Raw genomic sequence first — 54843 nt, 5'->3', positions numbered from 1 at the left:
GCGGTCACCGGATGTCCGGTGACCGCCCCTCACACGTGTCCGTCTCCGGCCGCCCGACTCAGCCGAGCAGGCCGCCGATCGGATTGCGGGCGCCGCCGCCACCGCCACCGCCTCCGCCTCCGCCGGTGGTCCCGCCGGTGGTGCCGCCACCGTCCGTACCGCCCGTCGAGCCCCCCGAACCGGTTGAGCCGGATGACGTCGGTCCGGCACTGGTCGTCGGGGGCTGCTCCTGCGGGGTGGTCTGCCGCGGAGGCGCCTGCTGCTGCTCCTGCGTGGCTCCCTGCGTCCGGCTGGGCTGCCCGGCACCGGCCGCGGTCCGACCGGTCTCACGGACGGTCCCCGCACCCGGCGCGGTCCGCTCCGCCGAGGGCGCCGTGGGGGCCCTGGAACTGGAGGGCGCGGGCTGCCGCTCCTCCGGGGTGCGGGACGCCTGGCGCTTGCCGGTGGACTCCCGGGGAAGCGGGGAGCCGGGAAGCTGGTTCGTCGGGTGGTCGTGCGGACCCGGTACGGTCACCACCTCGCTGGAGCGGACCGCGCCGCCCAGCAGGGAGCCGACCAGCAGGGTCAGGCCGACGACGACCGTGGCGATGACCGTGCCGCGACGCAGCACACGCCCGCGCAGCTCCCAGATCGAGGACCGCGGGCCGAGCTTGCGCCACGCCTCCCCGGCGAGCCGCCCGTCGACGGAGTAGACGGGGGCGCCCGCGATGATCAACGGGCTCCAGGCGGCCAGGTAGATGATGTCGGGCGCGTCGTAGGCGGCGACGGTGCGCCAGCTGACCGTGACCAGGAGAGCCGCGGAGAGCAGCGCCCCCACCGAGGCGGCCACCCGCTGCCAGAGGCCGAAAACGGTCAGTACCCCGACGACGACCTGGAGGAAGGCGACCGTGAGGCCGGCTCCGACCGGGTGGGAGAGCGCGAAGTCGCGGAGGGGTTCGGCGAGGGCCCACGGGTGCAGCGAGGTGAGCCACTTGACCATGGAGCCCCGGTCGCCGCCCTCGAAGTAGACGGGGTCGGAGAGCTTGCCCATGCCCGCGTAGATGGTGATGAAGCCGAGGAAGACGCGCATCGGGAGCAGGACGACCCCGAGGTTCATCCGGCGGCCCGGGTAGTAGGCGTGCCGTACGGGGTCGTTGCCGTGGCGCCGTTCACGGGCGGCGAGGGTGTCGTCGTCGGACCCGTCGTCCGCATCCGCGTCGTCCGCGCCCGCGTCGTACGCGCCGACGGCCTTGCGCATCGGGGGCAGCAGGGGGCCGGCGCCGGTCCGTTCCTGCTGGTGGGGGGCGGTGAGCAGGGGATTGGGCTGCGTCTCTTCGAGCCGCGGGATGACCTGCGTCGCGCCTGCCGCGCGACCGTCCGGGAGCTCGGTGCCGAGCCCTCTCTCCAGCTGGCCCGCGGTGGAGTTGCGTACGGCCTGGAGGAGGCCGCCGGCGCCGGGGTCACCCGGCTCGGACCGGCCGCTCCAGACGACGGGCGCCCTCCGGCGACGGCCCGCGGCACCGCTCATGGCGGGAATCCGGGCCGTGTCGGCGGCGCCACCGAGCAGCCGAGCACGCTGGCCCGGGGCGAGATGCACCCGGAAGCTGGCGTGGTTGACGATGACCTGGGCGGGGTCGCAGTCCACCTTGGTCATGCTCAGGGCGGGTTGTTCGTCGAACCGAGGCGTTCTGGTGTCCACACTCATCTAACCGAGTGATGTCTGTTTAGGACACTGCCTTGACACGCCCGAAGTGTCCGAGACCCGTCAAGATCCGGCCAACTTCGGGTCCCCGGGAACCTTCGTCCGGCTTCCGTACGTCAACTAGCGCTGGTGGACCGTCCAGTTCTCACACGGGCAGGCATGCATGACCGGACAGTTGCTGACTCTCAAGGACCTCACCCGGTACCCGGTGATGGCGCAGGCCCTGGACAACCAGTGGCTGCCCGGAGACCTCGCGCCGGCCCGGCAGCGGGCCGGCGCCCCGCCCGGCCGCACCCCCGACGAGGTGGCCGCCGCCGCCGCGGAACTGCGGCGCGCCCTGGTGAACAGCGGCACGCTGATCGTGAACCGGGCGTACCTCCTCAACAACGAGGCCGTGTACGCCAACTACCTGCCGGACGCCGAACCCGCCGAGCGCCAGGCGTTCGTACGCCTGCTGAACGAACAGGCGCTCGTCCCCTTCCTGTACACCGAACGCGACCCGGCCGCACGGTTCGCCTGGACGTACGACGAACAGGTGCACCGCGCCTGGGGCGGCTGCTCGCCGACGAGGCGGAGCCCGCACTGGCCCGCTTCGACTGGGACGACGACGCCAACCGGGCGGCCACGCAAGGGGTCAGCCGGTTCTTCTCCAGCCAGCTGCCCACCCTCCAGCGGCTTGAGGCGGGCCCGCTGGCCAAGCAGTTGAACATCCCCGTCAAACAGGCCCGCGCCATGAAGGAGGGCATCCTCACCGACCTCGCCGCCTGGGCGGTCCGGCAGGACCTGTACACACCGATCACCCGCGAGACGGTCTACCAGGAGTTCCTGTCCCGGCCCGGCACCGAGGTGCGGCACGGGCTCCTGCGGGAGGGCGGGCACATCGTGCCCGCCAAGCAGTTGATCGATCTGCTGTACAACGTGGGCATCCCGAAGGTCAGCAGGATCACGGCGCTGACTCCGCCGGGCTCGCCGCCCCGGGCGGCCCTCCAGGAACTCGGCGACGACATCCTCCCGCAGGAGACCGACCCCGAGACGATCGGCCTCCTCCTGCGGGACCTGTTCGCCGACGCCCTGCACCGCGCGGTGGACGGGCCCAACTCCTACGGGTCGCTGTCCCTCGCGGACATCACGCGGCTGCGCACCACGGAGGAGTGGCACTCCTATGTGAACTCCCTGGACGCCTTCGTCCTCGGCAGCTTCCGCGACGGCCGGATTCCCGCGCCGGAGGAGTTCCGCTCGGGCACCTCGGACGTCGCCCGGCTGCACCGCGGCATGCTGCGGGCGGCACGCAAGGTGAGCGGGGGCGGGCGGGGCTTCCAGCGTGAGATGAAGGTGGCGCTGGTCCTGGAATCCACCGGCATCGCGCTTCAGGTGACGGCCGGCGAAGAGGTGTCGCTGCTCGCCGGATCGCTCCAGATGGCGACGGTGTTCGCCGGAGCGCTCAGCATGCGGCTGGAGTTCTTCGACCGTGGCGGCAACGGGGCCCGCAGCGGACTCGGGCACTCCCTGACATTGCCTTCGCTGCAACTGGGCAGTGTAAAGAGGGACTGGGCGAAGATCCTCAAGGCGTACGGAGGACGGATCGAGGAGACGGGCACACAGCCGCCCAGGCGCCAGGCCGATCAGCAGTCGCCGTAGGAGCGGGCGGCGGAGCGTTCACGAGGAGCACCGACCCATGAGCAACCAGCGGTACGAGAAGCTGCGCGCGGAGCGCCCCGAACTGTTCCGCAACGAACCCGGCGGCATCGAGATCCTGACCGACCCCGCGGCGGTCGCGGCGGCGGGCGGTGTGCTCCACCAGGACGCGTACATGCTGCTCGTACGCGATCCCGTGCGCTTCCCCGACGGTTCACGGGGGACGTACATCCGCTCGCTGAGTCCCACCCCCGAGCAGGGCTGCGCGGTGCTCCCCCTGCTGGACGGCGACGTGGTGCTCATCGAGCACTTCCGGCACTCCACGCGCTCGTGGCACTGGGAGGTGCCGCGCGGCTTCGGCACGGCCGGGCTGTCCGACGAGGAGAACGCGGCGAAGGAGCTCCGGGAGGAGATCGGCGCCGTGCCGGACGAGGTGATCCCGCTCGGCGAGGTGCACCCCGACACGGGTTTGTCCAGCCACCGCGTGTCGTTGTTCGCCGCACGGATCAGCGGTACGGGCCCGCTGGACAAGGCGGAGGGCATCCGCCGGTGCCTCACCGTGCCGTTCGCGGAGGCGGAGGCGATGGTGGGCGACGGCCGGATCACCGACGCGTTCACGATCGCCGCGCTGATGCGGGCGCGGCTGGCGGGGGTGGCGGGCGAGGCTCCCTGAGGTGCCCCGCCCGGCCGGGCCCCGGGGCGGTCACGCCCGGCGGCGCGCCACCTCGTACAGCACGATGCCCGCGGCGACACCGGCGTTCAGCGACTCGGCGCCGCCCGGCATGGAGATCCGCACACGGTAGTCGCAGGTCTCGCCGACGAGCCGGCCCAGACCCTTGCCCTCGCTGCCGATCACGATGACGACCGGACCCGCGAGGGCCTCCAGGTCCTCCACGGTGTGCTCGCCGTCGGCCGCCAGGCCCACCACCGTGATCCCGGCCTTCTGGTAGCTCTCCAGGGCCCGCGTCAGGTTGGTGACACGGGAGACCGGGGTACGGGCGGCCGTACCGGCGGAGGACTTCCAGGCACCGGCCGTCATCCCGGCCGCGCGGCGCTCCGGCACGACCACGCCGTGGCCGCCGAACGCGGACACGGAACGGACGATCGCACCCAGGTTGCGCGGGTCGGTGACGCCGTCGAGGGCGACGATCAGGGGGTCCTCGCCGTTGTCGTACGCGGCGGTGGTCAGGTCCTCCGGGTGCGCGTACTCGTACGGCGGGACCTGGAGGACGAGGCCCTGGTGGTTCAGGCCGTTCGTCATCCGGTCGAGCTCGGGGCGCGGGGCCTCCATCAGGTTGATGTTGCCGCGCGCGCCGGCGAGCTGGAGCGCCTCGCGCACCCGCTCGTCGTTGTCGATGTACTGCTGGACGTACAGGGTCGTCGCGGGTACGCCGTCGCGCAGGGCCTCGAACACGGAGTTGCGGCCGACGACCATCTCCGACGCGCCCTTGGCGCCGCCGCGGCGGGGAGCCGGCCGGCGGACCGCGGCCTGCTTGGCCTTGGCGGTCGCGATGCGGTTCTTCTTGTGCTTCTTACGTGCCTCGGCGGGCGGCGTCGGTCCCCTGCCTTCGAGACCACGGCGTCGCTGACCACCGCTGCCGACCTGCATGCCCTTCTTGTTGGACGTGCGGCGGTTCTTGCGCTGGCTGTTCCCGGCCATGACCTACCTGTTTCGTTGCTTCAGAAATATGTCTTCAAGTGAAAGTGTGCCGCCCGGAACGCCGGGCGGCACATTTGCGCCGGTCAGACCGGTGCCCAGTGGCTTGCTAGCGCGGCCCGAGCGTCCACCGGGGACCGCTGGGGCCGTCCTCGATGGCGAGTCCGGACTGGTTGAGCTGGTCGCGGATCGCGTCGGCGGCGGCCCAGTCCTTGCGGTCGCGTGCCGACTGGCGCTGATCCAGGACGAGGCGTACGAGAGTGTCGACGACGCCGTGCAGATCCTCGCCGCGGTCGCTCTCGCCCGCCCAGTGCGGGTCGAGCGGGTCGAGGCCGAGGACTCCGAGCATGGCACGTACCTCGGCGAGGCGGGCCACCGCGGCTTCCTTGTCGTCGGCGGCGAGTGCGGAGTTGCCCTGGCGGACCGTGGTGTGGACGATCGCGAGCGCCTGCGGGACGCCCAGGTCGTCGTCCATCGCCTCGGCGAACGCGGGCGGCACCTCGGGGGCGGGCTCGACCGTCTCCCCCGCCTTCTCCGTGACGCGCTGCACGAAGCCCTCGATCCGCGCGAACGCGGACTCCGCCTCGCGCAGGGCCTCCTCGCTGTACTCGATCATCGAGCGGTAGTGCGGGGTGCCGAGGTAGTAGCGCAGCACGATGGGGCGCCACGCCTTGACCATCTCGCTGACCAGCACGGAGTTGCCGAGCGACTTGGACATCTTCTCGCCGGACATGGTGACCCAGCCGTTGTGCACCCAGTACTTCGCGAACGTGTCGCCGTACGCCTTGGCCTGCGCGATCTCGTTCTCGTGGTGCGGGAAGATCAGGTCGATGCCGCCGCCGTGGATGTCGAAGGCGGTGCCGAGGTACTTGTGCGCCATGGCGGAGCACTCCAGGTGCCAGCCGGGGCGGCCGCGGCCCCACGGCGTCTCCCAGCTGGGCTCCCCGGGCTTGACGGACTTCCACATGGCGAAGTCGCGCTGGTCCCGCTTGCCGGTCTCGCCCTCGCCGGACGGCTGGCGCAGATCGTCCAGCTCCTGGTTGGAGAGCTCCAGGTAGCCGGGGAACGAGCGCACGTCGAAGTAGACGTTGCCGTCGGACTCGTAGGCGTGGCCGCGCTCGATGAGACCGCGCATCATCTCGACCATCTCGGTGACGTGGCCGGTGGCGCGGGGCTCGTAGGTGGGCGGGAGGCAGCCGAGGGCGTCGTAGCCGTTGTTGAACGCGCGCTCGTTCTCGTACCCGATCGACCACCAGGGGCGGCCCTGTTCGGCCGACTTGTTGATGATCTTGTCGTCGATGTCGGTGACGTTCCGGACGAACGTGACGTCGTAGCCGCGGTATTCGAACCAGCGGCGCATGATGTCGAAGTTCAGACCCGACCGGATGTGCCCGATGTGCGGGGCGGCCTGGACAGTCGCGCCACAGAGGTAGATCGAGACGCAGCCCGCTGTGAGCGGGACGAAGTCACGGATCTTCCGGGCGCTGGTGTCATGCAGGCGAATAGTCACCCCTCAAGGGTAGTGGGCCCGCACCAGTGCGCGTGTCCTCGGCGGGGGTTCTCGTGACGCCCGGTCCCCGGGCGCCGACTGCGTCCTCACGCGGCGGACGGCCTGGGCCGGGGCGCCCCGGTGCCCCGCTGCCCGTCCGGGATGGTCCGGGGCCCCGCCGGAGTGGTTTCCCCGGGCCACCCGCGTCCGGCGGGTACGCATACGGACTTGGGTCTCTGTCCGTCACCCTGGCGGGGACCCTCCGCGGGGTTCTCCCGCCAGGACCATTCCCGGTCAGGCGTGCGCGGGGGGCGGCGTGACCCGGTAGACCAGGGCCGTCGCGATGCCCGCGAGACCCTCGCCGCGGCCCGTGAAGCCGAGACCGTCCGAGGTGGCGGCGGAGAGGGAGACCGGGGCGCCCACCGCGGCGGCCAGGATCTCCTGGGCCTCCTCGCGGCGCTTGCCGATCTTCGGGCGTACGCCGACGACCTGTACGGCCACGTTGCCGATCTCGTACCCCGATGACCGCACGATCCGCGCCGCCTCGGTGAGCAGCGTGACGCCCGAGGCGCCCGACCACTCGGGGCGCCCCGTGCCGAAGTGCCGGCCCAGGTCGCCGAGGCCGGCGGCCGAGAACAGGGCGTTGCAGGCGGCGTGCGCGACCACGTCCGCGTCGGAGTGGCCGGCCAGCCCCGGCCCCTCGCCCTCCCACAGCAGTCCCGCGCACCACAGCTCGCGGCCCTCTTCGAACGCGTGGATGTCGGTTCCGATCCCGACCAGGGGGATCACCGGAACGGGCGGCACCTCAGAACGCATCGTTCGCCCTCCGGCGCGCGAGGACCGCTTCGGCCAGCAGCAGGTCGAGCGGCCGGGTCACCTTGAACGCCTCCTCGTGCCCGGGTACGACCACGACCGGCGCTCCGAGCTGCTCCACCATGCCCGCGTCGTCGGTGGCTCCCTCGCCGTCGAGGGCGAAGGCCGCGTGGGCGCGGACCAGCGTGTCGCGGTCGAAGCCCTGCGGGGTCTGCACGGCACGCAGCCGGGCGCGTACGGGAGTGGCGAGCACGGGTTCCGGCTCGCCGGGGGTTCCGGGCTCGACCTCCTTGACGGTGTCGGCGAGCGGCAGGGCCGGTACGACGGCGGGCGCCCCGTCGCGTACGGCCTCGACCACCGCGTCCACGGTGTCCACCGGCACCAGCGGGCGGGCCGCGTCGTGGACCAGGACGACGGAGATGTCGGCGGGCAGCGCGTCGAGGCCGAGCCGCACCGACTGCTGGCGGGTCCCGCCGCCGGGCACGACCAGATAGTCCGTGCGCTCGGGCAGGGAGTGTTCGTCGAGAAGGTTCTTCACCTCGGGCGCGCCGTCCGGGGGCGCCACCACGACGACCAGGCTGACGGCGCGGGACGCCGCCATGGCCCGGACCGCGTGGATCAGCATCGGGGTCCCGCTCAGGGCCCGGAGCGCCTTGGGCGCACCCGGCCCCAGACGCACGCCCCGGCCGGCGGCGGGGATCACCGCGGCGGTGCGGGGAGGGCGCGGTTGGTCAGGCGTCGGTGACATCGGTGACATCGGTTGCACTCCGAAGCGTCGGCAGGTTTGTTTCCACGGCCCACATGGGTATGGCCCCAGCGAGCCGGGCGGGACGCTTGACTCGACCGGGCCCCTTCCGTGACCCCCGGTCGGACAAGCCTCACCGGCCGCTCAGGGCGCGCGCATGGCTGAATTGAGCTGTTGAAGAACGGCTGATGAAAGGCTCCCTGAGGGGAGCTGAACATGCCGCAGCGCCCGGTGACACAGCGCGAATACGGCTGGTCAGCGGGCACCACGGCACATTCATATGACCGGTGCGATCCGGTTCAGGACGCGAGGACCTCGTCGAGCAGGGCCTCGGCCTTGTCTTCGTTCGTGTTCTCCGCGAGAGCGAGCTCGCTCACCAGAATCTGGCGGGCCTTGGCAAGCATGCGCTTTTCACCTGCGGAGAGACCGCGCTCGCGCTCCCGACGCCACAGGTCGCGAACCACTTCCGCGACCTTGATGACATCGCCGGAGGCGAGCTTCTCCAGATTTGCCTTGTACCGCCGGGACCAGTTCGTCGGCTCTTCTGCGTACGGTGCGCGAAGCACCTCGAAGACCCGGTCCAGTCCCTCTTGCCCGACCACGTCGCGCACTCCGACGAACTCCGCGTTGTCCGCCGGTACACGAACCGTCAAGTCACCCTGGGCGACCTTGAGCACCAAGTAGGTCTTGTCCACGCCTTTGATCTGACGAGTCTCAATAGCCTCGATCAGCGCGGCCCCGTGATGGGGATAGACCACGGTGTCGCCAACCTTGAACGTCATGTGACAGGTACCCCTTCCGTGGCTATCCAGAGTAACACGAGAACAGCTTCTCCTGAATGGCGTTTTCGCAGGTCAGGGCATATCTCGGGGCTTGACAACAGCAACAGGATCGTGCTGCGGAAGGCTTCCGGAACGCGGTATTCGCAGGTCGGAGCGGCTGTGCGGCCGGGGTGAAACATGAGCGTCACACCTGTCAGAACCCGTGACGAAGGTGCCGAACGTCCCGTTTTGCCGGATTCAGGATGGTGGAGTTTCCGTACGCCGTTCGGAGATCGATCACTCGTACGGGCGTATCAGGTCGATGGTCAATGAAATTGATCACCGGTCGGCCACCGTGAGGATTATGTGCGCGGAATGAGCCGCGCCCGGAAATTGATCACCGGCGTTATCCGGACGGGGCCTGAATCGGCGCACGCGCGGGCCGCCGGCCCGACCCCGGGTGCCATAGGGGGCGGGTCGGGTGCGGGGCGGGGTGCGCGGCTCGGTAACCTGAGCTCGCTGACAACGCTCGGGGCGGCTTCACAGCGCTCGCCACGCGCGTCCGCAGAGTCCGAGTACGCTTCCGCAGTCCGATCGTTCAAGGAGTAGCCGCCGCCGTGAGCCGCAGCCTTCGACACGGCGCCCTCGCCGCCACTGCCATCGTGTTCTCGATCGCCTCGATGTCCGCGTGCAGCGCGGGCAACGACGCACAGACGCTCCAGGTCAGGCCGGACAACGCAGCCACTGCCGTCGACGGCATCAAGATCCAGAACGTGAACGTCATCACGCAGCCGGAGCACGGCACCGAAGGTCCCGCCGTCGTCTCCGCCCTGCTGTTCAACAACGGCACCAAGCGTGAGGTCCTCGAGGCCGTCACGCTGCCGGGCAGCGACACCCCGGTGAAGCTGCGCGCCGCCAAGGGCAAGGGACCGGTCGTCGTACCGGCAGGCGGCTCGGTCATGCTCGGCGGGAAGGGCAACGCCGCCGCCGTGATCGAGAAGGGCCACGAGGCCGCTCGCAACGGTGACGTGCAGCCGGTCGTCTTCAAGTTCAGCGAGACCGGTGACGTCGAGCTCGGCGCCACCGTCGTCCCGGCGACGAGCTTCTTCGAGGGCTTCGGCCCCGGCTCGCTGCCCGGGCAGGCGAAGCCCTCGCCCGCCCGGTCGTCCTCGGGGTCCCCCTCCGGTACGCCGACGGGGACCGCGACCGGTTCGGCGAGCCCGGAGGCCGGGTCGCACGCCGGGGAGAGCTCCGGGGCGTCGGGGCACTGAACCCGCGTACGGATACGCGGAAGGGGCGCCTCCAGCCGGGAGGCGCCCCTTCCGCGTATCCGACTCGTCAGCTGCCGGTTTACGGCTCGAACTTGTAGCCCAGGCCGCGCACCGTCACCAGGTAGCGCGGCGCCCCCGGGTCCGGCTCGATCTTGGCGCGGAGCCGCTTGACGTGGACGTCCAGGGTCTTGGTGTCGCCGACGTAGTCCGCGCCCCACACCCGGTCGATCAGCTGCATGCGGGTCAGCACGCGGCCCGCGTTGCGCAACAGCATCTCCAGCAGGTCGAACTCCTTCAGCGGCAGGTCGACCTTGCCGCCCGAGACGGTGACCACGTGGCGGTCCACGTCCATCCGCACCGGACCCGCCTCAAGGGCGGCCGGGGCGACCTCCTCCGGCTCACCGCGGCGGCGCAGGACCGCGCGGATGCGGGCGACCAGCTCCCGCGAGGAGAAGGGCTTGGTCACGTAGTCGTCGGCTCCTATCTCCAGCCCGACGACCTTGTCGATCTCGCTGTCCTTGGCGGTGACCATGATCACCGGGACGTTGGACCGGACGCGGAGCTGGCGGCAGACCTCGGTGCCGGGCAGTCCCGGCAGCATCAGGTCCAGCAGCACGAGGTCGGCGCCGTTGCGCTCGAACTCGTCGAGTCCGTCGGGGCCGGTCGCCGCGATGGCGACCTCGAAGCCTTCCTTGCGAAGCATGTAGGACAGGGCGTCGCTGAAGGATTCCTCATCCTCGACGACAAGCACTCGGGTCACGGAAGAGCCTCCGGGGCAGGGAATGGTTCAAAGGATGCGGTCTCGAACGGTGCCTCGTCGTCGCCGTTGACGATAAGCGGCCGGCCGGTGGTGTGTTCCCGTACGACACCCGATTCGGGCAGCCGCAGAGTGAAGGTGGAGCCCTGGCCCTCGGAGCTCCATACCGTGACCTCCCCGCCGTGCGAGGCGGCCACGTGCTTGACGATGGCGAGGCCGAGACCGGTGCCACCGGTGGCCCGCGACCGGGCCGGATCGACGCGGTAGAACCGCTCGAAGACCCGTTCGCGGTCCTTCTCGGAGATGCCGATGCCCTGGTCGGTCACGGCTATCTCGATCAGATCCCCGCCGGGTGCCACGATGCGGCGGGCGGCGATCCCGACGCGCGTGCGGGCGGGACTGTAGTTGACGGCGTTCTCGACGAGATTGCCGAGAGCGGCGGCGAGCTGACCGCGGTTCCCCCATATGAAGAGCTCCGCGGTGCCGCCGGAGGCCATGGTGATCTGCTTGGAGCCGGCCTGCTGCCGGCAGCGGTCGATGGCCTCGGCGACCAGTTCCTCCACCCGGACGGGTTCGGCGTCCTCCAGCGGGTCGTCGTTCTGCACCCGGGAGAGGTCGATCAGCTCCTGTACGAGGTTGGTGAGGCGGGTCGCCTCGATCTGCATGCGCCCGGCGAACCGCTCCACCGCCTCAGGATCGTCCGAGGCGTCCATGACCGCCTCGGAGAGCAGGGAGAGCGCGCCGGTCGGGGTCTTGAGCTCATGGCTGACGTTGGCGACGAAGTCGCGTCGTACCGCCTCGATGCGGCGGGCCTCGGTGAGGTCCTCGACCAGCAGGAGCACCAGCCGGGAGCCCAGCGGAGCGACCCGGGCGGAGACGGCGAGCGCCTCGCCACGGCCCGTACCGCGCCGTGGGAGGTCCAGTTCCACCTGGCGTATCTCGCCGTCCCTGCGGGTGTCCCTGGCCATGTGGAGCATGGCGTCGACGGAGAGCCGGCCGCCGCGCACCAGGCCCAGCGCGTACGCGGCGGAGCTGGCCTTGACGACGCTGTCGCTCTCGTCGAGCACGACGGCGGACGAGCTGAGTACGGAGAGGACGGTGTCCACTCCGGGGGGCAGTGCCGCGTTGCTGTCGGGCCGCAGGGACGTACGCGTGGGCCTGCTCTGTTCGCGCTCGCTCCAGCGGAACGCCAGCATGGCGATCACACCGGTCAACAACCCGGCGATCGCGGCAGCTGCGGCGACCGCCGCGTTCACGTCCATGCTTCAAGGTTATGCGGGGTCGGCGACTCTCTCCCAGCCATCCGAGTGCCATCTCGAACACTCGTCGCCCAGAGTTCACCGAGGGGCAAGTGCTGGTTCACTTCTGCGGTCGCAACCCGACGCGTTCCACCCGCACCGTGGGAGCGTGGGGGTCGGCCCGAAAGACCCCGGCCTCAGTTAGGAAACCGGAGAGGGACTTTCCATGCGCGACGCTTACCACGAGGAACTCGATTCGATCGGCGAGGGCCTGGTCGAGATGGCCCGGCTCGTCGGCTCCGCGATCGGGCGGGCGACTGCCTCCATGCTCGACGCCGACCTCAAGCTCGCGGAGAGCGTCATCGCCGCGGACCAGAGGGTCGACGACCTCCAGCACGAGCTGGAGGCACGCGCCATCGCGCTCCTCGCCCGGCAGCAGCCCGTGGCGACCGATCTGCGGATCGTCGTGACCTCGCTGCGGATGAGCGCCGATCTGGAGCGCTCGGGCGACCTCGCACAGCATGTCGCCAAGCTCGCCCGGCTGCGTTTCCCGCAGTCCGTGGTGCCGCACGACCTGCACGCGACGATCCTGGAGATGGGCCAGCTGGCCCAGCGCCTGATGGCGAAGGCCGCCGAGGTCATCATCACGAAGGACGTCGACCTGGCGCTCCAGCTGGAGCAGGACGACGACGAGATGGACCTGCTGCACCGCACGCTGTTCCAGCACCTGATGGACGACCGCTGGAAGCACGGCATCGAGACCGCCGTCGACGTGACGCTGCTCGGCCGCTACTACGAGCGTTTCGCCGACCACGCGGTGTCGGTGGCCAAGCGGGTCGTCTACCTCGTCACCGGCGAGCACGCCGACGACCTCCAGGCCGCGGCCCCGGGTCCGGTGGAGAGCGCGTAGGGCTCCCGCGCCGGCGCGCACACCGTGAACGCGCCGCCTGCGCTCCCCGCGCGCCGGGGCCGGTGCACTCAGGGCGAGGCGCGGTCGTACACGTGTTCTGCGTGTGTGCGCCGTTGATGCGCCCGCAGGCGTGGGCATCCAATGGGATGGGCGCGGCAGACCATGTCCGTACGCCCTCGTGAGCGCGTCCGCCCTGAGGAGGAAGCATGGCCGATTCCCCCGTCAACGAACCCCAGCCGGAGGCACCGACCGAAGTGGTGCACCTTGCCGTGCTCGCCGCGTGCGGTTGCGGGTCGGGCTGTGGGTGCGGCTGCCAGTCGGGCGCCCCGTGTCAGTGCGGTGGCTGCTCCGGCTGAGCTGCGTGCACGGTGGCGCCCCGCGACGGACGTCTCCGTCGCGGGGCGCCGTCGGCGTTCCCGGCGTCAGCCGGCGGCCCGCCCGGCCTCCGTGCCCGCGCCATCGGTCCGCACCACGGCGGCGACCGGCGTGAGGACCCCGCTCTCCACGACCGCCACCTCGCCCACCCCGTACTCCTGCGCCTGCTCGTTCTCCTGCGCCTGGACCTTGATCTTGTCCTGGTTCTGGTCCTGCTTCTCGTTCTGGTCCTGCGGCAGGTTCCGCGTCAGCAGCCAGTAACCCGCCGCCGCGACCGTGCCCAGTGCGGCGCAGATTCCCCAGAGCCACCCGGCGCCGTACCGGTCGATCACGAAACCGGACATCAGCGGGGCGACCAGGGCCGCCGCCGACCAGGACATCGTGTACATGCCCTGGTAGCGCCCACGCCCCTGGGCCGGTGACAGCTGGACCACCAGGCCGGTCTGGGTCGGCGCGTTGACGATCTCGGCGAGGGTCCAGACGCAGACCGTCAGCGCGTACAGGGCGATCGATCCCGCGAACGCGGTCAGCCCGAATCCGTACCCCGCGAGCAGTGCCGAGACGACGAGCAGCTTGCGCGGGTCGCGGTGCTGGATGAAGCGCGTGACCGGGATCTGGAGCGCCACGATCAGCAGACCGTTCACGAAGATCACGGTTCCGAAGTCCGAGGGGGAGAATCCCTGCGCGCCCATGGCGAGGGGCAGCCCGACCGACCCCTGCTGGAAGACGAGCGCGAGCACGAACGACAGCCCGACGACGCTCATGAAGCGGCCGTCGCGCAGCACGGTGGACAGCCGGACACCGTCCTGGGCGGCGGCCTTCTCGCCAGGTGCGACGGGTGCCCTCTCCGGACGGGACTCCGGGACCTTGACGAAGACGAGTACGGCGCAGGCCAGCGTCATCAGTGCCTCACCGATGAACCCGGCGAGGTAGCTGTACTCGGCGATGAACCCGGCGGCGATCGACGAGACCGCGAAGCCGAGGTTGATGGCCCAGTAGTTCAGGGAGAACGCCCGCACGCGGTCCTTCGCCGGGACGATGTCGGCCATCATCGCCTGCACGGCGGGCCGGGAGGCGTTGCTCGCCATACCGACGAGGAACGCGACGACGGCGATGGCCACCGGGTTGACCATGAAGCCGAGCACCGCCACGGACAGGGCGGTGGACACCTGGGCGATCAGCATGGTGGGCCGGCGTCCCAGCCGGTCCGTCATCACCCCGGCGCCGAGCGAGGAGACGACACCGCCCAGCCCGTGGAGGGCCACGACGAGACCGACGTACGAGGCGGAGTATCCGCCCTCCAGGGTCAGATAGAGCGTCATGAAGGTGGCGACGAACGCCCCGAGGCGGTTGATGAGGGTGCTCGTCCACAACCACCAGAACTCCCTGGGGAGACCGGCGACCGTCTCGCGTGCTGCCCTTCTGAGACCGTCGACAGACATGCGGATTTCCCCCCGGGGACGTACGGAACCGGCTCGGGCCGTAAGTGGCCCGACAGCGCTCCGCATGTTACGAAGCCGGCTTTGCCGTCCGCCAGTGGATTGACGCCCCCCGTCAATCGGAGCCCTCCGCCACCCCCGACTCCGGCTCCTCCCCCGCCCTCCGCCGCGCCCTCGTTGCTCCCCCTGCCCCGCCCCCCTCATCCGGCCGCTGTCCGTCCTGTGGCCGGGCGCGCGCGGGCCGCACGGGTTCGATTACGCTCGGACTCATGGCCGACGCACCGTACAAGCTGATCCTCCTCCGCCACGGCGAGAGCGAATGGAACGCGAAGAACCTGTTCACCGGCTGGGTGGACGTAGACCTCACCGACAAGGGCGAGAAGGAGGCGGTCCGCGGCGGTGAGCTGCTCAAGGACGCCGGCCTGCTTCCCGACGTCGTACACACCTCCCTCCAGAAGCGCGCGATCCGCACCGCCCAGCTCGGACTGGAAGCCGCGGACCGCCACTGGATCCCGGTCCACCGCTCCTGGCGCCTGAACGAACGCCACTACGGCGCCCTCCAGGGCAAGGACAAGGCGCAGACGCTCGCCGAGTTCGGCGAGGAGCAGTTCATGCTCTGGCGCCGCTCGTACGACACCCCGCCGCCCGTACTGAAGGACGGCGCCGACTTCTCGCAGTCCGACGACCCGCGCTACGCGACGATCCCGAGCGAGCTGCGCCCGCGCACGGAGTGCCTCAAGGACGTCGTCGAGCGCATGCTGCCGTACTGGTACGACGGCATCGTCCCCGACCTCCTCAACGGCAGGACCGTCCTGGTCGCGGCGCACGGCAACAGCCTGCGCGGCCTGGTCAAGCACCTGGACGGCATCTCCGACGAGGACATCACGGGCCTCAACATCCCGACCGGCATTCCGCTCGCCTACGAACTGGACGCCGACTTCCACCCGCTGAAGCCGGGCGGCACGTACCTGGACCCGGACGCGGCGCAGGCGGCGATCGAGGCAGTGAAGAACCAGGGCAAGAAGAAGTAACCCACCAGCTGTAAGCCCCCCACCTGCTGATTCTCGTGGGCTGGGGGCTTCTTGGTGTGCTGGGCCACTGTGGGCCGTGAGGCTGATCTCGGGCCGGCCAGTGTTGTGGTGCGCACCCCTGTGTCTGTCGGGGTGACAGGTATGCTTAGCGCGCTTCACCTGATCCTCCCCTGAACTCCGCTTGCGAGAGCGTGAGTTCGAAGGCTCCGGCTCGACAAGCGGGCCGGATGGAGGAGAGGGGAGGTGGTGGGGGTGAGCTCCGAGAAGGACAGGCCCCGCAGGTGGACCGGTGCCGAGAAGTGGCAGGTCTGGCTGGCGGGCGGCGGTCTGCTCGTAGTCGTCGCCACCAGCGTGATGCAGTTCGCTCGATGAGCGAGTCACGCGCGAGGACGGTCGGGACCGGGAACTGCACATGCAGCGAGCCCGGTCTGCTGCTAGGCGACCGGGCTCGTTGACTGCTGTTGGGCCTGGATCCGGTTGGCCCCGAATCCAGGCCCTCACACGTTCTGGACGCTTCCAGAACCTTCTACGTCCTCGCAGAATCTTCTAGATGCTCGTACAAGATTCTGGAAGCCAATCTCTCACGGAGATGCGGCTCTATCAACATCGTGAACTTGTGCGTGAGCTTGTAGCTCATCTTCTTCCGTCGCTTCTTCGCTGCCGTCGGCGCCGAGACCTATCGGCGAACTCTGGCACGGGATGAACTTCACCGACTTCGTGACGTCTGCCGATCTCGTTGTTCCAGCTTGGGAAGAGCCGTCTCGACATTTCTCGTTGCGCGAGGTTCAGCAGACGTCTCCACCGCGCGGGCCCGTGAAGATGAACCGCTTGGTCAACAGCGGCACGCCCCGGAGCTTGCCGTCCTTGGGGCGGGGTTCCGCGCGCCCCTCTCGTACCGCCGTGTGCTCACCGAGCGGGCCGCGACCTATGATCGTGCCCATCGTGCACCGTCCCTGACACACCCGTCGGCGCATGCGAACGGGCGTGAAGAGCAAGGAGATCGGGAGAACGATCATGGGCGAGCCTCTCAAGACCTTCGTCGGTGGCACCGAGGTCGACGTGCCCAACAGCATCCCGGCGATCCGCACCGCCCTGCCCGAGGACCGGCGCACGGAGTTCGACCGTGCGATCAACGAGGCGGGAGTGGACGAGATCCACGCGGTCATGCGGCACTGGATGCTGGAGGCCGTACCCGATCCGGAGGCCGAGGGCATCCTGGTCCGGCTGGCGCAGGACGAGGCCGAGAGGCGGCAGATCTCTTGAGCCGCCACCGCAGGGAGCGCGCCCGGCCGGCCGACGTCGCGTTCCGTATCTCGTACGCGCCGCCGGCGGACGACACCCTCGCCAAGATGCGGGACGGCGATCCGTTCCGCGACGAGATGGCGCGCACGCTGGGCCGTGATCCGTACGGGCACGGTTCGTGCGCCGTCAAGGACGAGCGTGACCGCCGGGAGGCGACGGTCCTCGGTGCCATCGTCCTCTACTACGTCTCCGGCTCGGTCCTCACCGTGACCGTGGTGCGGCTCGTGCCGCTGCCCTGACGACGGAGACCGGGGCGCCGCGCCCGTTCGGCACGGCGCGCCCGGTCCCGGCGGGTGGGGATCAGGCGAGCTTCGCCGCCTGGGCCGCGACCACGGCCGACGGCAGTTCGAGCGTGCCCTTGCCTCCGGCCGCCGCCAGGTTGAAGGAGGTGAACGTGGCGACCGTGCCGCCCTGGCGCAGCGCGACGAGCGTCAGCGGGGCACTCTCTCCGTCCTGCTCGGCCGACAGCCGCCAGGCGAGGGCCTCCTCGCCGCCCGAGACCTTCTCCTCGGTGATCCCCGTGACCTTCTGCGTGTCGCCGCCCATGGTGATGGTGAAGCCGCCCGCGCAGTCGGCCGCGGCCTTGCGGAGGGTGGCGATGTTGCCCTCGGCGGTCTCGCTGTCGTACGAGGAGAGCGACAGCAGGGTGGACGTCAGGTCGAAGGCGGACGTGAGCACGTCCTCCGCGTTCCCCTCGGTCACGTCACCGGCGTCCACCTCGGGCTCGCTGATCACCTGACGCTTGGTGCCGGCCACCGGCTTGCCCTCCTCGGCACCGTAGAAGGCGCGGGCCAGGGGGGCGCACTCCTCCTTGTCGGAGGTCACGTCGGCGGCGGCGACCGCGTCCTCGGGACCAGCCTTCGTGATCTTGTGGGCCTTGACGTCGCCCTGCGCCAGGGACGCCTTCTCCAGCTCCGCGGCGGTGAGCGCCTTGACGGCGGGCTTCCGGGCGCCGCCCGCCTCGGCCCCGCCCATCGCGTCGTCGCTCCCGCCCGGCTCCGAGCCGCCGCAGGCCGTGGCCAGCAAGGTCAGAGCCGCCACGGAAGCGGCGAGGGCGGTACGGCGTACGGCGGTGGCGCGCATGGTTCTCTCTCCGTCTCAGGGGAGCAACGACCCTGGCCCGGGCGGTGATTGCCCGTCACGCGGGACGGGTCGTCGCAGTGCGTCACACTCTAGATTCGGACACCTGTTTGGCGAGCGGCGTGACCAGCGGCGGGACGCGATTGTGACGTGGCTGTGATGACTCCGTGCATGCGGCCGCCGTGGCGGCGCTCAGGGCTGTGCGGCTGCGGGGGCGCCTCGGCCGGTCGAGTGCGTCACTCCGCCGGACGCTGCGTCAGGTTCGCGAAGGCGTCCAGGTTCCGGGTGGACTCCCCCCGCGAGACCCGCCACGCGTACTCCTTGCGGATCGCGCTCGCGAAGCCCAGCTCCAGAAGGGTGTTGAACGATCCGTCGGCCGCTTCGAGGACCGTCCCGAGCAGCCGGTCCAGCTCCTCCGGGGTGACGGCGGCCAGCGGCAGCTTTCCCGCCAGGTAGATGTCGCCGAGGGAGTCGACCGCGTAACTCACGCCGAAGAGACGGAGGTTGCGCTCCAGCAGCCAGCGGTGCACGGCGGCGGCGTTCTCGTCCGGATGGCGGACGACGAAGGCGTTGACGGAGAGGGAGTGCCTGCCGACGAGCAGCGAACACGTCGTGAAGAGCTTGCGCGTGCCGGGCAGCTTCACCGCGTAGTTGCCTGGTGCCGGGCTCTCCCATTCGAGCTCCGCGTCGTTCAGCGTCGCCTCGATGACCTGTGCCACTGCCGCTTCGTCGGGTACGTCAGCCATGGTGCGAGCGTACGTGACGGCGGTGTTCGTACATCGCTGCCGTGTACACGTCCGAGGTCGCCGAAGCGGCGGTGTCCCAGCCGAACGACTGCGCGTGGGCCGCCGCCGCCGCGCCCATCCGGCCGACCAGCTCCGGCGTGTCCACGAACCGCGCGAGTGCCCCGGCGTACGCCTCCGGGTCGTGCCCGGGGATCAGGAAGCCGCTGACCCCGTCGCGTACCGCCACCGGGAGGCCGCCCACGGCCGCCGCGACGACCGGGGTGCCGGCCGCCTGGGCCTCTATGGCGACGAGGCCGAAGGATTCGCTGTACGAGGGCATGACCAGCACGGACGCGGCCCGGAACCACTCGGCGAGCTGATCCTGACCGACCGGCGGGTGGAACCGTACGACGTCGGCGATCCCCAGCCGTGCGGCCAGCTTCTGGAGGCCCTCCGGCTTGGCGAGACCACTGCCGCTGGGTCCGCCGACGACGGGTACGACCATCCGGTGGCGGAGCGAGGGGTCGCGGTCCAGGAGCACCGCGGCGGCGCGCAGCAGGATGTCGGGGGCCTTCAGCGGCTGGATGCGGCCGGCGAAGAGCGGGATGAAGGCGTCCTGGGGCAGTCCGAGGCGGGCACGGGCCGCCGCACGGCCGTCCGCGGGGCGGAAACGGTCGAGATTGACCCCGGGGTGGACGACGGCCACGCTGCCGGGGTCCGCCTCGTAGAAGCGGACGAGCTCGTCCGCTTCCTCCGCCGTGTTCGCGATGAGCCGGTCGGACGCGCGCACGATCTGGGTCTCGCCGATGACACGGGCGGCGGGCTCGGGGGTGTCGCCCTCGGCGAGCGCGGCGTTCTTGACCTTCGCCATGGTGTGCATGGCGTGCACGAGGGGAACACCCCAGCGTTGCGCGGCCAGCCAGCCGACCTGGCCGGAGAGCCAGTAGTGGGAGTGGACGAGGTCGTAGTAGCCGGGCCGCTGACCGGCCCACGCCTGCATCACGCCGTGCGTGAAGGCGCAGAGCTGTGCGGGCAGCTCCTCCTTGGCCAGCCCTTCGTAGGGGCCGGCGTCGACGTGCCGGACCAGGACGCCGGGCGACAGCTGCACCGTGGGGGGCAGGGCGCCGGTGCTGGCCCGGGTGAAGATCTCGACCTCGATGCTGATCGCGGCGAGGCGCTTGGCCAGCTCCACGATGTAGACGTTCATGCCGCCCGCGTCGCCCGTACCGGGCTGGTGCAGCGGAGAGGTGTGCACGGACAGCATCGCGATGCGGCGCGGTCTGCGGTGCGAGCCCGGGAAGCCGCCGGGGAACCGGATACGCGGCGCCACACGGCTGCCGCCGAGCCGAGAGACGTACTGGCTCACGTCGTCCGGTCCTCCTCGCTCAAGGCGCTCGCCCGGGACATGACCGAAGGCATGCCGGCTCAGGGGCGCGCTGGTCCCTACGCAGACCCAGAACAGCGACATGCGGCAGTTCATTCCGCTTTACCGAACCATGACCCTGGGGGGACCCCTGCCGTGACCCTCCCGGGACCCGTGCCTGACCCCTGCCGGCCGTCCGGCGTAAGACCGCCCGGCGTTCTGCGGGGGTTCTGGTGGCGGGCCTCACCGGCCCGGACAGGCGACTGTCGCGGTTCCGGTGTCGCATACGCTCGCAGTCATGCGCCAGCGCCCCGTCGGCACCGCGACCCGCGGGACCACGAACCCGAACCGTCTGCGCCGTATGGACCGCTGGATCGCCGCGACCCACGGCGCCGCCCTCCACCGCTCCGACTTCCCCGTCGCCGTCGACCTCGGTTACGGGGCGGCCCCCTGGACCGCCGTCGAGCTGCTCGCCCGCCTGCGCACCGCCGCACCGCGCACGGCGGTGGTCGGCATCGAGATCGACCCGGAGCGGGTGGCCGCGGCGCAGCCGTACGAACGGGAGGGGCTGACGTTCCTCCACGGCGGCTTCGAGATTCCGCTCCCGCCGGGCGCGGGTGCCGGGCCCGGTACGGGGGCGGGAACGTGGGTCACAGGGGGAGCGGTCCTGGGCGGCCTTCGCTGATCCGCGCGGCGAACGTACTGCGCCAGTACGACGAGGGCGAGGTCGCCGCGGTGTGGCGGCGGCTGTGCGCGCGGCTGGCGCCGGACGGGCTGCTCGTCGAGGGCACCTGTGACGAGATCGGGCGCCGGCACGTGTGGGTGGCGCTGGGCCCGGAGGGTCCGCGCACGGTCACCTTCGCGACCCGGCTGGGCTCGCTGGAGCGACCGTCCGACCTCGCCGAGCGCCTGCCCAAGGCGTTGATCCACCGCAACGTGCCGGGCGAGCCCGTCCATGCCTTCCTGCGTGACTTCGACCGGGCCTGGGCAGCGGCCTCACCGTACGCCTCGCTCGGCGCCCGGCAGCGCTGGATCGCGACGGCGCGTGCGCTCGCCGGGGAGTGGCCGCTGACGGACGGGGAACGGCGCTGGCGCCAGGGTGAACTCACGGTTCGGTGGGACGCGCTGCGCCCCAGCGGTCCGTGAACAGTGAGCTGTACGCGCCGCGCGCACGCGTCTGAGCAGGCGTCGCCGGGCCTGGCCCGCACCTCCGACACGCCCGACACGCCCGTACCGGCGGCTTCGGGAACACGGGCGGTTCACCGTTCGTCGATACGACGGGGTGTTCGTCCGCACGGTCCTCCCACGTGGGCGACCGTGTGATGCGTCGGGTGGTGCCGGACTCTGTTGCTTTACGGGGCGACATGGCACGATCGCGAGGCTGCTGTGATGTTACTGACGGTAAGTCAGGAGATCGTCTCCGTACGGTCTGGCTTGTGTCATCTTGTGCCCGGAGGGGGAGTCCGTGAACCGACGCCACTGTGCCGCTGCCGCGATCAGCCTGGTCTGCGCGCTGGCAGTGCTGGCCGCGCCGGTCCAGGCGATGGCCGCACCCGTGCCCGAGCCCACCCCCACCGCTCCGGCGGCGGAGCTGAAGAGCCTGGAAGAGGTGCGGGAGGAGATCGACACCCTCTACCGCAAGGCGGGCGCGGCCACCGACGCGTACAACCTCGCCGAGGAGCAGGCGGCCGAGCAGTCGGGCGAGCTCGCCGAACTCGCCAAGGCGATCGTCGACGGCCGGGCGAGGATCGCCGAGCTCAAGAACACGGCGGGCGCCCAGGCCCGCGAGCAGTACCGCAACGGCGGGCTGCCCCCCGGCGCGCAGCTGGTCCTGAGCAACGATCCGCGACTCTTCCTGGACGGGGTGAACCAGGTCAGGCTCAGCCAGCAGGCGTCCAAGAGCGTACTGGCCGAACTGACCCGTACGCAGGAGGACTTGGAGACGTACACCAAGGACGCGAGCATCAACTGGGAGAAGCTCGAAGCCCACCGCCTCCAGCAGGCCAGGGCGAAGAAGAGGATCAACACCCAGATCGCGGCGGCGACGGAGCTCGAATCGCGGCTGGCCAAGGGCGAGCGGGCGCGGCTCCTCACGCTGGAGAAGCAGGCGCAGTACCAGGCGCAGACCGCCTGGCTCAGCTCCGGTGCGCTCGGGGACATCAGCCGCGAGGCGAGTGCGAGCGGCAGACAGGCCGTGGCGTTCGCGACGGCGCAGATAGGCAAGCCGTACGTATGGGGGGCCGAGGGGCCCGATACGTACGACTGCTCGGGGCTGACCTCCCAGGCGTGGGCGGCAGCGGAGCGGCCGATCCCGCGTACGTCGCAGGAGCAGTGGCGCCTGCTCCCGCGCGTCGTCGTCCAGGACATGCGTCCCGGCGACCTGATCATCTACCACGCGGACGCCAGCCACGTCGGGATGTACGTCGGCGACGGCTTGATCGTCCACGCCCCGCGCCCCGGCCGGAACGTCACGCTGGCGGGTGCGGGATCGATGGCGATCCTGGGAGTGGTCAGGCCGGACAAGTAGGAGGCCGACGGCGGGGCTGCCGGCCTGCCGAACCCGGATTCCGCAGGGTGGATGCGGGCCTGCGGGCCCGGGGTTGGGAGCCAACGAGCCCGGACCTGACGGGAGTACGGGCCCGCCGAGCCCGGAGCTGACCGGGTGGCGCCGGACCGGCGCGTGCGGGTGCGGCGCACTCGCGCGGCGCCGGGTCCGTCGCCTTCCGCCTGAACCGGCCCCGGGGCGCCGGTCGTCACCGTGAGCCACGCCACCCCGGGCCGGCGCCGCGACGTGAGACGGGCCACGCGGTCGTACGGGAGTGGGGTGATGTTTGTCATGGCCCGCACCCCCTCTGAGGTGCTCTGAGCTCGCCGGTTCCGTGACGGGAAGCGGCTTATGGCCCCGCATATGACGGAGGGTGCGTGCCAGCCGCCATTCCGCTCCCGCGCCACGGACCGCTATCGTCCCCGTCTGGCGGGTCGTCGATCGTCGTCCCGCCGCGCCCTCGGGGGAGGGAAGGAAACCCGAACCGATGCCCGTACCCGAACCGCAGCGCTGTGCCATGCCCGCTGCGGGCACCACCTATGGCGCCGACCTCACCCTTCTGGTGATCGAAGCCGACCCCACGGGCACCTTCAGCGTCTCCGAGCTGCCGTCCGCCGCCGGGACCCGGGTCCGCGTCCGCTCGGCACGCAACCTCACCGAGGCGGGCCGGCTCCTCACCGACGACGTCGACTGCATCCTGCTGGACCTGGCCCTCCCCACCGGCTCCGAGACACGGGCGGACGCCCGCGCCGATGGGGACGGCGCCGGGGACGGCCTCGCCACGCTCAAGCACGTACTGCGGATCGCACCCCGCCACGCCGTCCTCGCCCTCACGGCGGAGGACGATGCCGAGCTGGCGGCCGAGGCGGTACGGGTCGGTGCCCAGGACTACCTCTTCCGCGGCGAACTCGACGGCAGGCTGCTGAGCCGCGCCATCCGGTACGCCGTGGAGCGCAAGCGCGCCGACATCGCCCAGCGCCAGCTGACCGAGTCCCGGCTGCGGGCGCAGGAGAACGCCCGGCTGGAGCGCGGCCTGCTGCCCACACCCCTCCTCCAGGGTTCGGACCTGAGCTTCGCCTCGCGTTACCGGCCCGGCCGCAGCCGCGCCCTGCTCGGCGGCGACTTCTACGACACGGTCCGCACCCCGGACGGCACGGTCCACGCGATGATCGGCGACGTCTGCGGCCACGGCCCGGACGAGGCCGCGCTCGGCGTCGAACTGCGTATCGCCTGGCGGGCCCTGACGCTCGCGGGCCTGTGCGGCGACCGGCTCCTCTCCACACTTCAGCAGGTACTGGAGCACGAACGGGACAACGAGGAGATCTTCGCGACGGTCTGCACCGTCGACATCTCGCCCGACGGCCGCCACGCCGGACTCTGGCTGGCCGGTCACCCCGCACCGCTGATCGCCCGGCAGGGGCGTGCGGCGCAGCTGCTTCCGCACGAGGACGGGGGCCCGGCCCTCGGCCTGCTGCCGCACGCCCGCTGGCCGCGCCGGCAGGTCGAACTGGGCGGCTCCTGGAGCCTGATGATGTACACCGACGGGCTCATCGAGGGGCGCGTCGGCCCGGCCGGCACCCAGCGCCTCGGCCAGGACGGCATGGTCGCGATGGTCAACCGTCAGCTGGAGCAGGGGCTCGGCGGCGAGGAACTGCTGGAGGCAGCGGTCACGCAGGTCCGGGAACTGAACGGTGGCGAACTCACCGACGACGTGGCCGTCCTGCTGCTGGACCGCGACGAGGAGCTGATACGCCGACGGGGGCGGAGTCTCCCCCGCCCCCGCTCCGGCTCGTCCGCACGCGTGAGCGCTCAGCGCCCGCCGTTGTAGGGACCGTACGGTCCGTCACTGCTGGAACCACCGCCGCGCTGCCCGCCGCCGCCTCCACCCGAGATCTGCCGCACGGCGGGCCGTACGTCGACGATGTACACGATCGTCGCGATGAGCCCGATGACCGGCAGGAACGACATGATCGGGAAGAGCCAGATCACGACGAACCCGATCGCCAGGATGATCAGCCAGAACGGCTTGGTCTGTTTGTCGGCCGCGCGGTAGGCGTCTTCACGCCGGATCATCGCGTCCACCAGAGCGAAGCCGCTCAAAGCAATGAGCGCCAAGCTCAAGAGGGACATCAGTCCCTGGAATCCCTGCATCAACACAGTGCCCACCGCCTGTCGGACCGGCCATGACGTGGCCACGCTACCGGGCTCACGGACCGGACATCCCCAGGGCGCCCGGACCGTGATCCCGTTCTTCGGATGTAGGCCGCGCACCGGCACGTGTTCACCGGCGCGTCATTTCCCGCCGCGTCACTTACCGGCAGGCGGCGTGGTCTTCTTCGCCACCGGCTTGCGCACCGGCGCCTTCCTGGCGGGCGCGGCCGTGGCGTCCGCCTGCTTCGGAACGGAGTCGGCCGCAGGAGCCTCGGAGTCCGCGGGGGCCGTCTTCGGCTCCGTCCTGGGCTCGGCCTCGATGACAGCGGCGATCTCGACGATCTCGTCGGCGGTCTCGCCGCGCCACGTCCTGACGGTCTGCTCGCCGCGCTCGGCGACCTTCTCGTACGTCTCACGGGCCCGGACCGCGTACTCGGCGGCCACGCCCACGCTGCGCAGGGCCAGGTCCTGAGCGGTCTCGCCAAGCTTCTTCAGGTCGGTGTCGAGCGCCCCGATGACCTCGGTGACCTTCGCCTGCACGGTGGCCTGGGCCTCCTTGGCCTGGGCTGCCACCTTCTCCTGCACGGCCTTGGGGTCGCTGTTGCGTACGGCCTCGATGCGCTCGGGCGCGTCGGCCCGCAGCTGCTCGATGAGCGCCGGAACCTTGCGCGCCTGCTGGACGGCGAGTTCGGCCGTACCGGCGGCGAAGTAGAGGGGGGTGGGGTCGGTGAGGGTCTTGCGCAGGTCATCGGTGATGGCCATGACTGTGGTCCTCCCGGATCATCAGAAGTCAGTTCGAGGATGTGCGTGCATCACTGCCGCCGGCCGTGCGGGGGCCGCGGGCGTCCGCGGCGGTGCCCGGGTCCACTGTGTCGCCACCGGTACCCCGATCCGCGTCACCGACGCCTCCAGCGACATCTGTGTCGCGGACGCCGACGCCGGCAGCGGGACCGTCTTCGGCGACGGCTTCGGCCTCGGTTCGCGCTTCGAAGCCGTTCTCCTTGCGGAAGGAGTCGTAGATCTGGAGCAGCACGTGCTTCTGCCGCTCGTTGATGGACGGATCAGCCAGGATGACCGCCCGCGTCTCCAGCTCGTCCCGCTCCCGCTCGTCGAGGATTCCGGCCCGTACGTACAGCGTCTCGGCGGAGATCCGCAGGGCCTTGGCGACCTGCTGCAACACCTCGGCACTCGGCTTCCGCAGGCCCCGCTCGATCTGGCTGAGATACGGGTTGGACACCCCGGCGGCCTCGGCGAGCTGCCGCAGCGAGAGCTGCGCCGTGCGCCGCTGCTCCCGCAGGTACTCCCCGAGACTGCCGACGTTGAGTGATGCCATGGACCGATACTGCAACACCCTTGCTAACTTTTGCAAGCGCCCGCTTGCAAAAGTGTCACAGGTGACAGGCGCCGGAGGTGTGACTGAGCACGCTGGTTGTCACTTGAGCAGGACAACTGTCACCGAGACTCACGTCGCCGATACCCTTCCGAGCATGCCCTGCTGCCACCGCCCTTGGGCATCGGCCCACGGACGATGATGTCGCCCATAGCCGCCATGCCTTTGGAGCGGTTCATACTGACGATCCGTAGCGGGAAAGAGACCCACCCCTCACGACGGAGATAGATCGACAACGCTTGATCGACGCGGCTGGCCTGATGGATGAGCGGGAGCAGGAACTCCCGCGCCTGCTCCTCGTCGGGGGCGTCGAGAAGCCGCTCGGCGACGCCCAGCGCCGCGCCCATGACGAGCGGGTCCAGTGGCGGATCGGTCAAAGGGCGAGAGCTGTGCTTCTTGCCCGGCCTGACGCGAAGGGCCGCTGCTCGGGCAAGGCGCCCTTCGGCTTCCCGATCAAGGACCTCCGCAAGCGCTGGAGTCGCGGCGAAGGGGCGAGCCGCAGGCCAAGAGAGGAACACGAGGCCGAGTAGGGCTCTCAGATCGGCGAAGTAATCAGCGGCAGGGATTAGCCAGCCGACGCTCGGGGTCACGGCCGGGCCGGCGGGGTTGAGAAGCTTCAGAAGCCGTCGCTGAAGGCCGAGGAGATGGTCCAGCGCCTGCGGGGCGGGGGCAACCTCGAAACCAGCCCCGGCCGGCTCCCCGAGTTGTGCGCCACAGGCAGGCTGGAGGCGTCCGACGGTACGCGGTGCGATCGTGGTCCGGCATTGCGTCGGATGGAGATCCTCGTCCCAAGGGCGGCCGATGATGCTGCCGATCTCAACCGTGTGGACGGGCTGGCGGCAAACAGGGCAGTTGGCCCGCAGTAGGCGACGGTGCCGAGGGCAGGCGAAGACCGGCGGGAGGCGCCAGGAAAGCTGCCAGGCCCCACCGTGACGCCGCTGGATCTCACTCTCGTCTCCGGTGAGACATTGCGGGCAGTATCTGGGCGTTCGAGTTAGCAGCCACGCGTTGTTGTTGATCATCCTCGCGGTGCTACTGCGCGAGGTGAATCTCCTATCCACCGGCCCGTACCGCCCGGCGAGCGAGGAGGTCAGCAGACGGCCGACCTCCTCCGAGGAGAGGCGGGTGACTCGAGCGAAAAACCGCGCCTGGTCGGGCTCCAGGTCGTGCAACAGCCGCATGGGGATGCGGAACAGCGCCTTCTCCTTAGGGTCGCCCGTCAACCCAGTCCGGAGAGTGACCACTCCGGGAGATACCCCAAGACGGTGCGCGAGTCGGAGGAGGTAGCCGGTCAGCGCCTCGTCGGGCAGTGGGTCGAGGCTGCGTGCCAGCGGACGCATGACCTCATGATGCTCCACCTTGGAGCTCAGGCGGGACGACCTTCCCCCGCCAGGGGGTTCCAGACGCACAGAATGCCAACTTTCTGATACATCCCGCATGTAAAGTTCCTGATACGACGAGGGTCGACTAGCGACGAGGAACGAACGCGAACATGACAGAGCCGACAGTGGTCTCTACGACCAGCACGACCGCGCGGATCGTGTGGGAGACGGCGGACAAGTTCCTGCGGGATGTGGTCGAGGAGGAGGACTACGGCGACTTCATCCTGCCGTTTACCGTGCTTCGACGTCTGGAGTGCATGCTCGCTGACTCGAAGGAGCAAGTGACCAAGTATGTCGCCGCTCTCGGCGGACTCCCCCCGCACCTGATCGACATCGCGGTCAAAGATAAGTTCGGGCTGAGCTTCTACAACGTCTCGCCTCTTGACCTCGCCACTATCGCCTCGGTCGATGACAACGTCGAGAAGTCCCTACAGAGCTACATCGCCGGGTTCTCGCACAACATCGCGGACATCTGGGTCGCCTTCGACTTTGCCAGGCGCGCGAAAATGCTTGCTGAAGCCAACCGTCTGCATGCCATGGTCAAGCACTTCTCGACGCTCGATTTGTCTCCATCGAGGCTCGCCAACACGGCCATGGGTGACGTCTTCGAGGACGTGATGTACCGCGCCTTCAACAAGAAGGGGAAGGCCGCAGGTGGGTTCTACACCCCGCGCGATGCAATCAAGCTCATGGTCGACATCCTCATCGCGAACGACGACCACAGCCTCGCCGGTGAGAGCGCGCTGCGCTCGATCTACGACCCAACTGCAGGCTCCGGTGGCATGCTCCTCGTGGCCCAGGAAGCACTGCGGCGGATGAACGAGAAGGTCGACGTGACGCTCTACGGCCAGGAGCTCATGCCTTCGGCATTCGGCCTCGGTAAGGCAGACCTGCTCATTCAGGGAGGCCGGCCGGATGCAATCAAGCAGGGCAACACCCTCGTCGAAGACCTCTACGAGGGCCAGACATTCGACTACGTGCTCTCGAACCCGCCATTCGGTAAAGACTGGTCGGCGGACCAAAAATCCGTCCGCGACCAGGCCAATGCAACTGGATCGCGGTTCAGTCACGGCCTGCCGAGTACCAGTGACGGCCAGATGCTGTTCCTCGCGCACTGCGCCCACAAACTCAGCCCAGCGGAGAAGAACGGTCAGGGCGGACGCGCCGCGGTGGTTTCCAACGCCTCGCCACTGTTTAGCAGCGATAAGGGGCCGAACGCGATCCGCCAGTGGCTGCTCGAAGAGGACCTTATCGACGCGATTATCGCCCTGCCGGCGGAAATGTTCTACGGCACTGGCATCCCTACCTATGTCTGGATCCTCGACAAGAACAAGGATCTTGAACGGAAGGGCAAGATCCAGCTGATTGACGGCTCTGGTCAATGGAAGCCGATGCGCAAGCCGATGGGTGACAAGCGCCGCGAGATGCGCAAGGGAAACCGAAATTTGCTGCTTGAGTCCTATAAGGCCTTCGAACACGCGGACCCGGCGATCTCTCGTGTGATGACACCTGAAGACTTCATGTTCAGGGACGTCCCGGTCTACAAGCAGGCCCGATTCGCGGCACGCTTCAGCGAAGAGGCGGTCGCCACGCTCCGCGACCGCCGCGACTTCACCGAAGCTCACATCGAGGTACTGCGCGCTCTGGACAGCACTTCCTGGAACGATTTGCCTAAGTCGTTCCCTAAGGCCGCGCAGGCCGCTGGACTCAAGGCTCCTATCGGACTCATCGACGCTGTCATGCAGACTACGGCGGTAGTCGATGACTCTGCGCCGCCCGCCGTTGACCGGAAGGGCAACCCCGTCATCGCCGACGGCTGGAAGGTCACCGAGCGCGTGCCACTTAGCGAGGATCTCACCAAGCACATGAAGCGCGAGGTGTTGCCGTACGCTCCCGATGCCACGTGGGACGAGAGGAAGGCCAAACACGGCAACGAGATCCCGTTCACGCGGATCTTCTATGTGCCCAAGGAGCCGCGTTCGCTCTCCGGAATCGACTCCGACGTGCAGAAGCTCATGGGTGAGCTTGCCGAGATGTTCAAGGCGGTAAGCGAGAATGACTAGTCAGGTAGCACACACCTCTCCACTCGAGAGCGCGCTCTACCCCATGGCCCCGATCAGCTCGGTATTCATTGAGCGCAACGAAAAAGTCCGAGACACGGAGTTCCCCGCGCTGTCTGTCGGGCAGCGCGGAGTCACCCCGCAACTGGAAGGAGTGGCCAAGACTCAAACCGAGAGCGACCGCAAACTAGTGCGGGCTGGAGATTTGGTCATCAACTCCCGTTCTGACAGACGGGGGGCCTCCGGGATGGCACGCCAAGACGGGAGCGTGTCGCTCGTCTACTCCGTGATGACACCAAAATCCGAAATTCTGATTGCTGAATACGCGCATCACCTTCTGCGTAGCATTGCGTTCCAAGAAGAATTCTTCCGCTGGGGCGTGGGGATTGTCGACGATCTGTGGTCCACGAACTTCACTCGGATGTCTCGCATTCGCATTCCGCTACCACCCCTACCCACGCAGCGTGCTATCGCCGACGAGCTCGACCAGGTTGAGGCGATGATTGCCAAGCTCGACAAACTCGCCGGCCGGTTGAAGGAGCTTCAGAGGGCGAACCTCGCCGCACTGGGAAGGAAGCTCGTTGCTCCTGGCGAGCGCGTACGAATCGGATTTCTTCTAACGAAGCAATCCCGCTCTGCTCTTCCAGACGATGGGGTTGTAACCGCATTCCGTGACGGGCAGGTGGCGCTTCGCTCTCGACGGCGTGAAGAAGGTTTCACGATGTCACTCAGCGAGGCCGGATACCAAGGGGTTGAACCGGGGGACTTCGTCTTTCACGGACTCGACGGTTTCTCGGGAGCTGTGGGGACATCAGAGGATAGAGGTAAAGTCAGCCCTGTCTACCACGTATGTTCAGCGACGCCCTTGACATCGGAAAGATTCATGGCGTGGGCCCTCCGAGCAATGGCTGCCAATGGGTTCCTTGAGGCCTACTCGTTTTCCGTGCGGCAACGGTCAGTAGATTTTCGGAACTGGGCAACTTTTGCGGGACTACCAATTACCTACATTTCTGTGGGCGAACAACTCCGTATCACCGACCACCTCGATGAGGTTACGGGAAGTATCGACGAAATGTTGACGAAGGTTGCCAAGCTGAGAGAGCTTCTCGTCGAACGGTGTTCCGCGTTTATCGCCGACGTAATGAACGGCCGAAAGGTCGTGGCCTGATGGGGCACTCTCAGCTTATGGAGTTGGAGTTCGAGAAGAACCTCTGCACCGAACTGGCTGCGCACGGCTGGCTCTACGAGGACGACGGCAAGCCGACAGGATGGGACGTCGGGCTCGCCATGGTCCAGAACGACGTGCTGCAGTGGCTCGGCATGCAGTACCCGGACGAGTACGAGAAGGCGGTCCCCAGCGACCTTGTCAACGGCCAGAGGACCGACGCCGAGCGCAAGCTGATCCAGCACATCACCAAGGAACTCGCGAAGACCACGCGGATGGACCCCACCACCGGTCACCCCGTCGGTGGGCTGCTCGGCGTGCTACGCAAGGGCTTCACCTACGCCCAGGTGGGACGCCCCGCCGCGAAGTTCGGGCCGATGATGGTGTTCCCACCAGCCAACCCGAACCTCACCGAGGTGCTCGAAGCCTCGGCCGCCGTGCGCCTACGCATCCTGCGCCAGGTGCGTTTTGACACCGCGTCGAACGAGACCATCGACGTGGTCCTCACCGCAAACGGCATTCCGGTTGTGACGCTCGAACTCAAGACCGACAACACGCAGACAGTCAAGGACGCGATCCGGCAATACAAGGTGGACCGCAAGCCCGGCAAGAATCGCCCCCTGCTCGCACCCGGACGCGCGCTGGTCCATTTCGCGGTGTCCAACGACCTCGTCTACATGACGACGAGGCTCCAGGGCCAGGACACCGTGTTCCTGCCCTTCAACCAGGGGGACGACGGGCACGCGGGCAACCCGCCCTCGGGCAGCGGCTCGTCGACGAACTACCTGTGGCGCCAGACTCTCGCCCGTTCTATGTTCATGCGCATCCTCAAGGACTTCGCGCTCTTCGAGCCGAGCAAGGCCGGCAAGAAGGACGACGGGCGACTAATCTTCCCCCGCTTCCACCAGCTTCGAGCGGTAGAGCGCGTCGTCGCAGACATCGAGGCGCGCGGCACAGGCGAGCGCTACCTCATCTGGCACTCAGCCGGGTCAGGCAAGACGAAGACAATTGCCTGGCTCAGCCATCAGTTGATCCGTCACATGAGCGCCGACTCGAAGTCGACGTTCGACTCGGTCATCGTCGTCACTGACCGTACGGTCCTCGACGAGAACATCCGCCACGACATGAACCTCGTACAGTCGAGCAAGGGCCTCATCGTCACAGTCGGCGAAAAGTCCGGCGCGAAGTCGCCTCAGCTGAAGAAGGCTTTGCTCGAGGGCGACCACATCATCACATGCACGCTGCAGACCTTCCCTGAGGTCATGAAGCTGATCGAGGACACCCAGGAGCTGCGTGGCAGGCACTGGGCCGTGGTCGCGGACGAGGCGCACTCCTCGCAGTCAGGTTCAGCCGCCCGTCGGCTCAAGGAGCTGTTGGCCGATGTCGAGCTTGACGCGGACGAGGACGACATCAGCGCCGACGACCTACTCCGGGCCAAGGACTCGGCGATCGCCGCCTCCAGCAACATCACGTTCGTCGCGCTCACCGCGACCCCGAAGGGGAAAACGCTGCGGCTCTTCGGCACTGAACGCGATGGCCGCTGGGAGGCCTTCGACACGTACACGATGGCTCAGGCGATCGAGGAGGGCTTCATCCTCGACGTGCTCACCAACTACTCGACCTACGACATGTTCCTCCGCGTGAAGAACACGCTCGACGCAGACGAGTCCGAGAGCGAGATCCAGGTCAACACCGGCGAGGCGGTCACTAACATCGTCCGCTACGCCCGTCTCCATCCGACCGCGATCGCGCAGAAGGTCCGTGTCGTCGTCGAGCACTTCCGCCGGAACGTAATGCACGTGCTCGGTGGTGAGGCGAAGGCCATGGTCGTAACGAGCTCGCGCGTGGAGGCGCTCAGCTGGTCGAAGAAGATGGATGAGTACATCGCTTCGCAGGGTTACAAAGACATGAGCACCCTCGTCGCCTTCTCCGGCTCGCTCACGGACGAGACCGGTGAGAGCGTCACCGAGGTTTCCCTGAACAATCACAGCGACGTGACGAAGGCATTCCGCGAAGAGGGCATCTACCGCGTCCTCATCGTCGCAAACAAGTTCCAGACAGGCTTCGACGAGCCGCGTCTCATGGCGATGTACGTCGACAAGAAACTGTCCAGCATCGCCACGGTCCAGACCCTCTCGAGGCTGAATCGCATCTACCCGGGCAAGACCGCGCCGATGGTCGTCGACTTCCGCAACTCGCCGGCGAGCATCGAAAAGGACTTCAAGCTCTACTACTCGGACGCGCATATCGACGGGGACGTCGACCCCAATGCGCTCTACACGATCGGTGAGCGTCTCGACACTGCGGCGCTGTACTCTCACGACGAGCTAAGCGCCGTCGCGGAGGCATATCTGGCGGACGCGGGCGGAGAGGCGCTGGCAAAGGTCCTCTCGCCCATCAAGAACCGATGGACCGGTCAGTGGAGGCAGGCGATTCTGGCCAAGGACAAGGCCAAGCGGGAGGTGCTGGAACGCTTCCGCGCCGACGTGCTGAGCTACCGCAATGCCTGGCAGTTCCTCAGCCAGATCGTCGACTACCAGGATCCGGATCTGCATCGCCGTGCGATCCTCGCGACGTTGTTGGGGCGCAACCTCCACGTCGACGACAACGACCACGACGACAGCTACCTCGAGGGCGTACAGCTCTCTGGTGTGAAGTTCGTGCCGTCCGCAATCAACGAGGACCACTCGCTGAGCGAAGGAAGCGGCGAAGGTATCAAGCTCCCGGTCTTCGAGGGTGAACACAAGTCTGGGGGAAAACCCGAGCGGGGACCGCTCGACGAGGCCATAGACCGCGTGAATGAGATGTTCCGGGCCAAGGGCGTCGAGGTGAGCCCGGGCAGTGTCTCCGGTTTCATCACGACGTTCTGGGGTTTCCTCGACGCTAACGAGGAGGCCGTGGCGATGGCGAAGAACAATACCGTCGCGCAGCTGAAGGCATCCGAGGGTTTCAGCAATGCAATTGGGCTCGCGGTGCTCAAGACCTGCCAGGAGTCGCAGGATATCCAGTCCTACATGACGAACCCTGCATTCCTTGGCCAGCTCGCGGACATCGCGGCGGATGCGCTCCATTTCCAGCATCGCGGTGATGCCGGCTCTCAGACCGCGCTGGGAGAGTCGGGCTCATGAGCAAGGGCCAGCCTAAGCAGGTGAACTTCGGCGAGACCATCCGCGTCGCTCGCAAGGAGCGCGGATGGTCACAGACGGATCTCGCCGAGAAGGCAGGCGTCTCTCGCCCGACTATCGCCCGGATCGAGGCGAACAGAGACGTCACGACCGCCACCGTCGCCAAGATCACTCAGGCTCTCGGGCTCACTCTCGAACTGAGGGGCCGAGGCTGATCTCCTGCTGTTCAAGAGGAAGTATTTCGTGGGCGTGACGCCCCCGGGATACTTCCTCTTCTTCATTTTTGGCCAGAGCGGCTGCTCCGCCCGACTTCCGACCTGCAGGAACCGATCGTTTTCTGATATGCACTGAAGGGCCCGGCAGACGAAGAGTCCGGGCAGGCGCGCATGGCGGTAGGGGTGCCGCTGTGCCCGACCTTCGACGACGCTTCGGAGGAGAACGACGACTGACACCCGGCGGCACACGGTCTCGGCTGGGATTTCCGTACCGGCCCGCGCATGTCTCGCTACTTGCTGGTGTCTGAGCGAGGACTCCAGGGCACACACAGCGCGCGTCCCTGCTATCCGTAGGGACCAGGCATCCCGTTTGCTCCCTGGATTCGTCTGAGCCCCTGGCTCTCGATCCGTTGCCCCATCCGCTGGAAGGCGCCATGGTCCTGACGCGAGGTCAGGAGGATGGCCTGGAGTGGGTAGGAGGTCCCGTTGAGACGCCGAAATTGGTAACTCATCGAGAAGTTTTGCACCTTGGCTCTAGCAATGATTGGCGCCATCAATTCGTGTGTCTCGTTCTCGTCAGGGGCCGACAGCAGCCGTGCGGCGATGCCCAGTACCGCGCCCGCGACGGCGGGATCGGCCGCCGGATCGCTGTAGTGGTGCGAGGCTTGGCGCCGTCGGCTGGCCTCATCCTCGGCACGGGACTTGGTGAAGTCAGCGTGCCGCTTCTCCGCCTCCCGGTCGACCAGCACGGCCAGAGCCTCCATGTCGGCCAGTTGTCTGGCATGGGGCCAAGTCATGAAGATCAATGCGCTCAGAGCGCGTAAGTCAATGAAGTACTGGGCCGTAGGAATCAACCATCCGAAGCTGCCTACCGACTCCGGACCATCGGGTGCCAAGAGTCCGTCAAAGTGGTGCTGAAGCCTCAGCAACGCGGCAACCATGGAGGGAACATGAGGAAGTCGGTCCGCGTCGCCGCCGGACAGGCTCGCACCGCACATCGCTCGTGTACCGGGGATGGTGGCTCTGCATTGAGCGGGGTGGAGGCCCGCCTCGGTGGCTCTTGCAATCAGGCTGCCGGTTCGGGCTGCGTTGATGTCCTGCCCGCAGCGAGGGCAGCCGGACAGTAGCGGGCGCTGATGACGTAGGCAGGCGAAGACAGGAGGCAATCTCCAGGCCCGACGCCAACACCCACCGTGGCGTCCTTCGATCTCGGTTCCGTCACCGGAGAGGCATCGCGGGCAGTACCGGGTCGTCTTAGTGAGAATCCAGCGATTGTTGTGGGCCATTCCCGTGGGCGTACGGAACTCGGCCAGCAGGCGGGCGTTCAGCGGACCGTAGCGCTCACCCAGAGATGCCGTCAGCAGCCCTCGGGCCTCGTCACGCGTGAGGCGAGTGGCGCGGGCAAACGCGTCGAGCCGCCGCTCGTCCAGTTCATGCAGAAGGCGCACGGGAATGGAATTTCGGCCGAGGCCTTGAACGACCAGGCCTGTTCGGATGGCGATCTCCAGGGGTGCGGCGTCGAACCGGTGTGCGAGTCGGAGAAGATAGCCGCGGATCGATTCGTCATCTAGGGGATCCAGGCTCCGGGGCAGGAGTCGTTGTCGGCCTGCCATCAGGCATCGGCGGCGGGGCGGCCGCCCTGGTCGTCGAAGACAGTGTTCCGGCCGTGCCTGCGGCGCTTGGGCGGGGCTCCTTTTCCCTCGTCCTTGAGCACGGGGACCTCACCGGAGCCCGGGTCCCTCCCTGGGACGTTGCCGAGATTGATGGGGATCTCCTGGAACAGGTCGAGGGTCAGGTTCTCCTGGCCGTTTTCCATGGCCTTGGTGCAGCCGTCCTCAATAAGGCGTTTCAGCAGCCCGACGATCCCCTCGGTACGGCGGAACAGGTACTCGGGCATCGTGCCGTCGGTGAGCATGCCCGGCGCTGCCCGGAAGAGCCGCAGCTGGTCTTCGGTGCCGGCAAGGTGGTTGACCCAGGCGGCGATGCCGTCAGGGGTGTCGTAGTGGAACGGGTCGAGGTTGATCATGTCGAAGCGGCGCTCGGTCTGGGTGGCCGCCTCGTCGTTCTGGCTTCTGCCGCGTTTGACGGGCGACAGCACCGTCTGCCCGGTGCGCGGATCCTGCTGGCCTTCCCGCAACAGCCCGGAGCCGGGATGTTGACGCCGATGAGGACGAGAGTGACGTTCAGGCTCATCAGGTCCCGGATGAGATCGAGGGTGTCCTGGTCGTCTTCCCGGTGCATCTTCAACCGGGTGATGTCGTCGAGCAGCAGCGCTGTGGTGCAATGCGCGTGCAGGGAATCGCGGACGTTGCGGATCAGCCCACGCAGGGTCTTGGCGTGCGGGGCTCCGTAAAAGTCCAGAATCGCCTCACACAGTCCCTTCGGCGTGGCCTTGACCGGTGTCTGGCAGTAGGCCACCGGCAGGAAGAGGTCCCGAGTGCCGGGGATCGCGTTCGGGTTGAGCTGGTGGTGCAGGTCGCGCCAGAAGTCCTCGAACTCAGCGGCGGTCTCGCAGGCTGTCTCCGTCTTTCCCTGATAACCGCCACCGTTGATCATCAGTCCGTCGCGGGTGCCGGGTGTCTGCTTCAACGCGTTGTTTTGGAGTCTGGCCCGCATCAGCGCGGTGACCTGCGCGCTCATCGGGGTTTCCTGCATCCGCAGGTTCACATGGGTCGCCGCTCGGTGCAGGTCGTGCAGCCCGCGCTTGCGGGCGCTCATGGCCCGGTACTGGTCTAGCGTCAGTCTTGGGGCCGGAACGAAGGCTCCTCGTGTCCGCCGCCACTGCTGGTATCCCTCGTGGGTGACCCGGTTCGGCGAGGGACCGATCCTGAGAAATGGGACGACACCGTCCTGCAGTCCACTCTGGCTATCGACCACGTCATTCCCCTCCAGCCGGGAGCGAACTGCCGCCCGGCTCACCCTCGTCGTTCTCGTCCCCGTCAGGCAGGATGAAGAAATTCCTCTTGCGGTAGCTGGCGCCCAGCGGGGGTGGCAGCGCGGGCCGAGAAGGCCCGGTTTCTTCTCTGCGTCGGCGGCGCTCGGCGTCCAAACTCTCCTCGGCCCTGCGCGCCTGCTCGGGCCATTGCAGGTGAACAACAGTGTTTCCTGCCGCCCAGGCGGCAGGATCCTGCTCGGCCTGCGAAGCTGGATGGTCGCTGGCAGCGGTATTGGCCTGGATGACATCGCGGGCATACTCGGTACGCTGGGACTTCTTTAGGCGCGTCGGCCAGTGCGCAACCGGTGTGTGCAGGCCGATCACGTCGAGGAGAAGCGGCAGGAGTTCGGCGTCCGTCTTCGGTTTCAGTCCCGCCTTCTGTGCCTGCTGCAAGAGGTCGCGCACTCGTGCGTCGCCGAAGGCCGGCGTCCTGCCCTCCGGCGGGAGTCCGGTCCAACGCAGCGGGTGCCATACGTGGGTGAGCGGGTCCTGGAAGAACACGGTGCGGCGGTCACGGGGCTCGCGGTGGACGATCCACTGCCCTTTGCGTCTGCCGCCACGGGTGGACCGCTGGTCACGGTAAGGATCCAGAGCCGGGCCGTCGTACCAGAGCCCACGGATCTTCACTCCGCGGCGGCCGTGGATCTTCGTCACCGAGTGTTGCGGCAGCAGCTGGTAGTAGAGCTCGGGCGAGGGGATCTCCATCGGGAAGCCGCCCTGGGCAAACGAGGCCGCGAAGAGCGAGTTCGGGCTGTGATCGCTGTTCGGGTCCCAGCACGGCGCGTACTCGCCCAGGCGGCGCTGTTGCCACACCTTCACGATCCACGTCGCGATCACGTGCTCCATCTCCTCGATGGTCCACGTCGCGTCGCCCTCCGGGTCGGCCCCACGATCAGCGACATCGACGCCGGTGTAGCCCAGCAGGTGCTCGAACAGCAGAGACCGGATGCTGCCGAAGGCCCTCTCCACCACCTGCTTGTCCGTGGGACGCAGGACCCTGGAGGGAAGGATGTTGCAGCCGAGCACTCGCTGAACATCGACGAGATGGTGATTGCGGTAGACCGACCCGTGGTCGGTGGTCACCGTCTCCGGGGCGAAGAACGGTAACCCGGCGACCTCGTAGCCGGCGAACTCGGCGACTACGGCGGCAGGCAGCCCTGGATAGGGCCACTCCATCTCCTCGCCCCAGTCCGCCCGCATCGGCAGCGGCAGCATCACGTCCCGCAGCAGCATCGCCACGTCCACCGAAGTGTCGGAGACCAGGGTGAGACGGAACGCGCACAGCGAGTGCGTGTAGACATCCATGGCGAGAGTCAGGTGGACCTTCACCGGATCGCCGAACACACCCTCACGGACCATGACGGGCAGCACCGTGGTGTCCAGCCCCACCACCTGCCCGGGACGGTGGACCACCACGTGACCGGTCTTCGTGGGCAGTTGGGCCGAGCGCTCATAGCGCTGACGCGCTCCGCTCGGGCCGAACCACTCCTTCCAGACCCTCAGCAGCGTGTGGTAGCTCGGCACCACGACCTCGGGACCGAAGGTCTCCCGCACGTACTGGTGGATCATGGCCTCGCGGGTGCGGCCGTCCACGCGCGAGCGGTGCAACGTCTCCGCCCGCACCGCGAAAATCGCCTCCCGGACCTCCTCGCTGATGCTTGGATGACCGCCGCTCTCCCGCAGCCACCGGTCGTCCGCGCAGCCGATCAGCCCGAAGCGGCTGCGGTTCCTCTCCCAACGGATCAGCGTGCGGTAGCTCACTTCCGCCAGGCCCAGCAGCTTCGCTTCCTCACGGTTCAGGGCTTTGAGTTCGGCGACCTTCGCCAGCCGCCGTCCGGTCAGTGTGGTCGTCTCCGGGTCGTACTCAGGCTTCGGCTCCCCCTGCCCCGGCCTCAGAGGATCACCGCTTCTGAACCCCGTCTTCACTTCCAGCAGATGGGCCGCACGCAGCCTTGCCAACCGGCGCTTGTCCGGCTTCAAGTCCCCCACCGAAGCGGGCTGCCGACCACGGTCCGCCCTCAAAGCCGATGTCCGAGACGAAGGACGGCAGTGCTGGTGATTGGCCAGGAACCGGAACGTCAGGCACTGCCTTAAACCGTCGGGTCCCATCAACTGGACTCGCCCGAGATGCGGTTCACGCCGCTCGACGATCCACTCGACGTCATCGAGCACGACCCCGGCACCGACGGACAGGTCCAGCGCGCGAGCAATACTCACCATGCCTCCGATCCGAGAACGACCGTGGACCGGTCCCCGAGAGGCTGGCTCAGATCGATGCCGACGCGGCGATGCCACAGCAGGTGCAGCAGATGAGCCCGCGCGACCGGCGCGAACGCGCTTCCCGCCGCGATCTCCCCGAAGGTCATTGCCGCACTGGCCCCGGCGACCAGGCCCGGCCTGACACCCAGCGGGTCTGTGAGCGGTCGGCGCCTGGCCGACATCGCATCCACCGCCATCAGCGCGTACGGCTTCCACCGCGCAGCCACCGTGTAGTGCCAGCCGCAGGCCAATGCGGCCTCGGCCGCCGCGGCGAAGGACTCCCGGTCCCCGTCACCGATCAGATCAATGGGGCGGACGTCGATCAACCAGGTACCCAGGCGACTGACGACAAGGAAATCGGGGGTATGCCTGCGCCATCCGTCAGCGGTACGGAACTTCAGCCGAAGCGGCTGCGAAAGGACCTCGACTACATCACCAGCAAAATCCAGAACTAGCAGCAACCCAGCTTCCTCCAGGCTTTCGAAACCGTGCAGGCGGCCGGTGCTGACCATGTACTCCAGCCCAGGACGATGACGTTGCTCGCGCCGCCAGGTGAAGCCCCGCATCGGCCCCAGCCCGCTGACCGGAGCGGCCGCCAGATCGGCCACCGCGCAGGTGACCTCACCTCCGGCGTACCGCCAGGTAGCCGTCCACCGCCGCGTCCACCCCTCGTCCAAGTCGAGCGCCTGACGCCCCGTGCCGAGGGAGACCGGCACGAGTAGGTCGTCCCACCGGCACAAATGCGACCACACGGGCTCGTACACCACGTCGTCAGCCACCCGGGTGTGTGCCCCGCCGGATCCTCGAACCTCCGCCACGTCTCCAGGGAAGCGGAGCCAGGCATTCGACGTGGGCGATCTTCGGTAGTGGTGACAACAAGACCGCAAACGATCTCAAGGTGACAAGAATGTCGCACTTTCAGTGACAACAACCCTGCTCACGCCATCGGAGCGGGCGAGGTCGGGACGGCTCTCAGGTGACAACCATCGTGCTCAGTCACAGGAGGGCAAGGCGCACGCCCATCCCTACGTCAGCCCCGCCCGCAGCTGTACGAAGGCCAGTTCCGCGGCTTCCACCGCGCCCGGGTACACCTGCTCCGCGCTCTCTCCCGCGTCGATCCGCCGCCAGTTCTCCTCCGCCAGGATGCGCAGGACGGCGACGATCTGGCCCGCGGCGAGCCGGGCCGCGATCCCGCCGCCGAGGGCCCGGCCGAGCGCCGCCTCCGAGCGGCCCTGGTAGGCGTAGAGGCGCGCGACCAGCGCCGGGGTGCCGTACAGCAGGCGGTGGAAGGCGAGGACCTCCGGGGCGTCGCAGAGGCCGGTCACCGGGTCGCGTCCGGCCAGCCCGGTGAGGAAGTGGCGGTGCAGCGCCTCCAGCGGGGATTCGCCGTCCGCGCGGGCCGCGACGGTCCGGGCGGCCTCGTCCTCGTGGTCGGCGAACCGGTGCAGCGCGAGGTCCTCCTTGGCCGGGAAGTACCGGAACAGTGTGGGTTTGGAGATGTCGGCGGCGGCCGCCACCTCCGCGACCGAGACCTTGTCGAAGCCCCGTTCGAGGAACATCGCGATCGCCGCGTCGGAGACCGCCTGGTAGGTCAGTCGCTTCTTGCGCGCACGCAGACCGGCCGGCGCGTGCGCCGCCCCCTTGGACCTGGACTTCTCTCCGCTCATGACCGCTTACCCTACGCCCTTGACCTCAAGTGGACTTGACGTCCCAAGGTGGTGCCTGAGGCACCGGAACGGCCGGCCGCCGGCAGGAAGGAACGTGATCCGTATGCGGGTGGCACTGGCCCAGGAGTTCGGCGGACCGGAGGTCCTGGTCGCGGCGGAGCGGCCCGACCCGGTCGCGGCGCCGGATGGGGTGGTGATCGACGTGGCGTACGTCGACACGTAAGGCCAGACCGAGGGAGAGTCAGGGTCGCCGCCTCCCGGGAGGCGGCGAAGGCGCTCCCCTCCCTCTCCCCCTCGGGCCCCTCGCCGCCCTCAGAAGACGTCCGGGCACCACGCCCGGCGGCCCGTACGGAACACCGCGTCGGCCGTCGCCGCCGCTCCCGCCCGGTTCTCCTCGACCCGACCGAGGTCCATCAGCCGGATGACCGATTCGTCGCCGAGATACAGCGTCCCCAACTCCCGTACGTCCAAGGTCAGATCGGCGCTCTCCCGGGTCGGCACGCAGGAGGCGCCGGCCGGGGAGGCGTCGAGGCGGAAGCGGCCGGCGGTGAGGCCCGTCTCGTCCCGGACGTCCAGGACCAGGGTGGCCTCGGCAGCGTAGGTACGGGCCTCCAGCGCCCGTACGACGTCCAGGAGCCTCACCCACAGCCAGTCCGCCTGCGTCACGACGCGCGCCGCGCGCGGGTCCGGCAGGAGGAGGGGCAGCAGGTCGTCGGGGGCGCGGTGGCCCGAGCGGACGGTGGTGATCCAGTCGATCGAGCAGACGAACCGCCACAGCGCCCGCTCGGCGGCCGGGGTCGCCGCGATCAGGGTCTTCACCGTCGCCTTGTTCAGCGGCTGCTTGGCGTCGCCCCAGTTGTCGTCGGCCCGGTACACGGCCAGCCCGTCGACCTCGCCATCCGCCGAGCGGTAGAGAGCGTAGAACGGGTCGCTCCACCCGTCGGCGGCCGTCACGCCGACACCCGTGTTCACTTCCCACCAGCGGCGGTCGCGGCTGATCACGCCGGGGGTGCGCGCGGCCAGCCGGTCATGGAGCCCGGGGCCGAACATGCGCACCTCCATGCCTTCCACCAGATCGATCCGGCCGCCGTCCTCGGCCGTGAGGGCCGGACGGCGCGGGTCCAGGCCGGAGCGTGGGACGTCGATCTCCCACTCCGTCGTCCACGTCGCCGGGCCGAAGCCGAACCGCCCGTAGATCGGGTACTCCGCGGCGATCAGGGTGGCGACCACGTCGCCGCGCTCCTTGGCCGCAGCCAGATCCGCGGCCATCATCCGGCCGAGCAGCCCGCGGCGGCGGTGCGTGGGCGACACCGTCACCGCGCTGATCGCGTCGGCCCGCACCCGCGCACCGCCGACGACGGTCAGCTCCTGGTCGAACGACCGGAAGGTCGCCACACACCGCCCGCCGTCGAAGACACCGCGCACCCGGCTCAGATCGGTGTGTGCCAGACGTCCCTTGATCTCGTCCTCCGCCGGCGCGGACGCGCGCAGGAAGCCGGTCCCCACGGCCCGCAGCCACTCCGGGTAGCCGGACTCGGTAACGGTGCGGAGCTCCAGGTTCATGGGCCCACGCTAGGCACAGTCCCGCCGGGATGTCGCGCGATTTAGGCTCCGCCCGGGGGCGCCCGCCGTCAGAACGCCGCGCGGACGCCGCCCACTTCGGCGCTGCCGCCCAGCAGCGGTGCCCGGCCGATCCGGGAGACCACCGGGGCGTCGACGCCCAGCAGCTCCAACACGCGGGCCAGCACCGGGCCGAGCGCCCGCGTCGCACCGTCGTCGATCTTGAAGGCCAGGGCCCTGCCGTCCGCGAGAGCCACCGCCTGGACCGCCTCCGCACCCATCTTGGAGAGCGTGCCCGGCACCTCCCGCATCAGCCAGGTGTCGGGGCGGCGCGTCCCCGCGACGTACTCCGGGTGGGCCCGCATCGCGTCCGCGACCCGCCGCTCGGCCGTCCCCGGCGCGGCGAGCACGAACGACCGGAAGGCGCGCGCCAGGCCCACCAGGCCGATCGCCATCAGCGGCGCCCCGCAGCCGTCCGTACCGACCGAGGCGACCGGCTCGCCCGCCGCCTCCTCGACCACCTGGTGCACCAGCCGCTGGAGCGGGTGTGCCGGGTCGAGGTAGCTCGCCGTGTCCCAGCCGTTGCGTACGCAGACCGCGAGCATCGCCGTGTGCTTGCCTGAGCAGTTCATCGTGAGCCGCTCCCTGACCTGCCCGGCGGCCAGGTACGACTCGGCCTCGACCGGGTCCAGCGGCAGATCCGGCGGGGTCTGGAGGTCGTCGGCCGTCAGTCCGTGCTCGGCGAGCATCGTGCGTACCAGATCGAGGTGGAAGCCCTCCCCGAGTGGCTCGCGGCGGTCAGCGCCAGCCGCTCCCCGCCGAGATCGAGTCCGGCCCGCAGGATCGCGGCCGCCTGCATCGGCTTGTTGGACGAGCGCGGGAAGACCGGCGCCGCCGGGTCCCCCAGGGCGTACTCCACACTGCCGTCCGCGGCCAGCACGACGAGCGACCCCCGGTGGAGACCCTCGACGAAACCGGACCGTACGACCTCGGCCAGGACGGGCCGGGCGGCGGTCATGGCGGAAGAAGGGGTGGCGCTGGAGGTCATGGTGGCCTTCCGGGGAACGGGCGGGTGACCCGCCCCCGGAAGGGTTGCCTCAGGCGAGCAGGTCGTCTACTTGGGCTTCCCCGTCACGGTACCTGCGCGCGATCTCCGCGCTGCACTCGTCGGCGGAGCGCTGGAGGCGGTGACGGCGCCGGGAGACCTGCTGCTCGTAGCGGACGAGCCGCCCCATCGCGGTGTGCAGCTCGTCGTCCGTCCGGGCGTCGAGGTCGGACAGCTCGACGTCGGCGAGCGTCTCCGCGGCCAGTTGACGGTACTCGTCGCTGCGCGGCGTGGTGAGGGTGACGTGCCGTGCGGAGGTCCGGTGCAGGGAGGGGGCGTCGGCGAGGATCTCCGAGAGCCGGTCGACGACCGGGGTCTCCGGGGCGCGGCGACGGGCCAGCTCCGCCCTGAGGATGTCGATACGGCCCTGGACCAGCCTCCGTACGTAACTGAGGTCGGCCTCGTCGCGCTGCGCGTTCTTGCGCAGCGTACGGAGTTCGGGCAGGCGCAGGCCGCGGAACTCGGGCGAGGCCCGCACCGCGGACAGCCCTTCCCCGACCCCCGGCACGACGGACTGCTCGGGTACGGAAACAGGCCGGGGCGGGGGTGTGGGGCCCGCCCCATGGACCGCGCCCTGCTGTCCCGGCCCTTGCGGGACACCGGTCCGCTGTACGGGTGGCCGCATGATGCCGGTACGGGTCGTCGGTACGGCACCGGGTGACTGCCCGGCTCCATATTCACTCATGCTGTTCCGTCCCCTCGACCGGTGCGTCGGCACACCGGCACGTGCATGGTGCCACCCCGCACGCTTCCCACGCAGGTGCTCTGTACCCGTTCAGCCCAAGATAGGTTGGTCTGTATGCGTGCAGTGGTGCAGAGAGTGGACGGCGCGTCCGTCACCGTGGCCGACGGTACGGACGGCCCCGCGGGGTCCGCCGTGGTCGGCGAGATCATGGGCGAGGGCTTGTGCGTACTGGTGGGAGTCACCCATGAGGACACTCCGGAGAAGGCGGCACAACTCGCCCGAAAGCTCTGGACCGTGCGCATTCTGGACGGCGAGAAGTCCTGCTCCGATGTGAATGCGCCGATTCTGGTCATTTCGCAGTTCACCCTCTACGGGGACGCGAGGAAGGGCCGCAGGCCCACCTGGAACGCCGCCGCGCCCGGGGAGGTGGCCGAGCCGCTGGTCGAGGAGGTGGTGGCGCGGCTGCGGGCCCTCGGAGCGCAGGTGGAGACGGGCCGGTTCGGAGCGGACATGCGCGTCTCGCTCACGAACCACGGCCCGTTCACCGTACTGATCGAGGTGTAGCGGCGCCGGTGGACACCGGCGCGCAGCAGATCTACGGCCTGACTAGGGCTCGACGACCGTCTCCTGGGCGGCGGCCGTGTCCCCGGCCATCAGTTCCGCGTCCACGGCCACGTTCCGCTTCACCAGGGCCAGCGCGATCGGGCCCAGCTCGTGGTGGCGGGCCGACGTCGTGATGAAGCCGAGCTGACGGCCCTCGGGCCCGTCCGCCGCCAGCCGCACCGGCGTTCCGTGACCGGGCAGCAGCACCTCGCTGCCGTCCAGGTGCAGGAAGACGAGCCTGCGCGGCGGCTTCCCCAGGTTGTGGACGCGCGCGACCGTCTCCTGGCCCCGGTAGCAGCCCTTGTGGAGGTGGACGGCCGTGCCGATCCAGCCCAGCTCGTGCGGGATGGTGCGGTGGTCGGTCTCGAAACCGAGGCGTGGGCGGTGGGTCTCCACGCGCAGCGCCTCGTACGCGAGGATTCCGGCCACCGGGCCGTGCGCGGCGGCGTACTCCTCCAGGCCGGCGCGCGGCAGGAACAGGTCGCGGCCGTGCGGCGTCTCCCGTACGGCCACGCCGTCGGGCGCCTCGGCGATGGAACCGGCAGGCAGGTGCACGACGGCGAAGCTGTCGGTGCGGTCGCGGACCTCGACCCGGTAGAAGAACTTCATCGACTCCAGATAGGCGATGAGCTCGCCCTGTGTGTCCGGCTCGACGTGCATCCACACCGTGTCGCCGTCGTCGACGAGATAGAGGGCGTACTCGATGTGCCCGTTGGCCGAGAGGATCAGCGCCTCGGTGGCCTGGCCGGGTACGAGGTCGGTGACGTGCTGGGTCAGCAGCAGGTGCAGCCAGGCCAGCCGGTCGTCGCCGGTGACGGTGACGATTCCCCGGTGCGACAGGTCGACGAGGCCGGAGCCGCCGGCGAGGGCGCGCTGCTCGCGGAACAGGTCGCCGTAGTGCCCGGCGACACCTTCGTCGCGGCCTTCGGCGGGGACGGCGCCGGGCAGGGACAGCAAGGGGCTCTTCATGCGCCCAGCCTACGGCCAGGGGGCAAACCCCCGCCCCGGGGCCCGGTTGGCCTCAGGCTCCGGCGGGGTCCGGCTCAGGACCGGCCTTCGCCGCGCAGTCCGCGCAGCGGCCGAAGATCGCGAAGTGCTTCATGTCCGTCTCGAAGCCGAACGTGTCCCGGAGCTTGGCCGTGAAGTCGTCGACCACACCGACATCGGCCTCGATGACGTTCCCGCAGTCCCGGCAGACCAGGTGGATGTGGTGGTGGCGGTCCGCCAGGTGGTACGTCGGAGCGCCGTGGCCCAGATGGGCGTGGCTGACCAGACCGAGCTCCTCCAGGAGCTCCAGGGTCCGGTAGACGGTGGAGATGTTCACACCGGACGCGGTCCTGCGCACCTGGGAGAGGATCTCGTCGGGCGTGGCGTGTTCCAGCGCGTCGACCGCCTCCAGGACAAGCTGGCGCTGGGGCGTCAGCCGGTAGCCACGCTGCCGAAGATCCGTCTTCCAGTCGGTGCTCACCACAGGCCCAGTGTAGGCGTCCGCCGGGTACCGGCCCCAAGTCCGCTGCCCGGCGGGAGCTCCTACCTGAAGAACGCGATGCCGTCGTCCGGCATGTCACCGAGGCTCTTCGCCATCTCGGCGACCTCCTCGGGGTGACGACCTTCTTCAGGTGCGCCGACATGTAGGGGCGCAGCTCGACGTCGGGAGTGGCCTTCTCGCCGACCCACATCAGGTCGCTGTTCACATAGCCGTAGAGCCGCTTGCCACCGCTGTACGGGCCGGAGGCCGCGGTACGGGCCACCGCGTCGGTGACCAGGTCGATCTGCGGCTTCTTGTCCGCGAGCGTGCCGTACCAGATCTCGACGACGCCCTGGTCACGGACCATGACGACCTCGACCTTGCGGTCCTTGTCGACACGCCAGTAACCGGACTCGGTCTCCAGCGGGCGGACCTTCTCGCCGTCCTCGTCCAGCACCCAGGAGTGCGAGACGTACTCGATGAAGTCCCGGCCGTCGTGGGTGAACGAGACTTCCTGGCCGAAGTTGCACTTCTCGGCGCCGGGGAAGTCGGACACGCCCGCGCCCGCCCAGTTGCCGAGGAGGAAGACCAGCGGGACCAGGTCCGGATGGAGGTCGGACGGAATCTCGATCATGAGCGGCTCAGACCATCTGTGAGGGAGGGGCGGTGTTCGGCGAGGGTCAGCGCTGGCCCTGGTAGAGCTTCTTCACGGTCAGACCGGTGAAGGCCAGCACGCCGACGCAGACCAGGATCAGCAGGGCGGAGAAGAATGCCTCAAGCACGGGAGCTCCTCGGGACGAACGATGCGGCCGCAGTACGGGGCCGGGCCCAGCCTAATGGGTCGGTGGCCGGCCTTCTCGTCCAGGTCCTCGGCCGGGCAGCGGTTCCCCCGGGTTCCCGGGGAGGTCGCACGGGCGCCGATTACAGTGCGGCCTATGCCGAAGAAGCTCGTGATCAAGGTGACCGCAGGAGCCGACTCCCCCGAGCGCTGCTCACAGGCGTTCACCGTGGCGGCCGTCGCCGTCGCCAGCGGTGTGGAGGTCTCGCTCTGGCTGACCGGCGAGTCCGCCTGGTTCGCCCTGCCGGACCGCGCCGCCGCGTTCGAACTGCCGCACTCCGCTCCGCTGCCCGACCTGGTCGAGACCGTCCGGGCGGGCGGTCTGATCACCCTGTGCACGCAGTGCGCGGCGCGGCGCGGCATCGGCGAGCAGGACGTCCTGGAAGGCGTCCGGATCGCGGGCGCGCAGGTCTTCGTGCAGGAGATCATGGCGGACGGCGTCCAGGCCCTCGTGTACTGAGGGCCTGCCTACGGGCGGCGGCGCCTGCCGTCGAGCTCGTCCCACCACTCGTCGGACCCCGGGTCACCCGAGGGATCGTCCCACCAGCGGTCATCCGGGCCCCGCCGGTTGGCGACCATCGCCGCGACCGGCGGGATGACCATCGCCACGACACACATCCCCACGGCGACCGGCACCGACCACGGGCGCACCAGCGCCCAGGCGGAGACGAAGAGGACGACGCATCCGCCCATCAGGAGGAAGTAGGCGCGGCGGCGCCGTGCGTACATAGCTCAATACTAGGACGGGGCCGACCGGACGGCCTGGACGGCGCGAAGGGCCGCACCCCTGCTCAGGTGGCGTCCAACCCCCTGGGGTGCGGCCCTCCGGCCGGTCATGCGCTACGGGTCACACAGCGATGGCGACCTCGGAGAGACCACCGGTCCGCGCGACGACCGTGCGGTCCGCGCTGCCGCCGGGAACGAGGGCGCGGAGCGTCCAGGTGCCCTCGGCCGCGTAGAAGCGGAACTGTCCCGTCGCCGAGGTCGGGACCTCGGCGGTGAACTCGCCGGTCGAGTCCAGCAGGCGCACGTAACCGGTGACGGGCTCGCCGTCGCGGGTCACGCTGCCCTGGATGGTGGTCTCACCGGGCTTGATCGTCGAGGCGTCGGGGCCGCCGGCCTGTGCTCCACACATGGTGTTTCGTCCTTCTGCTGGGGTGTCGTGCTGGTCGGTGGTCCGCGGGCCTACTTGTTGGCGCCGAGCTCGATCGGCACACCCACGAGCGAGCCGTACTCGGTCCACGAACCGTCGTAGTTCTTGACGTTCTCCTGTCCGAGCAGCTCGTGCAGCACGAACCAGGTCAGCGCGGAGCGCTCACCGATGCGGCAGTACGCGATGGTGTCCTTCGACAGGTCGACCTGCTCGGCCTCGTAGAGGGCCTTGAGCTCGTCGTCCGACTTGAAGGTGCCGTCGTCGTTGGCGTTCTTCGACCACGGGATGTTGCGGGCGCTCGGCACGTGGCCGGGGCGCTGCGACTGCTCCTGCGGGAGGTGCGCCGGGGCGAGCAGCTTGCCGCTGAACTCGTCGGGCGAGCGCACGTCGACCAGGTTCTGGCTGCCGATCGCCTTCACGACGTCGTCGCGGTAGGCGCGGATCGACTCGTCCTGGGGCTTGGCCTTGTACGTGGTGGCCGGGCGGGACGGGATCTGGTCGCCGTCGACGAGGTCGCGGGAGTCGAGCTCCCACTTCTTGCGGCCGCCGTCGAGGAGCTTGACGTCCTGGTGGCCGTAGAGCTTGAAGTACCAGAAGGCGTAGGACGCGAACCAGTTGTTGTTGCCGCCGTAGAGGACGACCGTGGTGTCGTTGCCGATGCCCTTGTCGGACAGGAGCTTCTCGAAGCCGGCCTGGTCGATGAAGTCACGGCGTACCGGGTCCTGGAGGTCCTTGGTCCAGTCGATCCGGATCGCGTTCTTGATGTGGTTCTTCTCGTACGCCGAGGTGTCCTCGTCGACCTCGACGATGGCGACCTTCGGGTCGTCGATGTGGGCCTCGACCCAGTCGGCGTCTACCAGTACGTCTGCGCGGCTCATGTGGTTCTCCTCCGGGGCAGTCTGCGGCGGGGTGGTGCGATGTGCGGGCGTACGACGCGGCTGCGCGGAGGCGGTGCGTGTACGAGGCACGGGGGGCGGCCCTGACACACGGTCGAAGGGCCGGGGGAAACGGAAGGCGATCCCGCTCAGAAGGTGCGACAGAGCATGGCGGCGACGCGGCACAGGTCTACTGCCCGCCGCTTCGTGAGATCCGCCTGTCGCTTCATGCGTCCGATCGTAGGGAGGTACGGGCGGAGATGTCACCGTCGTGTCGCATGATGAGACACGATCGTCCGCGATGCGAGACGGGCGCGCGCCCCCCGCGATTCCGGGCCGCCACCGGGAGGTCCGCTGCCGAGGACCAGTCGAGGGCCGGACAGAGGCGTCTCATCATGTGGATGAGAGGAAGTATGACCCGCCCTGTCCCCTTATGGGACGGGCGGCGCACCGGAGACCCCTAGCCGGCGAGCGCGACGTCCGTACCCGTCACCGAGATCTCCAGGCCCCTCTCGGTGACCTCGATCCTCTTCAGCTCCAGCCCCTCCGGCAGACCGCCGACCCGGCGCTCGAAGTCCGTGCGCCGGCGCACCAGGCCCTCCAGGCCGGGGATGCCCTCGCCCGGGACCTCGTCCGCGCGCACCCGGACGGTGTCCCCGGCCAGCGTGACGGTGGACAGCACACTGCGCGAGAGGGTCCGCCCGAGGACACTGATCCCGCCGGTGACCTTCACCTTGCCGTCGCCGCCGTAGGCCACGGTGACGCCGTCGTCGGCCGCCTCGGTGAGGTCGCCGTACGAGACGACGGCCGTGCCCGCGGCACGGGAGGCCGTCGCGCTGGTGTACCCCTCGCCCAGGACGATCTGGTGCAGCTCGGCCCTGATCTCACTGATCCGGAGGGTGCGGCCCGCGGCGTTCGCCTGGATGCCGGTCAGCTTGACGTCGACCCGGCCGAGCTCCGATCCGGCCACCTGGGTCAGGAACGGGAAGCCCTTGATCGAGACCTCCGTGGAACCCGCTTCCACTCCGCTGAGCCGTACCCGGCCCTCCGCCTCGGACTCGGCGAAGTACACCGCGGCGCGGTCGACAGCGACGAAGACGCCCGCCAGAACCACCGCGACGACCAGCAGTATCCGCAGTGCACGCATGCCTGTCCCTCCCCCACCCGGGCTCGGACACCCGGTGCGCGTGAGCCTACTGGGCCGGGGGCGGGAGCAGTACGTCAGGCGATCGCTCGGCCGATCAGGTAGACGGCCGGAGCCGCGACGGTGAGCGGCAGCGCCACCCCGGCGGTCATGTGCACGAACCGCGACGGGTAGTCGTAGCTCGCCACCCGCAGCCCGACCAGCGCGCACGCCCCGGCGGCGAGCCCGAGGAACGCCGCCCTGGAACCGAAGTCGGTGAAGCCCCCCATGGCGACGCCCGCGCCGGCGGCCGCGAGCAGGGCCACGACGACCGAGGCGGCGCCCGGCAGGGGCAGCGCCCTGGCGAGCACGGCGGCGGCCACGGCGACACCGCCCACGGTCACCGCGTCGGGGACCGCCGCCAGGTGTCCGGCCGCGAGGACGGCGAGCGCCGCCGACACGACGGTGGCCATCAGCCCGTACATCCGCTCGTCGGCGCCCGCGTGGCTGCGCAGTTGGAGGACGACGGTGAGCAGCACCCAGACGCCGAGCGTGCCGAGGAGCGCCGCCGCGGCGTTCTCGCGGCCCGCGGCGAGCAGCGCGACATCGGCGGCGACGCCGCCCAGGAAGGCGAGCGCGATGCCCTGGCGGGCGGGCCACATGCCGTTGAGCCTGAACCAGCCCGCGGCCGTCACCGCTTGGAGCAGGACGAGCGGAACGGCCAGCGCGTACGGACCGGCCGCCGCGCCGAGCGCGAGCAGGAGGCCGAGGACCGCGGTGATGCCGGCCGGCTGCATGCCCGGCGCGATGACCGGCGAGCGGCCCTCGGCGCGGGCGCGCTGGGCAGCGGTGAGCCGGGCGCCGCCCACGGGGGCGGGTGGCCTGGGGGCGGCGGCTTCCGGCGCCCCGGCGACGCCGTCCGGCACCGCCGCCCGGGCGGCCGGCACCTCGGGAGGCAGGGGGTAGGAGCCCGGCCCGCCCTGCCACGGAGCCTGACCCGGGTGCCCCGGAGGCTCCTGGTACACGGGGGACTGCTGGTGCGACTGCTGGTCCACGGTCGGCTGGTACCGCGTGTCCCAGGTCTGGCCCTGCCACGTCTGGTGGGTCGGCTGCGCCTGGGGGGCCTGGTGCGTCGGCCACGCCGACCGCGGGTCGTACGCGGCGGGTTCACCGCCGGTCTGCTGGGACCGCGCCTGGGCCGGGTCCGGGTACGGCGCGGCGCGGGGCTGGTCCGGGTAGGGCTGCTGGTCCGGGTAGGGCTGCCCCGCGTACGGATCGGCGTACGGCTGCCCCGCGTACTCGTCGGCGGGCGGCTGCGGAGGCTGCTGCCGCCCGCCGGGGTGCCCGTCCCCGTACGCGTACTGCTGACCGTACGGATACTGCTGATCGCTGCTGCTCATGGTCTGCGGTTCACCCTCCTGCGAACGGCGGGAGCACCTCGACCGTGCCGCCCTCGGCAAGCCGTACGGTCTCATGGCCACGGGTCCCGACGGGGTCACCGTCGATGAGGAACGAACACCTTCGCAGTACGCGGGTCAGCTCGCCCGGGTGCCGTTCGCGCACCGCTTCGAGCGCCTCGGCGAGCGTCGTCGCCGCGTACGGTTCCTCCGCGGTGCCCGCGGCCGCCTTGGCCGCGGCCCAGTAGCGGATCGTTCCCGCTGCCATGGCTCCACCCCTCTCGTCGTCCGTCGGTTGTCCATCATCGGTCACAGCGGCCGTCCAGTCGGCGATGCGCGTGAGCAAGCTCTCGTCGGCCGCGTTCTCCGCATGCCCCATACCGCGCTCCAGCCACAGTTCGGCGCCGTCCCCGGCGGCCTCGGCCAGCATCCTGGGGTGGTCGAGCGGGAAGTACGGGTCCCGGTCGCCGTGCACGATCAGCAGCGGGGCCGGGGCGATCAGCGGGACGGCGGCGACCGGGGAGAGCGGTACCGGGTCCCACTCCTCGCGGCCGATCCGGGTGCCGAGACCGTAGCGGCCGACGAACCGGCCCGCCGGACGCGTGACGACCCAGTGCAGCCGCCGCATAGGAGCCGTGCCCCGGTAGTACCAGCGCGCGGGAGCGCTCACGGCGACCACCGCGTCCGAGTGCGCTGTTGAGTGCGCCCCCGTGCGCCCGGTGTACGCCGTGTTCTCCCCCACGGGTTCCGGGCCCGCCGCCCGCCTCCGCTCCGTATACAGCGCGGCATGCCGCAGCACCACGGAGCCGCCCATGGAGAAGCCGACCGTGACGACCCGCTCGTGCCCCAGCGCACGCGCCCACGCCACGACGGCCGCCACATCCCGGACCTCGCGGTCACCCACGGTCGACACCCCGCCGGACCTCCCGTGCCCCCGGAAGGAGAACGTGATCACGGCCGCACGCTGCGCGAACGCCCGCGCGGCCCGGCGCACCGCCGGCCGGTCGGCCGAGCCGGTGAAACCGTGCGCGACGACGATCACCGTCCCGGCGACCGCCCCGCGCGCCGGGGCCCCGGCACCCGCCGTACACGGTTCGTACACCGCCTCGATCCAGGTCCCGTCATCCGTGCGCAACGTGGTGCGCTGGGGCGCCCGCGTGATCAAGCGAACAGAAGAACCCGGAAACCAACCCTCTGCGACGGAACACATGTGGGTTATTCTCCTTCGAAGAGGACTCGGGCAACGCAGCCCCCGGGTCCTTTTGTGCTTTCCACACGTTGTTACGGAGACGTTTCAACAAGCTCAGCGGCCCCAGGGCGCGGGGCCGTACCAGTTGTTGCCGCACTACTCCCCCGGGTCCGACCCGGGAGTGCCCCTCTCGCAGGGAACGAGGAGGACCGACGTAATGGGCGAGCGAACCGTGCACGATCGACCGATGATCCAGACAGGTGGACGGCGATGAGTTCACTGCTGCTTCTGACCAACGCGCTTCAACCGTCGACGGAGGTGCTCCCCGCCCTCGGTCTGCTGCTCCACAGCGTGCGGGTCGCCCCCGCCGAAGGACCGGCTCTCGTCGACACCCCCGGTGCCGACGTCATCCTGATCGACGGCCGCCGCGACCTGCCACAGGTGCGCTCGCTCTGCCAGCTGCTGCGGTCCACCGGGCCCGGCTGTCCGCTGCTACTCGTCGTGACGGAGGGCGGCCTCGCGGCCGTCACCGCGGACTGGGGCATCGACGACGTCCTGCTGGACACCGCGGGCCCCGCCGAGGTCGAGGCCCGGCTGCGGCTCGCCACCGGACGTCAGCAGATCGTCTCCGACGACTCCCCGATGGAGATCCGTAACGGTGATCTCTCGGTGGACGAGGCGACGTACAGCGCGAAGCTGAAGGGGCGGGTCCTCGACCTGACCTTCAAGGAATTCGAACTGCTCAAGTACCTCGCACAGCACCCCGGCCGGGTCTTCACCCGCGCCCAGCTGCTCCAGGAGGTCTGGGGATACGACTACTTCGGCGGTACCCGCACGGTCGACGTCCACGTCCGGCGGCTGCGCGCCAAGCTCGGCCCCGAGCACGAGTCGCTGATCGGGACGGTCCGCAACGTCGGCTACCGCTTCGTCGCACCGGAGAAGCCGGAGAAGGCCGAGCGCGCCGCGGCCGACGAGACCAGGGCCCGGACGGTGACGCGGAGCACCCCGGAACCCGTAACCCGTTCGGAGCAGCCGGAGGATTCCGAGGTCACCGAAGAAGCGCCGGTCCGGCCTGCCGCCAGGTAGGTCCATCCGCGTAGACTGCCGCGCGTGGCCAAGGTGACGCGGGACGATGTGGCGAGACTGGCGGGGACGTCGACCGCGGTCGTCAGTTACGTCATCAACAACGGACCCAGGCCGGTGGCCCCGGCCACGCGCGAGCGGGTCCTCGCCGCGATCAAGGAGCTGGGTTACCGGCCCGACCGGGTCGCCCAGGCGATGGCCTCGCGGCGGACCGACCTGATAGGCATGATCGTGCCGGACGCCCGGCAGCCGTTCTTCGCGGAGATGGCGCACGCGGTCGAACAGGCCGCGTCCGAACGCGGGAAGATGGTCCTCGTCGGCAACTCCGACTACCGGGACGAGCGTGAGGTCCACTACCTGCGGGCGTTCCTCGGCATGCGGGTCTCCGGGCTGATCCTGGTCAGCCAGGGCCCCAGCGAGCGGGCCGCCGCCGAGATCGAGGCGTGGGACGCCCGGGTGGTGCTGCTGCACGAGCGGCCCGAGGCGATCGACGACGTCGCGGTCGTCACCGACGACGTCGGCGGCGCCCAGCTCGCCACCCGCCACCTGCTGGAACACGGCAACGCCTACGTGGCGTGCCTCGGCGGCACCGAGCAGA

Annotated in this window: 53 protein-coding genes and 4 pseudogenes (1 of these 57 cut by a window edge); 20 read left to right on the top strand and 37 right to left on the bottom strand. The window is 69.3% G+C overall.

Annotated features, from left to right (window positions below; genetic code table 11):
* Positions 1–58: 58 nt before the first annotated feature.
* A complete protein-coding gene (locus Sfulv_RS16050; RefSeq protein ID WP_246353138.1) occupies positions 59–1684 on the bottom strand; it encodes a DoxX family protein in 1626 nt (541 codons plus the stop codon).
* A gap of 160 nt (positions 1685–1844) precedes the next feature.
* Between Sfulv_RS16050 and Sfulv_RS16045 the strand changes: the two genes are divergently transcribed.
* From Sfulv_RS16045 to Sfulv_RS16035, 3 genes are read left to right on the top strand one after another with little or no spacing between them, the layout of a single operon-like run.
* Positions 1845–2387, top strand: coding sequence for a hypothetical protein (locus tag Sfulv_RS16045; protein WP_173314510.1), 543 nt, complete (start codon positions 1845–1847; stop codon positions 2385–2387).
* A gap of 26 nt (positions 2388–2413) precedes the next feature.
* Positions 2414–3319, top strand: coding sequence for a hypothetical protein (locus tag Sfulv_RS16040; RefSeq protein ID WP_218578049.1), 906 nt, complete (start codon positions 2414–2416; stop codon positions 3317–3319).
* Between the two features lie 37 nt (positions 3320–3356).
* The gene (locus Sfulv_RS16035) at positions 3357–3989 is read left to right on the top strand and encodes an NUDIX hydrolase (protein WP_173314507.1); all 633 of its coding nucleotides are present in this window, start codon (positions 3357–3359) and stop codon (positions 3987–3989) included.
* Between the two features lie 30 nt (positions 3990–4019).
* Here the strand turns inward: Sfulv_RS16035 and rlmB are convergent, their stop codons facing one another.
* From rlmB to Sfulv_RS16010, 5 genes are all read right to left on the bottom strand, one after another.
* Positions 4020–4976, bottom strand: a complete 957-nt coding sequence (gene rlmB, locus Sfulv_RS16030) for a 23S rRNA (guanosine(2251)-2'-O)-methyltransferase RlmB (protein WP_173314505.1) — start codon at positions 4974–4976, stop codon at positions 4020–4022.
* A 106-nt stretch (positions 4977–5082) separates the two neighbouring features.
* A complete protein-coding gene (gene cysS / locus Sfulv_RS16025; RefSeq protein WP_173314503.1) occupies positions 5083–6483 on the bottom strand; it encodes a cysteine--tRNA ligase in 1401 nt (466 codons plus the stop codon).
* 273 nt (positions 6484–6756) lie between these two features.
* Positions 6757–7278 (bottom strand): 2-C-methyl-D-erythritol 2,4-cyclodiphosphate synthase, encoded by a 522-nt coding sequence (gene ispF, locus Sfulv_RS16020; RefSeq protein WP_173314501.1) that lies wholly within the window; start codon positions 7276–7278, stop codon positions 6757–6759.
* Entirely contained in the window at positions 7268–8032 is a 765-nt protein-coding gene (ispD, locus tag Sfulv_RS16015; RefSeq protein ID WP_173314499.1) for a 2-C-methyl-D-erythritol 4-phosphate cytidylyltransferase, read from the bottom strand. Before ispD ends, ispF begins: the two co-directional genes overlap by 11 nt.
* 287 nt (positions 8033–8319) lie before the next feature.
* On the bottom strand, positions 8320–8802 hold the full coding sequence (locus tag Sfulv_RS16010; protein ID WP_006380568.1) for a CarD family transcriptional regulator: 483 nt from the start codon (positions 8800–8802) through the stop codon (positions 8320–8322).
* Positions 8803–9398: 596 nt separating this feature from the next.
* Here Sfulv_RS16010 and Sfulv_RS16005 point away from each other — a divergent pair.
* Positions 9399–10052 carry a DUF461 domain-containing protein gene (locus Sfulv_RS16005; protein WP_173314497.1) on the top strand — a complete coding sequence of 218 codons (654 nt, stop codon included), beginning with the start codon at positions 9399–9401 and terminating at the stop codon, positions 10050–10052.
* 79 nt (positions 10053–10131) lie between these two features.
* On the opposite strand, the gene phoP is transcribed toward Sfulv_RS16005, so the two are convergent.
* Entirely contained in the window at positions 10132–10812 is a 681-nt protein-coding gene (gene phoP, locus Sfulv_RS16000) for a two-component system response regulator PhoP (RefSeq protein WP_173314495.1), read from the bottom strand.
* Positions 10809–12071 carry a two-component system sensor histidine kinase PhoR gene (phoR, locus tag Sfulv_RS15995; protein WP_173314493.1) on the bottom strand — a complete coding sequence of 421 codons (1263 nt, stop codon included), beginning with the start codon at positions 12069–12071 and terminating at the stop codon, positions 10809–10811. Before phoR ends, phoP begins: the two co-directional genes overlap by 4 nt.
* Positions 12072–12273: 202 nt before the next feature.
* On the opposite strand from phoR, the gene phoU reads away from it, so the two are divergent.
* Complete coding sequence (gene phoU / locus Sfulv_RS15990) at positions 12274–12957, top strand: phosphate signaling complex protein PhoU (protein WP_173314491.1); 684 nt, start codon at positions 12274–12276, stop codon at positions 12955–12957.
* 422 nt (positions 12958–13379) lie between these two features.
* Here the strand turns inward: phoU and Sfulv_RS15985 are convergent, their stop codons facing one another.
* Positions 13380–14774 (bottom strand): MDR family MFS transporter, encoded by a 1395-nt coding sequence (locus tag Sfulv_RS15985; RefSeq protein ID WP_173314489.1) that lies wholly within the window; start codon positions 14772–14774, stop codon positions 13380–13382.
* 266 nt (positions 14775–15040) lie between these two features.
* Between Sfulv_RS15985 and Sfulv_RS15980 the strand changes: the two genes are divergently transcribed.
* Complete coding sequence (locus tag Sfulv_RS15980) at positions 15041–15802, top strand: phosphoglyceromutase (protein ID WP_173314487.1); 762 nt, start codon at positions 15041–15043, stop codon at positions 15800–15802.
* Positions 15803–16587: 785 nt separating this feature from the next.
* Here Sfulv_RS15980 and Sfulv_RS15975 read toward each other — a convergent pair.
* Positions 16588–16743: a hypothetical protein gene (locus tag Sfulv_RS15975; protein WP_173314485.1), complete on the bottom strand. Its 156-nt coding sequence runs from the start codon at positions 16741–16743 to the stop codon at positions 16588–16590.
* A 73-nt stretch (positions 16744–16816) separates the two neighbouring features.
* Between Sfulv_RS15975 and Sfulv_RS15970 the strand changes: the two genes are divergently transcribed.
* Complete coding sequence (locus tag Sfulv_RS15970) at positions 16817–17065, top strand: hypothetical protein (RefSeq protein ID WP_173314483.1); 249 nt, start codon at positions 16817–16819, stop codon at positions 17063–17065.
* A gap of 86 nt (positions 17066–17151) precedes the next feature.
* Entirely contained in the window at positions 17152–17343 is a 192-nt protein-coding gene (locus Sfulv_RS15965; RefSeq protein ID WP_173317912.1) for a hypothetical protein, read from the top strand.
* Between the two features lie 61 nt (positions 17344–17404).
* On the opposite strand, the gene Sfulv_RS15960 is transcribed toward Sfulv_RS15965, so the two are convergent.
* The 3 genes from Sfulv_RS15960 to mshA all read right to left on the bottom strand — a co-directional run bounded on the left by Sfulv_RS15960 (position 17405) and on the right by mshA (position 20275).
* Positions 17405–18187 carry a hypothetical protein gene (locus Sfulv_RS15960; protein WP_173314481.1) on the bottom strand — a complete coding sequence of 261 codons (783 nt, stop codon included), beginning with the start codon at positions 18185–18187 and terminating at the stop codon, positions 17405–17407.
* A 233-nt stretch (positions 18188–18420) separates the two neighbouring features.
* Positions 18421–18930 (bottom strand): type III secretion system chaperone family protein, encoded by a 510-nt coding sequence (locus Sfulv_RS15955; RefSeq protein WP_173314479.1) that lies wholly within the window; start codon positions 18928–18930, stop codon positions 18421–18423.
* Entirely contained in the window at positions 18923–20275 is a 1353-nt protein-coding gene (gene mshA / locus Sfulv_RS15950) for a D-inositol-3-phosphate glycosyltransferase (protein ID WP_173314477.1), read from the bottom strand. The genes Sfulv_RS15955 and mshA overlap by 8 nt, the downstream gene beginning before the upstream one ends.
* A gap of 295 nt (positions 20276–20570) precedes the next feature.
* Here mshA and Sfulv_RS15945 point away from each other — a divergent pair.
* The 3 genes and pseudogenes from Sfulv_RS15945 (at position 20571) to Sfulv_RS15935 (ending at position 24645) form a co-directional block, all read left to right on the top strand.
* A pseudogene (locus Sfulv_RS15945) lies at positions 20571–21418 on the top strand (class I SAM-dependent methyltransferase).
* 319 nt (positions 21419–21737) lie between these two features.
* Entirely contained in the window at positions 21738–22799 is a 1062-nt protein-coding gene (locus Sfulv_RS15940) for a C40 family peptidase (protein WP_173314475.1), read from the top strand.
* Between the two features lie 505 nt (positions 22800–23304).
* Entirely contained in the window at positions 23305–24645 is a 1341-nt protein-coding gene (locus tag Sfulv_RS15935; protein ID WP_173314473.1) for a PP2C family protein-serine/threonine phosphatase, read from the top strand.
* Here Sfulv_RS15935 and Sfulv_RS15930 read toward each other — a convergent pair.
* The 4 genes from Sfulv_RS15930 to Sfulv_RS15915 form a co-directional block, all read right to left on the bottom strand.
* Positions 24627–24968: a DUF2516 family protein gene (locus tag Sfulv_RS15930; RefSeq protein WP_173314471.1), complete on the bottom strand. Its 342-nt coding sequence runs from the start codon at positions 24966–24968 to the stop codon at positions 24627–24629. The genes Sfulv_RS15935 and Sfulv_RS15930 overlap by 19 nt on opposite strands.
* Before the next feature lie 156 nt (positions 24969–25124).
* Entirely contained in the window at positions 25125–25730 is a 606-nt protein-coding gene (locus tag Sfulv_RS15925; protein WP_173314469.1) for a hypothetical protein, read from the bottom strand.
* Between the two features lie 28 nt (positions 25731–25758).
* Positions 25759–26301, bottom strand: coding sequence for a helix-turn-helix transcriptional regulator (locus tag Sfulv_RS15920; protein ID WP_173314467.1), 543 nt, complete (start codon positions 26299–26301; stop codon positions 25759–25761).
* 119 nt (positions 26302–26420) lie between these two features.
* On the bottom strand, positions 26421–27698 hold the full coding sequence (locus tag Sfulv_RS15915) for a TniQ family protein (protein ID WP_173314465.1): 1278 nt from the start codon (positions 27696–27698) through the stop codon (positions 26421–26423).
* Between the two features lie 152 nt (positions 27699–27850).
* On the opposite strand from Sfulv_RS15915, the gene Sfulv_RS15910 reads away from it, so the two are divergent.
* Genes Sfulv_RS15910 through Sfulv_RS15895 form a run of 4 tightly spaced genes read left to right on the top strand, consistent with a single transcriptional unit; the run spans position 27851 to position 34305 of the window.
* Positions 27851–29803 carry a type I restriction-modification system subunit M gene (locus Sfulv_RS15910; RefSeq protein WP_173314463.1) on the top strand — a complete coding sequence of 651 codons (1953 nt, stop codon included), beginning with the start codon at positions 27851–27853 and terminating at the stop codon, positions 29801–29803.
* A gap of 43 nt (positions 29804–29846) precedes the next feature.
* The gene (locus Sfulv_RS15905; protein ID WP_173314461.1) at positions 29847–30968 is read left to right on the top strand and encodes a restriction endonuclease subunit S; all 1122 of its coding nucleotides are present in this window, start codon (positions 29847–29849) and stop codon (positions 30966–30968) included.
* Positions 30969–30985: 17 nt separating this feature from the next.
* A complete protein-coding gene (locus Sfulv_RS15900; protein ID WP_218578048.1) occupies positions 30986–34093 on the top strand; it encodes a type I restriction endonuclease subunit R in 3108 nt (1035 codons plus the stop codon).
* On the top strand, positions 34090–34305 hold the full coding sequence (locus Sfulv_RS15895; RefSeq protein WP_173314457.1) for a helix-turn-helix transcriptional regulator: 216 nt from the start codon (positions 34090–34092) through the stop codon (positions 34303–34305). Before Sfulv_RS15900 ends, Sfulv_RS15895 begins: the two co-directional genes overlap by 4 nt.
* 344 nt (positions 34306–34649) lie before the next feature.
* Here the strand turns inward: Sfulv_RS15895 and Sfulv_RS15890 are convergent, their stop codons facing one another.
* The 6 genes from Sfulv_RS15890 to Sfulv_RS15870 all read right to left on the bottom strand — a co-directional run bounded on the left by Sfulv_RS15890 (position 34650) and on the right by Sfulv_RS15870 (position 41166).
* Positions 34650–35918: a TniQ family protein gene (locus tag Sfulv_RS15890; protein ID WP_173314455.1), complete on the bottom strand. Its 1269-nt coding sequence runs from the start codon at positions 35916–35918 to the stop codon at positions 34650–34652.
* The gene (locus Sfulv_RS30475) at positions 35918–36331 is read right to left on the bottom strand and encodes a hypothetical protein (RefSeq protein ID WP_256668947.1); all 414 of its coding nucleotides are present in this window, start codon (positions 36329–36331) and stop codon (positions 35918–35920) included. The genes Sfulv_RS15890 and Sfulv_RS30475 overlap by 1 nt, the downstream gene beginning before the upstream one ends.
* Entirely contained in the window at positions 36328–37023 is a 696-nt protein-coding gene (locus Sfulv_RS30470) for an AAA family ATPase (RefSeq protein ID WP_256668946.1), read from the bottom strand. The genes Sfulv_RS30475 and Sfulv_RS30470 overlap by 4 nt, the downstream gene beginning before the upstream one ends.
* A 160-nt stretch (positions 37024–37183) precedes the next feature.
* Positions 37184–39460 carry a COG3415 family protein gene (locus Sfulv_RS15880; RefSeq protein ID WP_218901232.1) on the bottom strand — a complete coding sequence of 759 codons (2277 nt, stop codon included), beginning with the start codon at positions 39458–39460 and terminating at the stop codon, positions 37184–37186.
* Complete coding sequence (locus Sfulv_RS15875) at positions 39454–40107, bottom strand: TnsA-like heteromeric transposase endonuclease subunit (protein WP_256668945.1); 654 nt, start codon at positions 40105–40107, stop codon at positions 39454–39456. Before Sfulv_RS15875 ends, Sfulv_RS15880 begins: the two co-directional genes overlap by 7 nt.
* Before the next feature lie 417 nt (positions 40108–40524).
* Positions 40525–41166: a TetR family transcriptional regulator gene (locus Sfulv_RS15870; RefSeq protein WP_173314453.1), complete on the bottom strand. Its 642-nt coding sequence runs from the start codon at positions 41164–41166 to the stop codon at positions 40525–40527.
* 94 nt (positions 41167–41260) lie between these two features.
* On the opposite strand from Sfulv_RS15870, the gene Sfulv_RS30465 reads away from it, so the two are divergent.
* Positions 41261–41389 carry a hypothetical protein gene (locus Sfulv_RS30465; RefSeq protein ID WP_256668944.1) on the top strand — a complete coding sequence of 43 codons (129 nt, stop codon included), beginning with the start codon at positions 41261–41263 and terminating at the stop codon, positions 41387–41389.
* Positions 41390–41478: 89 nt separating this feature from the next.
* On the opposite strand, the gene Sfulv_RS15865 is transcribed toward Sfulv_RS30465, so the two are convergent.
* The 3 genes and pseudogenes from Sfulv_RS15865 to Sfulv_RS15855 all read right to left on the bottom strand — a co-directional run bounded on the left by Sfulv_RS15865 (position 41479) and on the right by Sfulv_RS15855 (position 44516).
* Complete coding sequence (locus Sfulv_RS15865; RefSeq protein ID WP_173314451.1) at positions 41479–42729, bottom strand: GNAT family N-acetyltransferase; 1251 nt, start codon at positions 42727–42729, stop codon at positions 41479–41481.
* 68 nt (positions 42730–42797) lie between these two features.
* Positions 42798–43774, bottom strand: a pseudogene (locus tag Sfulv_RS15860) (asparaginase).
* Between the two features lie 49 nt (positions 43775–43823).
* Complete coding sequence (locus Sfulv_RS15855) at positions 43824–44516, bottom strand: RsiG family protein (protein ID WP_173314449.1); 693 nt, start codon at positions 44514–44516, stop codon at positions 43824–43826.
* A gap of 114 nt (positions 44517–44630) precedes the next feature.
* Here Sfulv_RS15855 and dtd point away from each other — a divergent pair, with 114 nt between their 5' ends.
* Positions 44631–45080: a D-aminoacyl-tRNA deacylase gene (dtd, locus tag Sfulv_RS15850; RefSeq protein ID WP_173314447.1), complete on the top strand. Its 450-nt coding sequence runs from the start codon at positions 44631–44633 to the stop codon at positions 45078–45080.
* Positions 45081–45122: 42 nt separating this feature from the next.
* On the opposite strand, the gene ygfZ is transcribed toward dtd, so the two are convergent.
* From ygfZ to Sfulv_RS15835, 3 genes and pseudogenes are all read right to left on the bottom strand, one after another.
* Positions 45123–46088: a CAF17-like 4Fe-4S cluster assembly/insertion protein YgfZ gene (ygfZ, locus tag Sfulv_RS15845; RefSeq protein WP_173314445.1), complete on the bottom strand. Its 966-nt coding sequence runs from the start codon at positions 46086–46088 to the stop codon at positions 45123–45125.
* Between the two features lie 52 nt (positions 46089–46140).
* A complete protein-coding gene (locus Sfulv_RS15840) occupies positions 46141–46590 on the bottom strand; it encodes a Fur family transcriptional regulator (RefSeq protein ID WP_173314443.1) in 450 nt (149 codons plus the stop codon).
* Between the two features lie 59 nt (positions 46591–46649).
* Positions 46650–47221, bottom strand: a pseudogene (locus Sfulv_RS15835) (heme-binding beta-barrel domain-containing protein).
* 301 nt (positions 47222–47522) lie between these two features.
* Here Sfulv_RS15835 and Sfulv_RS15830 point away from each other — a divergent pair.
* Entirely contained in the window at positions 47523–47885 is a 363-nt protein-coding gene (locus Sfulv_RS15830; RefSeq protein ID WP_173314442.1) for a DsrE family protein, read from the top strand.
* Positions 47886–47893: 8 nt separating this feature from the next.
* Here Sfulv_RS15830 and Sfulv_RS15825 read toward each other — a convergent pair whose 3' ends face one another.
* The 8 genes and pseudogenes from Sfulv_RS15825 to Sfulv_RS15795 all read right to left on the bottom strand — a co-directional run.
* Positions 47894–48154, bottom strand: coding sequence for a DUF3099 domain-containing protein (locus tag Sfulv_RS15825; protein ID WP_173314440.1), 261 nt, complete (start codon positions 48152–48154; stop codon positions 47894–47896).
* Positions 48155–48272: 118 nt separating this feature from the next.
* The gene (locus tag Sfulv_RS15820; RefSeq protein WP_084748041.1) at positions 48273–48560 is read right to left on the bottom strand and encodes a DUF1416 domain-containing protein; all 288 of its coding nucleotides are present in this window, start codon (positions 48558–48560) and stop codon (positions 48273–48275) included.
* Positions 48561–48610: 50 nt separating this feature from the next.
* Positions 48611–49456 carry a sulfurtransferase gene (locus Sfulv_RS15815; RefSeq protein ID WP_173314438.1) on the bottom strand — a complete coding sequence of 282 codons (846 nt, stop codon included), beginning with the start codon at positions 49454–49456 and terminating at the stop codon, positions 48611–48613.
* A 146-nt stretch (positions 49457–49602) separates the two neighbouring features.
* The gene (locus tag Sfulv_RS31495; RefSeq protein WP_350310325.1) at positions 49603–49683 is read right to left on the bottom strand and encodes a putative leader peptide; all 81 of its coding nucleotides are present in this window, start codon (positions 49681–49683) and stop codon (positions 49603–49605) included.
* A 230-nt stretch (positions 49684–49913) separates the two neighbouring features.
* Positions 49914–50600, bottom strand: a complete 687-nt coding sequence (locus tag Sfulv_RS15810) for an LmeA family phospholipid-binding protein (protein ID WP_173314436.1) — start codon at positions 50598–50600, stop codon at positions 49914–49916.
* A gap of 74 nt (positions 50601–50674) precedes the next feature.
* Complete coding sequence (locus Sfulv_RS15805) at positions 50675–51976, bottom strand: hypothetical protein (protein WP_246353134.1); 1302 nt, start codon at positions 51974–51976, stop codon at positions 50675–50677.
* 10 nt (positions 51977–51986) lie between these two features.
* Positions 51987–52241 carry a MoaD/ThiS family protein gene (locus Sfulv_RS30460; RefSeq protein WP_173317906.1) on the bottom strand — a complete coding sequence of 85 codons (255 nt, stop codon included), beginning with the start codon at positions 52239–52241 and terminating at the stop codon, positions 51987–51989.
* A gap of 48 nt (positions 52242–52289) precedes the next feature.
* Positions 52290–53183, bottom strand: a pseudogene (locus tag Sfulv_RS15795) (alpha/beta hydrolase family protein); the annotation flags it as partial.
* Between the two features lie 249 nt (positions 53184–53432).
* Here Sfulv_RS15795 and Sfulv_RS15790 point away from each other — a divergent pair.
* Positions 53433–54248, top strand: coding sequence for a winged helix-turn-helix transcriptional regulator (locus Sfulv_RS15790; protein WP_173314433.1), 816 nt, complete (start codon positions 53433–53435; stop codon positions 54246–54248).
* Positions 54249–54272: 24 nt separating this feature from the next.
* A protein-coding gene (locus tag Sfulv_RS15785; protein WP_173314431.1) for a LacI family DNA-binding transcriptional regulator crosses the window boundary here: on the top strand, positions 54273–54843 show its 5' portion. It continues 479 nt past the right edge of the window; 571 of the gene's 1050 nt are visible here — the first part of the coding sequence; it begins with the start codon at positions 54273–54275; its stop codon lies off the right edge, out of view.

This window comes from Streptomyces fulvorobeus, assembly GCF_013167895.1.
Classification (GTDB): domain Bacteria; phylum Actinomycetota; class Actinomycetes; order Streptomycetales; family Streptomycetaceae; genus Streptomyces; species Streptomyces fulvorobeus.
Note: the sequence above shows the minus strand (reverse complement) of the source record. Positions and strands in the feature narration are given on the sequence as shown.

Bases quoted from the DNA above. Each gene is read 5' to 3' on its own strand.
- Sfulv_RS16040 (WP_218578049.1), top strand. From the start codon at position 2,414: ATGAAGGAGGGCATCCTCACCGACCTCGCCGCCTGGGCGGTCCGGCAG.
- Sfulv_RS15980 (WP_173314487.1), top strand. From the start codon at position 15,041: ATGGCCGACGCACCGTACAAGCTGATCCTCCTCCGCCACGGCGAGAGC.
- phoU (WP_173314491.1), top strand. From the start codon at position 12,274: ATGCGCGACGCTTACCACGAGGAACTCGATTCGATCGGCGAGGGCCTG.
- Sfulv_RS15905 (WP_173314461.1), top strand. From the start codon at position 29,847: ATGGCCCCGATCAGCTCGGTATTCATTGAGCGCAACGAAAAAGTCCGA.
- Sfulv_RS30460 (WP_173317906.1), bottom strand. From the start codon at position 52,241: ATGGCAGCGGGAACGATCCGCTACTGGGCCGCGGCCAAGGCGGCCGCG.
- Sfulv_RS31495 (WP_350310325.1), bottom strand. From the start codon at position 49,683: ATGAAGCGACAGGCGGATCTCACGAAGCGGCGGGCAGTAGACCTGTGC.
- phoR (WP_173314493.1), bottom strand. From the start codon at position 12,071: ATGGACGTGAACGCGGCGGTCGCCGCAGCTGCCGCGATCGCCGGGTTG.
- Sfulv_RS30470 (WP_256668946.1), bottom strand. From the start codon at position 37,023: ATGAGCGCCCGCAAGCGCGGGCTGCACGACCTGCACCGAGCGGCGACC.
- ispF (WP_173314501.1), bottom strand. From the start codon at position 7,278: ATGCGTTCTGAGGTGCCGCCCGTTCCGGTGATCCCCCTGGTCGGGATC.
- Sfulv_RS15870 (WP_173314453.1), bottom strand. From the start codon at position 41,166: ATGAGCGGAGAGAAGTCCAGGTCCAAGGGGGCGGCGCACGCGCCGGCC.
- Sfulv_RS15935 (WP_173314473.1), top strand. From the start codon at position 23,305: ATGCCCGTACCCGAACCGCAGCGCTGTGCCATGCCCGCTGCGGGCACC.
- Sfulv_RS15965 (WP_173317912.1), top strand. From the start codon at position 17,152: ATGCGGGACGGCGATCCGTTCCGCGACGAGATGGCGCGCACGCTGGGC.
- Sfulv_RS16010 (WP_006380568.1), bottom strand. From the start codon at position 8,802: ATGACGTTCAAGGTTGGCGACACCGTGGTCTATCCCCATCACGGGGCC.
- Sfulv_RS15915 (WP_173314465.1), bottom strand. From the start codon at position 27,698: ATGCGTCCGCTGGCACGCAGCCTCGACCCACTGCCCGACGAGGCGCTG.
- Sfulv_RS15825 (WP_173314440.1), bottom strand. From the start codon at position 48,154: ATGTACGCACGGCGCCGCCGCGCCTACTTCCTCCTGATGGGCGGATGC.
- Sfulv_RS15955 (WP_173314479.1), bottom strand. From the start codon at position 18,930: ATGGCTGACGTACCCGACGAAGCGGCAGTGGCACAGGTCATCGAGGCG.
- Sfulv_RS15810 (WP_173314436.1), bottom strand. From the start codon at position 50,600: ATGCGTGCACTGCGGATACTGCTGGTCGTCGCGGTGGTTCTGGCGGGC.
- Sfulv_RS15890 (WP_173314455.1), bottom strand. From the start codon at position 35,918: ATGGCAGGCCGACAACGACTCCTGCCCCGGAGCCTGGATCCCCTAGAT.
- Sfulv_RS15815 (WP_173314438.1), bottom strand. From the start codon at position 49,456: ATGAGCCGCGCAGACGTACTGGTAGACGCCGACTGGGTCGAGGCCCAC.
- Sfulv_RS16045 (WP_173314510.1), top strand. From the start codon at position 1,845: ATGACCGGACAGTTGCTGACTCTCAAGGACCTCACCCGGTACCCGGTG.
- Sfulv_RS15900 (WP_218578048.1), top strand. From the start codon at position 30,986: ATGGAGTTGGAGTTCGAGAAGAACCTCTGCACCGAACTGGCTGCGCAC.
- ygfZ (WP_173314445.1), bottom strand. From the start codon at position 46,088: ATGAAGAGCCCCTTGCTGTCCCTGCCCGGCGCCGTCCCCGCCGAAGGC.
- Sfulv_RS15985 (WP_173314489.1), bottom strand. From the start codon at position 14,774: ATGTCTGTCGACGGTCTCAGAAGGGCAGCACGCGAGACGGTCGCCGGT.
- dtd (WP_173314447.1), top strand. From the start codon at position 44,631: ATGCGTGCAGTGGTGCAGAGAGTGGACGGCGCGTCCGTCACCGTGGCC.
- Sfulv_RS15830 (WP_173314442.1), top strand. From the start codon at position 47,523: ATGCCGAAGAAGCTCGTGATCAAGGTGACCGCAGGAGCCGACTCCCCC.
- Sfulv_RS15790 (WP_173314433.1), top strand. From the start codon at position 53,433: ATGAGTTCACTGCTGCTTCTGACCAACGCGCTTCAACCGTCGACGGAG.
- Sfulv_RS15930 (WP_173314471.1), bottom strand. From the start codon at position 24,968: ATGCAGGGATTCCAGGGACTGATGTCCCTCTTGAGCTTGGCGCTCATT.
- Sfulv_RS15895 (WP_173314457.1), top strand. From the start codon at position 34,090: ATGAGCAAGGGCCAGCCTAAGCAGGTGAACTTCGGCGAGACCATCCGC.
- ispD (WP_173314499.1), bottom strand. From the start codon at position 8,032: ATGTCACCGATGTCACCGACGCCTGACCAACCGCGCCCTCCCCGCACC.
- Sfulv_RS15975 (WP_173314485.1), bottom strand. From the start codon at position 16,743: ATGGGCACGATCATAGGTCGCGGCCCGCTCGGTGAGCACACGGCGGTA.
- Sfulv_RS15910 (WP_173314463.1), top strand. From the start codon at position 27,851: ATGACAGAGCCGACAGTGGTCTCTACGACCAGCACGACCGCGCGGATC.
- Sfulv_RS30475 (WP_256668947.1), bottom strand. From the start codon at position 36,331: ATGATCAACCTCGACCCGTTCCACTACGACACCCCTGACGGCATCGCC.
- Sfulv_RS15820 (WP_084748041.1), bottom strand. From the start codon at position 48,560: ATGTGTGGAGCACAGGCCGGCGGCCCCGACGCCTCGACGATCAAGCCC.
- Sfulv_RS15880 (WP_218901232.1), bottom strand. From the start codon at position 39,460: ATGGTGAGTATTGCTCGCGCGCTGGACCTGTCCGTCGGTGCCGGGGTC.
- Sfulv_RS15960 (WP_173314481.1), bottom strand. From the start codon at position 18,187: ATGCGCGCCACCGCCGTACGCCGTACCGCCCTCGCCGCTTCCGTGGCG.
- Sfulv_RS16050 (WP_246353138.1), bottom strand. From the start codon at position 1,684: ATGAGTGTGGACACCAGAACGCCTCGGTTCGACGAACAACCCGCCCTG.
- rlmB (WP_173314505.1), bottom strand. From the start codon at position 4,976: ATGGCCGGGAACAGCCAGCGCAAGAACCGCCGCACGTCCAACAAGAAG.
- Sfulv_RS15855 (WP_173314449.1), bottom strand. From the start codon at position 44,516: ATGAGTGAATATGGAGCCGGGCAGTCACCCGGTGCCGTACCGACGACC.
- Sfulv_RS15865 (WP_173314451.1), bottom strand. From the start codon at position 42,729: ATGAACCTGGAGCTCCGCACCGTTACCGAGTCCGGCTACCCGGAGTGG.
- Sfulv_RS15970 (WP_173314483.1), top strand. From the start codon at position 16,817: ATGGGCGAGCCTCTCAAGACCTTCGTCGGTGGCACCGAGGTCGACGTG.
- Sfulv_RS15920 (WP_173314467.1), bottom strand. From the start codon at position 26,301: ATGGCATCACTCAACGTCGGCAGTCTCGGGGAGTACCTGCGGGAGCAG.
- Sfulv_RS16035 (WP_173314507.1), top strand. From the start codon at position 3,357: ATGAGCAACCAGCGGTACGAGAAGCTGCGCGCGGAGCGCCCCGAACTG.
- Sfulv_RS15925 (WP_173314469.1), bottom strand. From the start codon at position 25,730: ATGGCCATCACCGATGACCTGCGCAAGACCCTCACCGACCCCACCCCC.
- Sfulv_RS15805 (WP_246353134.1), bottom strand. From the start codon at position 51,976: ATGAGCAGCAGCGATCAGCAGTATCCGTACGGTCAGCAGTACGCGTAC.